40 protein-coding genes and 1 pseudogene are annotated in these 57,671 nt (G+C 42.8%); 18 read left to right on the top strand and 23 right to left on the bottom strand.

The annotated features are described in order from the left end of the window. Positions 1-23: 23 nt before the first annotated feature. From FQV37_RS11450 to FQV37_RS11435, 4 genes are all read right to left on the bottom strand, one after another. Positions 24-1,022, bottom strand: coding sequence for an adenosine deaminase (locus FQV37_RS11450; protein WP_134292763.1), 999 nt, complete (start codon positions 1,020-1,022; stop codon positions 24-26). 204 nt (positions 1,023-1,226) lie between these two features. Further along, complete coding sequence (locus FQV37_RS11445) at positions 1,227-1,751, bottom strand: TPM domain-containing protein (RefSeq protein ID WP_160023105.1); 525 nt, start codon at positions 1,749-1,751, stop codon at positions 1,227-1,229. A 71-nt stretch (positions 1,752-1,822) separates the two neighbouring features. Then, positions 1,823-2,992 carry a TPM domain-containing protein gene (locus FQV37_RS11440; protein ID WP_160023103.1) on the bottom strand — a complete coding sequence of 390 codons (1,170 nt, stop codon included), beginning with the start codon at positions 2,990-2,992 and terminating at the stop codon, positions 1,823-1,825. 123 nt (positions 2,993-3,115) lie between these two features. Then, positions 3,116-3,748, bottom strand: a complete 633-nt coding sequence (locus FQV37_RS11435; RefSeq protein WP_160023101.1) for a LemA family protein — start codon at positions 3,746-3,748, stop codon at positions 3,116-3,118. Positions 3,749-4,697: 949 nt separating this feature from the next. Here FQV37_RS11435 and FQV37_RS11430 point away from each other — a divergent pair. Then, a complete protein-coding gene (locus FQV37_RS11430) occupies positions 4,698-6,245 on the top strand; it encodes an alanine/glycine:cation symporter family protein (protein ID WP_160023099.1) in 1,548 nt (515 codons plus the stop codon). 405 nt (positions 6,246-6,650) lie between these two features. Here FQV37_RS11430 and FQV37_RS11425 read toward each other — a convergent pair whose 3' ends face one another. Together FQV37_RS11425 and FQV37_RS11420 are read right to left on the bottom strand one after the other, a co-directional pair. Further along, a complete protein-coding gene (locus tag FQV37_RS11425; protein ID WP_057758535.1) occupies positions 6,651-7,256 on the bottom strand; it encodes a fasciclin domain-containing protein in 606 nt (201 codons plus the stop codon). A 423-nt stretch (positions 7,257-7,679) separates the two neighbouring features. Then, positions 7,680-8,234: a fasciclin domain-containing protein gene (locus FQV37_RS11420; protein ID WP_160023097.1), complete on the bottom strand. Its 555-nt coding sequence runs from the start codon at positions 8,232-8,234 to the stop codon at positions 7,680-7,682. A gap of 717 nt (positions 8,235-8,951) precedes the next feature. Here FQV37_RS11420 and metH point away from each other — a divergent pair. The 3 genes and pseudogenes from metH to FQV37_RS14270 form a co-directional block, all read left to right on the top strand. Then, on the top strand, positions 8,952-12,608 hold the full coding sequence (gene metH / locus FQV37_RS11415) for a methionine synthase (RefSeq protein ID WP_420877018.1): 3,657 nt from the start codon (positions 8,952-8,954) through the stop codon (positions 12,606-12,608). A 197-nt stretch (positions 12,609-12,805) separates the two neighbouring features. Next, positions 12,806-13,735, top strand: coding sequence for a bile acid:sodium symporter family protein (locus FQV37_RS11410; RefSeq protein WP_160023093.1), 930 nt, complete (start codon positions 12,806-12,808; stop codon positions 13,733-13,735). Between the two features lie 8 nt (positions 13,736-13,743). Continuing rightward, positions 13,744-13,875: pseudogene (locus FQV37_RS14270) on the top strand (vitamin B12 dependent-methionine synthase activation domain-containing protein); the annotation flags it as partial. 126 nt (positions 13,876-14,001) lie between these two features. Here the strand turns inward: FQV37_RS14270 and FQV37_RS11400 are convergent. Genes FQV37_RS11400 through FQV37_RS11390 form a run of 3 tightly spaced genes read right to left on the bottom strand, consistent with a single transcriptional unit; the run spans position 14,002 to position 17,909 of the window. Continuing rightward, positions 14,002-14,937 (bottom strand): hypothetical protein, encoded by a 936-nt coding sequence (locus tag FQV37_RS11400; RefSeq protein WP_025652140.1) that lies wholly within the window; start codon positions 14,935-14,937, stop codon positions 14,002-14,004. Continuing rightward, complete coding sequence (locus FQV37_RS11395; protein ID WP_025652139.1) at positions 14,937-16,871, bottom strand: ORC-CDC6 family AAA ATPase; 1,935 nt, start codon at positions 16,869-16,871, stop codon at positions 14,937-14,939. Before FQV37_RS11395 ends, FQV37_RS11400 begins: the two co-directional genes overlap by 1 nt. 3 nt (positions 16,872-16,874) lie before the next feature. Beyond that, on the bottom strand, positions 16,875-17,909 hold the full coding sequence (locus tag FQV37_RS11390; RefSeq protein WP_025652137.1) for a phosphoribosyltransferase-like protein: 1,035 nt from the start codon (positions 17,907-17,909) through the stop codon (positions 16,875-16,877). Positions 17,910-18,151: 242 nt separating this feature from the next. On the opposite strand from FQV37_RS11390, the gene FQV37_RS11385 reads away from it, so the two are divergent. After that, complete coding sequence (locus tag FQV37_RS11385; RefSeq protein ID WP_025652136.1) at positions 18,152-19,333, top strand: hypothetical protein; 1,182 nt, start codon at positions 18,152-18,154, stop codon at positions 19,331-19,333. A 73-nt stretch (positions 19,334-19,406) separates the two neighbouring features. Here the strand turns inward: FQV37_RS11385 and FQV37_RS11380 are convergent, their stop codons facing one another. The 9 genes from FQV37_RS11380 to FQV37_RS11340 all read right to left on the bottom strand — a co-directional run bounded on the left by FQV37_RS11380 (position 19,407) and on the right by FQV37_RS11340 (position 34,192). Continuing rightward, entirely contained in the window at positions 19,407-19,565 is a 159-nt protein-coding gene (locus FQV37_RS11380; RefSeq protein WP_084212305.1) for a DUF2256 domain-containing protein, read from the bottom strand. Positions 19,566-19,806: 241 nt separating this feature from the next. Next, positions 19,807-19,968 (bottom strand): DUF2256 domain-containing protein, encoded by a 162-nt coding sequence (locus FQV37_RS11375; RefSeq protein WP_084212304.1) that lies wholly within the window; start codon positions 19,966-19,968, stop codon positions 19,807-19,809. A gap of 129 nt (positions 19,969-20,097) precedes the next feature. After that, positions 20,098-26,283: a DNA repair ATPase gene (locus FQV37_RS11370; protein WP_160023091.1), complete on the bottom strand. Its 6,186-nt coding sequence runs from the start codon at positions 26,281-26,283 to the stop codon at positions 20,098-20,100. A gap of 308 nt (positions 26,284-26,591) precedes the next feature. Next, positions 26,592-28,667 carry a flotillin family protein gene (locus FQV37_RS11365; protein WP_160023089.1) on the bottom strand — a complete coding sequence of 692 codons (2,076 nt, stop codon included), beginning with the start codon at positions 28,665-28,667 and terminating at the stop codon, positions 26,592-26,594. A 279-nt stretch (positions 28,668-28,946) separates the two neighbouring features. Next, positions 28,947-29,603, bottom strand: a complete 657-nt coding sequence (locus FQV37_RS11360) for a DUF1449 domain-containing protein (RefSeq protein ID WP_160023087.1) — start codon at positions 29,601-29,603, stop codon at positions 28,947-28,949. A gap of 142 nt (positions 29,604-29,745) precedes the next feature. Next, positions 29,746-30,708 carry a Xaa-Pro aminopeptidase gene (locus FQV37_RS11355; RefSeq protein ID WP_240991021.1) on the bottom strand — a complete coding sequence of 321 codons (963 nt, stop codon included), beginning with the start codon at positions 30,706-30,708 and terminating at the stop codon, positions 29,746-29,748. 363 nt (positions 30,709-31,071) lie between these two features. Continuing rightward, entirely contained in the window at positions 31,072-31,557 is a 486-nt protein-coding gene (locus FQV37_RS11350; RefSeq protein ID WP_160023083.1) for an META domain-containing protein, read from the bottom strand. A gap of 399 nt (positions 31,558-31,956) precedes the next feature. Further along, on the bottom strand, positions 31,957-33,069 hold the full coding sequence (locus tag FQV37_RS11345) for a lipase secretion chaperone (protein WP_160023081.1): 1,113 nt from the start codon (positions 33,067-33,069) through the stop codon (positions 31,957-31,959). A 46-nt stretch (positions 33,070-33,115) separates the two neighbouring features. Then, the gene (locus FQV37_RS11340) at positions 33,116-34,192 is read right to left on the bottom strand and encodes an esterase/lipase family protein (RefSeq protein WP_160023079.1); all 1,077 of its coding nucleotides are present in this window, start codon (positions 34,190-34,192) and stop codon (positions 33,116-33,118) included. A 298-nt stretch (positions 34,193-34,490) separates the two neighbouring features. Here FQV37_RS11340 and map point away from each other — a divergent pair, with 298 nt between their 5' ends. Together map and glnD are read left to right on the top strand one after the other, a co-directional pair. Continuing rightward, positions 34,491-35,282, top strand: coding sequence for a type I methionyl aminopeptidase (gene map, locus FQV37_RS11335; RefSeq protein ID WP_420877016.1), 792 nt, complete (start codon positions 34,491-34,493; stop codon positions 35,280-35,282). A 239-nt stretch (positions 35,283-35,521) separates the two neighbouring features. After that, a complete protein-coding gene (gene glnD / locus FQV37_RS11330; protein WP_160023075.1) occupies positions 35,522-38,278 on the top strand; it encodes a [protein-PII] uridylyltransferase in 2,757 nt (918 codons plus the stop codon). Positions 38,279-38,359: 81 nt separating this feature from the next. Here the strand turns inward: glnD and FQV37_RS11325 are convergent, their stop codons facing one another. Then, positions 38,360-39,031: a hypothetical protein gene (locus tag FQV37_RS11325; RefSeq protein ID WP_160023073.1), complete on the bottom strand. Its 672-nt coding sequence runs from the start codon at positions 39,029-39,031 to the stop codon at positions 38,360-38,362. A gap of 261 nt (positions 39,032-39,292) precedes the next feature. Between FQV37_RS11325 and dapC the strand changes: the two genes are divergently transcribed. The 8 genes from dapC (at position 39,293) to FQV37_RS11285 (ending at position 48,524) form a co-directional block, all read left to right on the top strand. After that, positions 39,293-40,522 carry a succinyldiaminopimelate transaminase gene (gene dapC, locus FQV37_RS11320; RefSeq protein WP_160023071.1) on the top strand — a complete coding sequence of 410 codons (1,230 nt, stop codon included), beginning with the start codon at positions 39,293-39,295 and terminating at the stop codon, positions 40,520-40,522. A 153-nt stretch (positions 40,523-40,675) separates the two neighbouring features. Beyond that, complete coding sequence (locus FQV37_RS11315) at positions 40,676-42,643, top strand: DUF294 nucleotidyltransferase-like domain-containing protein (RefSeq protein WP_160023069.1); 1,968 nt, start codon at positions 40,676-40,678, stop codon at positions 42,641-42,643. 82 nt (positions 42,644-42,725) lie between these two features. Beyond that, a complete protein-coding gene (locus FQV37_RS11310; protein ID WP_160023067.1) occupies positions 42,726-43,331 on the top strand; it encodes a 3'-5' exonuclease in 606 nt (201 codons plus the stop codon). Between the two features lie 323 nt (positions 43,332-43,654). Then, positions 43,655-45,697, top strand: coding sequence for a D-alanyl-D-alanine carboxypeptidase/D-alanyl-D-alanine-endopeptidase (locus FQV37_RS11305; protein ID WP_160023065.1), 2,043 nt, complete (start codon positions 43,655-43,657; stop codon positions 45,695-45,697). Between the two features lie 69 nt (positions 45,698-45,766). Next, positions 45,767-46,252 carry an ABZJ_00895 family protein gene (locus FQV37_RS11300; RefSeq protein ID WP_160023063.1) on the top strand — a complete coding sequence of 162 codons (486 nt, stop codon included), beginning with the start codon at positions 45,767-45,769 and terminating at the stop codon, positions 46,250-46,252. A 185-nt stretch (positions 46,253-46,437) separates the two neighbouring features. Then, positions 46,438-46,974, top strand: coding sequence for a DUF421 domain-containing protein (locus FQV37_RS11295; RefSeq protein ID WP_160023061.1), 537 nt, complete (start codon positions 46,438-46,440; stop codon positions 46,972-46,974). 85 nt (positions 46,975-47,059) lie between these two features. Then, positions 47,060-47,548 (top strand): 23S rRNA (pseudouridine(1915)-N(3))-methyltransferase RlmH, encoded by a 489-nt coding sequence (gene rlmH / locus FQV37_RS11290; RefSeq protein ID WP_160023059.1) that lies wholly within the window; start codon positions 47,060-47,062, stop codon positions 47,546-47,548. An 85-nt stretch (positions 47,549-47,633) separates the two neighbouring features. Beyond that, positions 47,634-48,524, top strand: coding sequence for a DODA-type extradiol aromatic ring-opening family dioxygenase (locus FQV37_RS11285; protein WP_160023057.1), 891 nt, complete (start codon positions 47,634-47,636; stop codon positions 48,522-48,524). A gap of 31 nt (positions 48,525-48,555) precedes the next feature. On the opposite strand, the gene FQV37_RS11280 is transcribed toward FQV37_RS11285, so the two are convergent. Beyond that, positions 48,556-50,049 carry an amidase gene (locus tag FQV37_RS11280; protein WP_160023055.1) on the bottom strand — a complete coding sequence of 498 codons (1,494 nt, stop codon included), beginning with the start codon at positions 50,047-50,049 and terminating at the stop codon, positions 48,556-48,558. 339 nt (positions 50,050-50,388) lie between these two features. Beyond that, the gene (locus FQV37_RS11275) at positions 50,389-53,760 is read right to left on the bottom strand and encodes a DNA translocase FtsK (protein WP_205962090.1); all 3,372 of its coding nucleotides are present in this window, start codon (positions 53,758-53,760) and stop codon (positions 50,389-50,391) included. A gap of 547 nt (positions 53,761-54,307) precedes the next feature. Between FQV37_RS11275 and trxB the strand changes: the two genes are divergently transcribed. From trxB to FQV37_RS11260, 3 genes are read left to right on the top strand one after another with little or no spacing between them, the layout of a single operon-like run. Beyond that, the gene (trxB, locus tag FQV37_RS11270; RefSeq protein ID WP_160023053.1) at positions 54,308-55,330 is read left to right on the top strand and encodes a thioredoxin-disulfide reductase; all 1,023 of its coding nucleotides are present in this window, start codon (positions 54,308-54,310) and stop codon (positions 55,328-55,330) included. After that, positions 55,331-56,137, top strand: a complete 807-nt coding sequence (gene aat, locus FQV37_RS11265; RefSeq protein WP_160023051.1) for a leucyl/phenylalanyl-tRNA--protein transferase — start codon at positions 55,331-55,333, stop codon at positions 56,135-56,137. Positions 56,138-56,166: 29 nt separating this feature from the next. After that, the gene (locus FQV37_RS11260; protein ID WP_101204974.1) at positions 56,167-56,601 is read left to right on the top strand and encodes a MerR family transcriptional regulator; all 435 of its coding nucleotides are present in this window, start codon (positions 56,167-56,169) and stop codon (positions 56,599-56,601) included. A gap of 259 nt (positions 56,602-56,860) precedes the next feature. On the opposite strand, the gene rimI is transcribed toward FQV37_RS11260, so the two are convergent. Continuing rightward, positions 56,861-57,355, bottom strand: a complete 495-nt coding sequence (gene rimI / locus FQV37_RS11255; protein WP_160023049.1) for a ribosomal protein S18-alanine N-acetyltransferase — start codon at positions 57,353-57,355, stop codon at positions 56,861-56,863. A gap of 198 nt (positions 57,356-57,553) precedes the next feature. Continuing rightward, the coding region (locus FQV37_RS11250) for an EF-Tu C-terminal domain-related protein (protein ID WP_478009640.1) at positions 57,554-57,671 on the bottom strand (118 nt) is incomplete at its 5' end.

Here is a 57,671-nt window from a genome sequence, read left to right as displayed (position 1 = left end):
TACTCATAACGAACTCGTTAAAATTATTTCAATGCAAGATCAACTCTCGCCAAGTAAGCTTCTTTTAACTCATCATTGATAAATGCCGATTTAAACGAGTTTTTTACTAATGTAATAACATCGTCTTCCGTAATCGGTAGATTTTCGTAGAGGTTGATAAAGTTTTGATTCACATACCCTTTGAAATAAGCTGGATCGTCTGAGTTGACGCTAATATTCAGACCATAGTCTAAAAGCTCTTTAATATTGTGCTCTTTATAAGTCTCAAAGACTTTTAGCTCAATATTCGAGTTCGGGCAAACCGTCAGTGGCATCTGCTCATCTTTAAGTCTTTGCATCAACTCTGGGCTTTTTATAGACTGCACACCATGATCAATTCTATTGATATTCAATAAATCTAGCGCTTCGTAGATATACGAAAAGTCTGCTTCTTCGCCTGCGTGAGCAACCAACTTAAAGCCTTCTTCTTTAGCTTTTTGGAAGACCTCTTTAAACTTCGATGGCGGGTTGCCTAATTCTGATGAGTCCAGACCCACACCGATAATGTCGTCTTTATAGTCCAGTGCTTGCTCTAACGTTTCAAAAGCTTCTTCTTGCGATAAATGACGCAAAAAACACATGATGATGCATGATGTGATACCGTATTTTGCTTTGGCATCTGCGAGCGCTTCTTTGATACCTGTGATGACCGCTTCAAAAGGCACGCCGCGTTCGGTATGCGTTTGCGGATCAAAGAATATCTCTGTGTGGATGACATTGTCTTCGACACATCTAAGAATATATTCCCACGTCAAATCATAAAAATCATCTTTGGTGAGTAAAACATTTGCGCCGGCATAGTAAATATCTAAAAAACTTTGCAGATTGTTAAAGTTATAGGCGGCGCGCACGTCTTCTACGCTGTCATAAGGTATCTCTACATTGTTCTTTTTGGCCAGTCTAAACATCAGCTCAGGCTCTAGCGAACCTTCAATATGTAGATGAAGTTCGGCTTTCGGTAGTTTCTTTATTAATTCAATCATAGTATTCCAATAATGGTGTTATCGAGACGAGCCCTAGTAGATATTGCACAGTAGGATAATCAAACCATGCATATATGAGGTGTTATCTGTCTCAGAAGAGTTATTTTAACACTAAAAGCATATCGCCTAAAACAAAACCCTTTGACCGTATAGATAAGCTACTTATAAAAGCAACCTTCTTAATACAACCGTATAAGGCGCAAATTACTTTAAAAATACGACTGTATCAGACAGCTCATTGCCTTCTGGATCGCGCTCTAAATGATAGTATTGACGTAACACTTGCCCCACTTCGTCTAGCAGTTCAGCTAAGCTCTCTTCTGTCTTTTGAGTAGCAATACCAGATACTGCCTTTTCGCACATTGCATTCCATACTGTTGGACTAACGTGAGCGCTGATACCTCGGTCTGCGACAATCTCTAGTTTACGCTCGCATATATTGACATAGATCAAGACGCCCGTATTTTCTTCAGTATCCCAGACGCGATATTCGCTAAACAAATCAATCGCACGCTCACGGCAGTTCATGCGATAGGCCTCTTGGATAGGCAGATGGTTTTCTACGATTAAGAATACTTCACCACGATGCCCACGTTCGGCTCGTGTCACACCATCTGTTAAACGCGCCTTAGATTCTGTTGTTAGCCACTTACTATGTAATAAAGGGACGAACAAAACTTGACGCCACCAGCGGGCAAAACTGGGGTTTGAAGCGTTGTCTTCTACCATTATATTATTTCCTCAAGTACGTCGTTTTCGATGGTTATGTAGAGTTTATTTTGTTTGCGTATGTGGAATACTTACCACGAGCCACCTGCACCGCCGCCGCCGAAACCACCGCCGCCACCGCCAAAGCCGCCACCGCCAAAGCCGCCTCCACTACCGCCGCCCATACCGGGTAAGAAAATCATGCCGCCTCTGCGACCACCTTTACCGCCGCCGCCTTTTCCACCGCCACCGCCGCGTGAGATCAAAAACATCCAGATGAATATTGCCATAATCAGCGTCATGAAGAAACCGCCACCTAATGCCATTGAACCTGCAAAAAACCCGCCAGCAGTAATAATAGAACCAAATACTCGGCCCAATATATTAGTAATAAAGCTACCAAAAATCATCGCCATAATAAATAGGAAGATAGGTGACGGCAGCTCGTCTGAGCTTTGCTGAGCAGTACGTTCTGCAGCTTGTGCATCAGCACGGGCTAAGACTTCAGGATCAGCAGTTAAGCGTGTTTTAAGCGCTTCAACGCCAGCGATTATCCCTGCACCATAGTTATTTTGCTTAAATAACGGCGTAATATCTTCTCGGATGACACGGTTAACCGCCGCATCTGGTAAGACGCCTTCTAGTCCATAACCCGTTAGGATATACATATCACGGTCATTGACAGCGACGACAATCAGTAGACCATCATCGATAGCTTCATCACCCAATTCCCACTTCTCAGCAACTTGCAATGCATAATCAAATATTGGTACGCCATTGGTAGTCGGTACGATAACCACTGCTGCTTGTGCTAACCCCTGCTGATAGATACTTCGAAGCTGCGCCTCTAGACGTAGCTTTTCTTGAGGATTTAAAATATTGGCTTGATCAACGACTGGTTCATTGAGTATCAACTTATCAGCATCAACACCCTCGGCACTGGAACGTACAGGTGGCTGAGCGGTTGTTTGGGCATTGGCTGTATCATTTGCTGTACTTTGGCTATCTGCGTTTTGATTGATAGCGTCGTTGCCGAGCATCGCTTCATTGATAGCATCGTTATTTAATACAGCATCATTAATTGCTTCATTAGACTCGCCTGCTTTAGCAACGGCCACCAACTCTTCGACACTACGGTTTTGCAGATTCGAGGTGCTATCTGTCGCCACCGCTGTATCATTGGGTGCAGCGTGCAATGCAGGCACGCTGACGACACCTAACGTAAACAGTAATGCTGATAAGATTGCTTTTGAATTATTCATCTAATCTATACCACCTCAGATAACATCTTTACCAATTGATAGACTCTAACTAATCATTATCAAACCATTAGCTAAATAAACAGAGCTGCCTATGCCGCTCTGTCTTCACGTTCATTCTAAATTTTATTCAGCTGACTTTTCTGTAGAATCGCCAAAATCAACACTTGGTGCGGTTGAAATCGCCTCTTCATTGGCCACACTAAAGTTGGGCTTAGTGTCCATACCAAATACTTTTGCAGTGATGTTGGTTGGGAACTGACGTACCGTTGTATTGTATCCCTGCACTTCTTGAATATAACGGTTACGAGCAACAGCAATACGGTTCTCAGTACCTTCTAACTGTGCTTGCAAATCTTGAAACAATGCATCTGACTTTAGATCTGGATAACGCTCAGACACCGCCATCAAACGCGATAACGCACCTGTCATCTGCTCTTGCGCTGCTGCATAACGCTCCATCGCTTCTGGATCATTGAGTACTTCTGGCGTCACCGTGATACCGCCCGCACGTGAGCGAGCTTCTGCCACTTGGGTGAAGACCTCTTGCTCTTGATCGGCATATTGCTGTACGACTTTGACTAAGTTTGGCACCAAATCAGAACGGCGCTGATACTGGTTGACCACTTCTGACCATGAAGCAGTGACCTGCTCATCTTGTGCCTGCAGGTTATTGTAGCCACAGCCGCTGAGACCAACCGTAGAAGTTGTCAATAAAGCGGCTAGCAACATCGGCTTCATAATAGATTTACGCGTCATTGTTGATTCTCCTAATAATGATAAATATCCAGTACCACGTTTTTAATATTTTTAAGTTTTCTTGGTATTCATACGGCAGTCATGCACTCTATATACTGTATATCTGCGCATCACTCTATCAGCATGATATCAAAAGAAGTTGTCCTAATGATGGCGTTATACACGGCTTTTTACAATTGGTCGTTACCAAAACACAACCGCATAGTGTCAACGATAACGCGTTTTTATCATGATAGATATAGAGCAAAAATCTAGCAGTCTAGAGGAATCAGACTAAATGTTATGAAAGTACAAACAATTATTTATATATTATCCAAATCTTGCTAATGTATCTGCCAAATGAAATATGAATATATCTACTGTCTATAAAGAAATTTCTAGTAATTAGTACAAAAATATGGCAAATTGCAGTTACGTAGCCGTACGGTTTGAATACATTTGGTAGTGGACTTATAGTTTGATTAGTATTAGCGAGTTGTTAATTTCTTAATAAAAACATCAATTAACTGTCAAATTATCGCTAAATACTGTCAATTCGCCATACCAGTCATGTATTTATTCAAGACAGCTCATAGTAAGTTGAATGCCATCATGGTGATGGATATTTAATTATATAACCGCCTGTTTTATCCGCCGGTCAACTTATGACTCATCTGATGTATAACATGATGATAGAAGACCGCAGTAGTTGAGGTTGTAGAATAATAGTAAACGCAGCTGATATTAATATTGTCAGTGATAAGCGCTATGCAAATAGTCCGTATTACTGACGAGATACGCGGGTAAATACAGACAACTACAGTCCATTCTTGGTGGCCAAGCACATGAGACTTAGACAACAAATAAGTCGATGCAGAGACTTTAACTGCTTAACTTAAATAAGTAAGTTAACCAGTTAGTTTACTCCTAGCAAACAGTGCCACCTTGAGACAGTACTAGGAACATAAATATGGAAGGTTTAGTTAACTTAGTAAATGGAATTATCTGGAGCCCAGCGCTGATTTATCTCTGCTTGGGTGCCGGTCTGTTCTATTCCATTATGACGCGCTTTGTACAAGTACGTCTATTCGGTGAGATGATCAAACTCCTATTCACTGGTAAATCTAGTGCACAGGGTATCTCATCATTTCAGGCACTTGCCGTCTCACTCGCCGGTCGTGTGGGTATGGGTAACATCGCTGGGGTAGCTGCTGCTATCGGCTTCGGTGGCCCAGGTGCCGTATTCTGGATGTGGGTCGTAGCTTTTCTAGGCGCATCTACAGCCTATGTCGAATCTACTCTTGCTCAAATTTATAAAGAAAAAGATGTGGTAACTGGCGAATATCGCGGTGGCCCAGCTTATTACTTTGAACGTGCCCTTGGTCAAAAGTGGTACGGCATCCTCTTCGCAATCGCTTCTATTTTATCATGTGGTATGTTCTTACCTGGTGTACAGGCGAACGGTGTTATCAGTGCATTTGCACAGGTAATGGGCGAAGGTACGATCATGAACGTTGCAGGCCTAGAAGTTGGCTCTATGCGTTTGGTCGGCTTGGCTATCATCTTAGTCGTGCTAGGTATCATCATCTTTGGTGGTATTAAGCGTATTGCAACCTTTACTGAGTTTGCAGTACCTTTTATGGCATTAGGTTATATTGCCCTAGCGCTAATCATCATGTTCAGCAACTTCAGCTTGATTCCAGATGTATTTGGTATGATCGTTGGTGATGCATTCACTGCACAAGCAGGTTTTGGTGCTGCTATCGGTTGGGGTGTGAAACGTGGTATCTACTCTAACGAAGCTGGTCAGGGTACAGGTCCTCACGCTGCTGCTGCTGCTGAAGTTGAGCATCCATCACAGCAGGGTCTCGTTCAGGCATTCTCAGTATATGTTGATACATTACTAGTATGTTCTGCTACTGCATTCATGATCTTGTCTACTGGTATGTACAACATTCAAGGTACGCTACCAGATGGTCAGTTCATCGTACAGAACGTTGCTGCTACTACTGAAATCAATGCTCCTGCGTTCACGCAAATGGCAATGGAATCTGTATACGGTACGTTTGGTAATGCCTTTATCGCAATCGCTGTATTCTTCTTTGCCTTTACAACGATTTTGGCTTACTACTACATCGCTGAAGTAAACGTCGCTTACTTAACACGTTTCCTCGGTCGTAGTGCGAACAGAACTGGTCTATTCCTAGTGAAAGTGCTTATCATGGCGATGGTTGCTTATGGTGGTCTAAACTCAGCTGGTTATATCTGGGCAATCGGTGATATCGGTGTTGGTCTTATGGCTTGGCTTAACATTGTTGGTATTCTTGTCATCTTCATCGTGGCTCGTCCAACCCTTACTATGCTTAAAGACTATGAAGCTCAGCGTAAAGCTGGCGTAACTCTCTATAGTTTTGATCCTGCTAAATTCGGTATCAAAAACGCACCGTATTGGGAAGAGCGTCATCTAGCACAGCAAAAAAGCATGAACGCTGACCCATTACGTAAAGATAAAGTGTAAGTCGATTTAGTAAGATTGCTCCTTAATCTTATTGAATAAAAAAAAGCCCGAGACCATGTTCTCGGGCTTTTTTGTTTGGATAGTTTTCTACACCACTACAGAATAGCTTACCGAGAAAACATCAAAACCTACGTTCATACAAACTGATTTAATACCTTAAAGCTACCCTTTTATTTTCTAAAGTTAAGCTGTCTTTGAAATAATATATGACAGTCACCTTATTTTTTTTCATCCTCTCTTATAAATCTTACCTTAGTGTTTTATGACCTTATTTTTATTAGGTAGCCGTACCAGTATAGGTAAACTACAGTTCCCCTATTTTTAATTCATAGACGTAAAAAAGCCTAGCGCAATGGCCAGGCTTTCTTTAATTTATAGATTATGAATCTACATATAATAAATAGCTTATTCAGGCATTAATACTGCATCGATAGTGTGGACCACACCATTGGTTGCCATGATATCTGTACCAGTGATATTTGCTGTGTTACCAGTAGCATCAGTAATTACGTTGTCTTCACTAATAGTAATGGTTTTACCGTTCGCTGTTTCGATCTCAGTACCGTATGGGATATCAGCCGCTTTAACTTCCATTGCTAGTACATGGTAAGGAAGAACAGTTTTTAACAAGTCTGTATTGGCCAATAACTCTTCTTTAGTCACGCCTAATTTTTCTAGTACTGGCGCAAACGCATCATCAGTTGGGGCAAATACAGTATGCTTAGTTTCTTCCATTAGCATAGTATCAAGACCAGCAGCCTGTAGCGCAGCGGTTAGGATAGTTAGGTTTTCGTTCTCTGCTGCGATTTCAGCGATAGTTTGAGTCGCTTCCATATCCATTTCGGCCATTGGTTCTGCTTCAACAGCTTCTGTCTCAGCAACTGGCTCAACTGCCATCTCTTCAGTCGCTTCTGGTTCAGTTGGCTCTGCAACAGTTTCAGTATCGTTACACGCTGCTAGTGACATGGCTGCGGTTACAACTGCGATAGATAACAAGTTCTTCTTTAACATAGGTAATTCCTTTTTGGATAAATAATTGATTAAGGGATTTATTTAAATTAATAACTTTCGATAAATATAATGGCGACTAATGATTGATAAATGTATCAATTACTTAGTCATACTATTTGGTCCGTTATATTGATAGTTCTCAGTCTAACTGTTTAATTTTTAAATGGTATTTACTTAGGTAGCAACACTGTATCAATCACGTATATAGCATTGTTTGCTTGTATATCAGTTATTGCGATTTTTCAGACAAAATGATGTGGATTAACTATTTTCGGATTTTTATTTAAAAAATTCCAACCTAAATAGAAACTTATATAGATAAAGCTCTAAAGTCTAAAACAGCCATTGTCTGATAATGAAATCACCACAAACAATGGCTGCTTAGTCTTATAATAAATACAGTTGGTATGCCTCAGTTAAAAATTATTTAGGCAACAACACTCTATCGATTACATGGACAACACCATTGTTGGCAGCGATATCAGTCTTCACGATATTCGTTGTGCGACCGTTTTCATCCATTAATTTGCCTTCTTTGGTTACCATCAACGTGTCTTTACTAGCAGTCATCACGTTGCCAGGCTTCACATCTTTGGCATACATAGCCATATCACCCGCGATTACGTGATAACCCAATACTTTGGTTAATAGTGGCTTATTAGCGAATAGCTGTGCTTTGGTCATGCCTGTTTCTTGCAATGCTTGCATAAAGGCAGCATTGGTTGGTGCAAATACCGTATAGTGAGCGTTAGGGTCAGACAACATATCGACTAGACCTGCTGCTTGTACCGCTTCTACCAATACTGAGAAATCAGGATTGCTTTGCGCAATTTGTACAACATTCATCTTAGCCGTACTCTGACTGTGCATTGGTGCTTTCATATCACCCGTCTTTGCTGGCATCATATTATTACAAGCACTTAGACCTGCAATTGAGATAGCCAATGTACCGATGGTGGCAATTTTAGTAAGTTTCATAACATTTTCCTTAATGATTTGAATTTCTTTGATTGGTATTGTTTCAACTATGCTATTACTGTCTTACAGATCATCCTGCCTGCTAATGCCATTTGCTCAGCGTATTGCACTGCTAATACCGATACTGTTGATACAAGTTATTGCTAATAAATGAGCCTGTATTTATAAGTAGGACTTACTAAGACCTTGTATTTCTGAAATTAAATTAACATGTAAGCAATCTTTATCAACCTGACTTTGCGCAATTTTTTGTGGTATGGGTGTAAATTCTGTCTGACTTCTGGGCGTTCCCGTTGGCTTTCATTTGCAAAAGAAAAGCTTTATGTAACCCCTTAGCGAAATGATATTCATTTGTGCGTATCTGCTTTATGAAATAGACTCTGATGTCTTACTTTGTTACTTAGCTCTCCTCCTATTTATCTATTGCCAAAGAGGAATATGCAGTATCCCTATGTAGCAAACTTTTCATGCTAAAATAATGCAAATTTGCGGTCCTCTTCGTGAGACCCTGCACGCTACTGGTTTGTTATTCCTTCTTTTTTTAATAATTACGATATAAGCAGCACACCTATGATTCCAACGACGACCTCACCAAACGATTCTCATATCGATACCGCCTCTAGTTCCTCATCCGCTAATGACTTTATATTAACACCACCTGCTGTATTTCCGTTTAAAGAGCAGCAACTAACCGCTCGTGCCCGTATTACTGAGCAGATGGCATCACGCATTTTGATGTTAGATGGTGCGATGGGTACGCAGATTCAGACCTATAAGTTAGAAGAAGCAGATTATCGTGGTGAGCGTTTTGCTGATATCGACCAAGATGTACGCGGCAACAACGATCTACTGGTACTGACTCAGCCGCACATGATTAAAGACATTCATCACGATCATCTGCTAGCGGGTGCTGATATCATCGAGACCAATACCTTTAACGGTACGCGTCTGTCGATGGCTGACTATGACATGCAGTACCTAGTGCCAGAACTAAATAGGACAGCAGCCAAGATTGCTAGAGCAGCGGCGGATGAATTTACCGCAAAAACGCCTGAGAAGCCGCGCTTCGTTGCGGGTGTTGTTGGCCCGACTTCACGCACGTGCTCACTATCGCCTGATGTCAATGATCCTGCATTTCGTAATATTACCTTTGATGAGTTGGTACTCAACTACCGTGAAGCGACTTTGTGCCTGATAGAAGGCGGCGTCGATATTATTTTGATTGAGACGATCTTTGATACGCTAAATGCCAAAGCGGCGATATTTGCGATCACTGGTGTATTTGACGATATTGGCTTTGAGTTGCCAATCATGATTTCGGGTACGATTACCGATGCGTCAGGTCGCACGCTATCTGGTCAAACAGCTGAGGCGTTTTATAACTCTATCCGCCATGCAAAGCCTCTATCCGTTGGATTTAACTGTGCGCTTGGTGCTGATGCGCTGCGCCCACATATTCAGACATTGTCAAACATCGCTGATACTTACGTCTCTGCGCATCCAAACGCTGGCCTGCCCAATGAGTTTGGTGAGTATGATGAAACCGCTGAAGAAACCGCTGCCCTACTCGAAGGGTTTGCCAAAGCAGGTATCTTAAATATCGTCGGTGGCTGCTGTGGTACAACGCCCGAGCATATCCGTCAAATCGCTAAAGTCGTGGCGAACTATCCGCCGCGTGTCATCCCTGAGATAGCACCTGCCTGCCGCTTGTCAGGACTCGAACCATTTACCATCAACTCTGATAGCTTGTTCGTCAATGTCGGTGAGCGTACCAACGTCACAGGCTCTAAAAAATTCCTACGTTTGATTAAAACCGAGGCCTATACCGAAGCACTCGATGTCGCGCGTGATCAGGTCGAGGGCGGCGCGCAAATCGTCGATATCAATATGGACGAAGGCATGCTTGACTCCAAGCAAGCGATGATTCACTTCGTCAACTTGGTTTCAGGCGAACCAGATATCAGCCGTGTGCCACTGATGATCGACTCATCTAAATGGGACATTATCGAAGAAGGTCTTAAACGTACGCAGGGTAAATCGGTCGTCAACTCTATCTCGCTAAAAGAAGGCCATGCTGAGTTCGTTGAGCGAGCCAAATTATGCATGCGTTATGGTGCCGCGATTATCGTCATGGCATTTGATGAAGACGGACAAGCGGACACCTACGAGCGCAAAATCGAGATATCCAAGCGTAGCTATGACGTACTGGTCGATGAAGTGGGCTTCCCTAGTGAAGACATCATCTTTGACCCCAATATCTTTGCAGTCGCCACAGGCATCACCGAGCACAACAACTACGGCGCAGACTTCATCAACGCCACACGCTGGATCACCCAAAACTTGCCCAATGCCATGGTCTCAGGCGGCGTGTCCAACGTCTCCTTTAGCTTTCGCGGCAACCCCATCCGTGAAGCGATCAACTCGGTGTTTTTGTACCACGCGATCCAAAACGGCCTCACGATGGGCATCGTCAACCCTGCCATGCTCGAGGTCTATGACGACATCCCCAAAGAGGCGCGCGACGCCATTGAGGATGTGATGCTCAACCGCAATCAAGGTGAAACTGGTCAAGATGCGACTGAGCGTCTGATGACGGTCGCTGAAAACTACCAAGATGGCGGCAAGAAAAAAGACAGTACTGTCGATATGAGCTGGCGCGAAGGCACGGTAGAAGAACGTATCGCCCACGCACTGGTCAAAGGCGTGACGACCTTTATCGAAGCGGATACCAAAGAAGCATGGGAGAAGTACCCTAAACCGCTAGAAGTCATCGAAGGGCCGCTCATGGACGGTATGAATATCGTCGGTGACCTATTCGGTGCTGGTAAAATGTTCCTACCGCAAGTCGTAAAATCTGCCCGCGTGATGAAGCAGTCTGTTGCGTGGCTAAACCCATATATCGAAGCGGAAAAAGTCGAAGGCGAAGTCAAAGGTAAAATCCTAATGGCAACCGTCAAAGGCGACGTGCATGATATCGGCAAAAACATCGTCGGTGTGGTGCTTGGCTGTAATGGCTATGATATCGTCGATCTGGGCGTCATGGTGCCATGTGAAAAAATCCTCGATACTGCCATCGCAGAGAAAGTTGATATCATCGGTCTGTCTGGTCTAATTACTCCAAGTCTCGATGAGATGGTCTATGTCGCCAAGCAGATGCAAGAGCGCGGCATGACACTACCATTAATGATCGGCGGTGCAACGACGTCGAAAGCGCATACTGCTGTCAAGGTCGAGCCGCAATATCAAAACGATGGCGTCATCTATGTATCGGACGCTTCGCGCTCAGTCGGCGTGGTGACCAAATTGCTATCAAAAGAGCATCGTCAAGCACTCATCGATGAGACACGTGAAGAATATGTTAAAGTGCGTGAGCGTCTGGCTAAGCGTCAACCAAAAGCTGCCAAAGTCACCTATGCCGAATCGGTCAAGATTGGCTTTCAGTACGACTGGGAAACCTATGTGCCACCAGTGCCAAATAAGCTAGGACAAGTCATATTGGATGACTATCCAATCAGCAATTTGCTACCTTATATTGACTGGACACCATTCTTCATCTCTTGGGGCCTGACCGGTAAATACCCGAAAATATTGCAAGATGATGTGGTCGGTGAAGCAGCGCGCGATCTGTTTGAAAATGCCGAAGAGTTACTACAAAAGATGATTGATGAGAAATCGATCGTAGCCAAAGGGGTGTTTAAACTCATGCCTGCTCGCCGCACTGGCGCAGACACCGTGACTGTATATGATAATGACCCACAAAATGGTGGCAGCCCAGCGTATCAGTTTGAGCATTTACGTCAGCAAAGCGACAAGGCAAGTGGTAAGCCAAACTTTAGCTTGGCAGACTTTATCTCGCCATCAGAGACGCATACCGATCACTTAGGCGGCTTTACCGTCTCAATCGTCGGTACAGAAGCGCTTGCTGAGCAATATAAAGCAGCAGGCGATGACTATAATGCCATCATGGTACAGGCACTGTCTGACCGCTTAGCCGAAGCCTTCGCCGAGCATTTACATGAGCTCATTCGTAAAGAGTACTGGGGCTATCAGCCGACCGAGTCACTTACCAATGATGAGATGATCAAAGAGAAATACGTCGGTATACGCCCTGCGCCTGGCTACCCTGCCTGTCCTGAGCATACCGAAAAAGGCAAATTGTTTGATTGGCTCGGTACGGTCGATGCTATTGGTACGACGCTAACTGAAAGCTATGCGATGTGGCCTGCGTCATCGGTCAGCGGATTCTATTACTCGCATCCTGATAGTGAGTATTTCAACGTCGGAAAAATTAGCCGTGATCAGTTAGAGAGTTATGCTGAGCGTAAAGGCTGGGATATGAAGACAGCTGAGAAGTGGTTAAATCCGAATTTATAGTCGATTGGCTAATAAAGTTATAGAAACCTGATAGTTATTTTTTGGCTTACTTATTTAATATGGGTAAGCCATTTTTTATGGCGCATCCTTTATTTGTTATCAGCAAACTTATCGCTACGTTCATAGCAAAATACTTTTATCATTTACTGACAAGAACCATGCTAGATTATTGTCTACTTTATTATTTTGAGACAGCTATGAATCAGATTGCATTACTTTCTAGTTGGATTGGCAAAACTTTTGCAATTTGGGCATTGGTCAGTGCTGTTTTGGGATTTATTTTTCCTGCATTTTTTGCCTCGTTGGCTTTTTTAATCGTTCCCATACTTGGCATCATTATGTTTGGGATGGGCATGACACTCAAAACGGAAGATTTCCTAGAAATTGTCAAACGACCAAAGCCTGTACTGGTAGGGCTATTAGCACAGTTCACGCTCATGCCTTTGATCGCTTACCTATTAACGGTCATCTTCAACCTTGATCCTTTAATCGCAGTCGGTGTTATCTTGGTAGGTTGTTGCCCGGGTGGTACTTCTAGTAATGTGATTACGTTCTTAGCCAAAGGCGATGTAGCTTTGAGTGTGGCTATTACTTCTATCTCTACCCTGCTTGCACCTTTTCTGACCCCTATTCTATTAAACGTATTTGCCGGTCAGCTGATTGATATTGATTTGGCCAGTATGATGATGACCATTACTAAAATCGTCATCTTACCTATTTTATTGGGTGTTATCTTCCATAAGTTTTTGGGTAAAAAGATCGAGTTTGTCACCGAGGTATTGCCGATGATATCGGTATTGGGTATTTCTATCATTATAGCGGCGGTGGTAGCCGTGTCTAAAGCGACCATCTTAGATAGTGGTGCGATCGTCTTTATAGTCGTTGCCTTACATAATATGATGGGTTATACCTTAGGATATGGAATCGCTCGCTTGTCCGGCTTCACTGAGAAACAACGCCGCGCCATTATGATTGAGGTGGGCATGCAAAACTCTGGTCTGGGCGCTGCCCTTGCGGCGACTTATTTCAACCCTGTCGCTGCCTTACCTAGTGCAATATTTAGTGTATGGCATAACTTTAGTGGTGCATTGGTTGCTAATATCTTTGCCAAAAGAGATGCTCGTTAAGTGATAGTTTTTATTACTATTATCCTGATAGTGAATACTTCAACGTCGGTAAAATCAGTACCGATCAGCTAGAAAGCTATGCTGAGCATAAAGGCTGGGATATAAAGACTGCTGAGAGGTGGTTAAATCTGAATCTGTAGACCGTTGAAAACTTTCTATTAGCAGACTTTAATCGTTCGATATTGAAGATAATCAAGTCTGTTGAAGTAAGTGTACGCATTTAGCAAAACACCACTACTAATTTGTCAGCAATCAACCAAAGCATACTATCTAAATTTAAAGTCCCAAACATGGACTTTGCTAATGCCAGAAGTTCTTTTTTGCACTTTTTGAACGAAATCATACTGAATGCCAACTTCAGCAACTGGTCCTGTATTCTTATCTATTGCAAACCAAATCATTCCCAATGCTTGTGGTTTTGGGCCTATAGGCATTAACACTAGGTTTTCTGATGATCTTAACTCTTGATGAGCTTCGAAAACACTTAAATAAGTACGGACTGGATCATCTGCTGGCGCTATATGAATATCTGCATTATGCGTATCTAATATCTGATAGTTATTCCTAATAGTGTGATTCTCCCATCCTACATTAAAAGGAGGTATCCCAATAATCACAGCTTTATTGTCTTCAATCCTAATTTCATCAGAACCGAGAAAACCTGCTAATCTGTGCGACTCATAACCTATGCTAATTAAATATCGCTTATCTTTATGTGGAAGGATTTCACAAAAGCTAAGATAGTCAAGTCCGTTACCATCTTCTGATAAAAAACTATTAGTTTGTAGATTCGATCCATCTTTTGTATTACCTTCAGCGTATCCTTTTGGTTCAGAATAAGCTATATGCGCAAAAGTCAAAATATCATTACATGACTTTAAAAAATGGTAAAGTTCAGGAAGATCAAATGTAGAGATGTCAATCAATAGATGTGATTGACTGTCTTCTTTACTTTGGATAAATTTATTCAAATCAGTAACTGATACTTCTTCGTTATCTAGATAGAATTTAGGAGTTCCCGTTTGAAGATATATAACATTGAATACATATATATTTTTATTATATTCTTCAAATTTGCCACCTAAGAATTTACATCTGTCGTCAATCTCATAGTGATTACCAACTATAAGACAGTCAATCTCATCTAGAATACTACACCAGTTATCACCTTCTTTATGTTCATACCAATTGCTGCATTTCATTAAAATAGCTCCGCTTGTGTATCAGCTTTGAAGCTAATGCTGTTATTATTTTTTTCCATCGAGTCTCTATACTTTATCCATTGCTCATTATTAGCATTAAATAGAATATCTAACTCTTCAGAAGAGAACTTTTTCTTGTGCATCTTTCTATATGAGATACCAAAGGCAGGAGCGTAAATAGGATTGAGTTGGTAATCGTATTTATTAATATCAATATTGTTCTTCTCTTTAGTGACTTCATGCTGAATAAGTACGTTCCAGCATAGAGCTTGGTTTAAAACTTTCTGCATTTGTTCGTCTAAAGAATCTGTCACTATACCAAAATGGTTGATTTCTGGTTCTGTTATTGGAGTTAGTTGATGCTTTATTCTAAACAACTCACCAAGTCTCTGAACAATTATATTCAATCTTTGTCCCATTGGAGCAAACGAAGTTACTTCGTTCAACAGCTTTGCACTAGTTATATTTGCAGCTTTATGCATCGTATCGTTCGATATATTAAATAAATCATCCAACTCTAAATTTTGTTGTCCATCTTTTGATTTCAGATGAAGTTGAAATGTTTGATAGCAAAGTTCAAGAAAATGTCTAACATTGCTGGAACTAAGGATCATAAACCTATCAAATCCACTATAGATTGGAATATTATTATAAGCAGAAGTTATATTTAATTTAAATACACCTGATGGAGCATAGTGACGAATCTTCTCTTCTAGACTTTTTTCTTCGGCGTCAGATAGGTTGTTTAGTAAATATCTATCGATTGAGTTTGGTTTAAAGTTTCTTTGCCCTTTTATAGCTACCAATGCCACGGCTAGATCAGGTTTTAGCAAGACTCTCTGAACTAACTCTTCTTCTAAGCCATCGTCCGAAGTACGGAGTTCCTTGGATAAACGACTTAGAAAGCCACTATTTTCCTTAGAATAAGATTTGATTATGCTACTTACAGTATGATGAACAAGCATATTTTTTACATTTTCAGAAGATTGTTCAAAACTACATTCAGAATATTTTATCTTATCAATAGCTACCATCAGTATTTTAGAAAAGAAATTATTAATATCTAACTTGTTAGAATCCTCAATAATTTGATCAATATTAACTTCTCTATAATCATTCTGTTTCTGAAGCTGTTCACTATTCTGACTATTTGTGTGTACATAATTAGATATCTCGGCGTGAGCCTTATAGGCGACATTCCAACTTATAAAACCATCTGAATGCTTCCTTAACGCATTTATGAAAGCCTGCTGATTCAAAGTAAAGTTCTCAAATTCATCAATATAAATTTTAAACGAAGTGTTACTAAATAATGAGTAGCTCTTCAATTTTTCTAGAATTGTCCTTATTAATAAATTTGGTATTAATGATTTCAGCATATTTCCAGACAATATATTGCTATATATTGTCTGAAACAACAGGTCAAGTTCAAAAACTACATTTTTTATATCATTAACTTCAATATCATATATGCGACTTATCAGTGCAATAACTTCCTTCTCTAGATTTATCTCTTCTGCTTCTAATGGAAAATGATTAATTGTATTCCGAATTAAACCAATGATTTCTTTGGTTATTTCTATGGTTATTAAAGATTGAAAAAAGGCGTCTTCTAAAATTGGGCTCAAATCACGCCTTTCTATTGCTCTAGAGAATATAGTATCTGGTTTCCAGTAGAGAACTATATTTTTTAAATCATCTATTTGAGCGTTCACACCATCACCGAACTGAGTCCAATGTGAGAAATACCTTAAATACATTGTTTTACCAGATCCTCGACCACCTACTAAAGCAATTGAATGTTCGTAATTTAAAATGTTTACTTGCTCAAAAAATGGTGGTTTAACGAAGCTTGATAATACGCTTCTGTTATTTACTTTAAACTCAGTACGAGCAACAGATAAATTAGTGAGTAATTTTTCAACAGTTGTCATAACCTACACTCTCCTAGCAGCGAGTGGATACATTACATTGCACCCATCAGGGTTTTCTGTAGTTGGCTTATTATTATCATGATAAATTAATGGCACCGTCAAATTAGGACAACCCCATTCAAACACGATGGAAAGCATAGCATTTGTCCATCCTAACCAAGCATTTTTTCTTATAAAACTGTAAGAGGATTGCATTTCTATGAAAAGCTCTTCGATATCTATCTTCATTATATCCAAGTCAAATGTTTGTAAGAAATCGCTTAAAGAATGATGCTTTGATAACTTAGAGTCTTCTTCTATTATCTCAGATGGTAAAACTCTTAGATTAGGGAACTCAGATTTTAAGTTGTCTATACCAGTATTTGTTGCCATCAAAGGCATATATATTAACGGCATTTGGTTAGCATCATCAATTTCAATAAGTTCAAAAATTTCATGATCATTAAAGAATTTTGCAGCTTGAGTACCTGATCCTAAGAAATCATCTATAAAAACTACCATATTTTTAGCTTTTATACTTTCTTTCACTTCATCGATATTTTGAAGTATACGTAGATGATTTATGACTTTAGATGATAGTCGTCTTAGAATAGTGTTACTCGATTGAGTCACACTACTAGTTCTCTTATCTATACAATAAAAATGTATATTGGCAAACGAATGTGAACTTATTATTTTGGAGTATCTTATTAGTCTCAACCATTCTTCAAGGCTATCACTCTTATAAGGACTTACTTCCTCGTAAATATTTTTAATATCCTTAGATATTTTTCTAGCAAAGGCACTTTCCATCATTTCATAGTTTCTATAAGTAATGCTCTGCAACAAAAAAACTGAAATAAATCTATGCGATAGTTTATTTTGAAATGTCTTAAGCCATTTTTCAATATCTCTAATTTTAATATGACTTAAACCCTTAGATACTAAGAAACGATGCTTAGCAATAATTCTCGCTTCTTCATCTTCAAGAATGTCTTCATAGTTGTCACTTCCTAGGTAGTGATCTAGTTCGTCAAGATTTGTGATTGTTTGCTCCATGCTAAAGCCCTAAAATTTTACTATAGCCGATACCATGTAAAAAATGGTACAGTGCTGATGAAATGAATTTCAAACAGTTTATGTTCATTAAGCTTAACGAACAAGAAGAACATATTTCTGTACGAGCAACATAATGAATAGAGATCTAGTTTACTTTACCCGAATTAACATACAATTGTTAATTAATATTAAATATATATTATACGGCCAACTATACTTAAAAAACAAATTTTGGACTGAACATGGAACTTATGGGTAATCTGAGCAAGTCAGATAAAGATTTGGGTCAGGTTGATACTCCTCCTCATATTGTGCAGTCTTTAGTATCACTTCTTCCAAATAAATATGATTTTTTCGCTGACTTGGGGGCTGGTTTGGGTAACCTTTCGGCGTTACTACCGATATCAAATGGAATTTTGGTTGAAATTGATGTTGATAGGTTTAAACAACTAGAAAGAACATTAAGTAAACTACATAAACCTATCCTTGCTGATGTTTTGGATGAAAATTTCTATTTGAATGAACATCTTCCTTCAAACAAAAAAAATTTATATATCAGTAACCCTCCTTTCTGTCGGAAAAAAACTAATTATAGTTTCGATTACTTCTTAGAACTAAACTCTAATTCAAGTTTCAAGCAGTTAGATATAGCCTTCTTAGACAAAGTAATGTCATCAATGAACTGTAAATCTTCTTTGATGTTTATAATTTCCGCACCTTTTGTAGCTTTTGAGAAATATTTTCCTCAACGGAAGAAGTTTATCAATAGTTTTGACAGCTTATCGGTGATAAGTTTGGATGATAGTATATATGAGAAGACTGAAGTTCAATCCTATGCTGTTATAGCTCATAAAAGATCATCGAATGAGTTTAAACACAGAATAAGTCTAAAGAAAATGGACGCTTTTGGTGGAATCACTGACCAAATTCTAGTAACTAGAAATGAAGCTATGAAAAGCTTATGCTTCGAGTATCACCATAAACTAAAAATTATTAATAGTTTGGTAGATAGCAACTGTAAGACAATAGGCGACTTAAACTCTTCTTTAGTACGTGGGAGTCATAGTAAACTACATTTTGACCACCTAGATTTAGAATCTATTCATACTACGGATCTAAAAGAGCCTTTTTTATTTTTAAATAATAAGCAACAATCTAAAATTTTTAAAAGTGCGAATATTAACGATATTTTGATACCAAGAGTAGGAAAAAGGGCATTGAATAGAGAGTCTATTGTGAAAGAAGGTAATCAAATTTTTACAGACTCTGTTTACATGCTGTCTAGCAAATCTAAAGATGATAGCAAAATAATTTGGAATAGTGTTTCAAGCGAAGTAGGGAAATTGTGGCGTAGCATGCATGCTCAAGGTAAATGTGCTAAATACCTTACTAGAGAAGCTATACTGAGTATGCCTATCTTATAATTTCTTTCTACGGCTTGTAAACACAGACTAAATCAACTTGCATACTCGAACTGTCCAAAACTTATCATGAAATCTAATGATTCTTATTGTTTAAATCGTTTCTACTCCGCCGACAGCGCTCAGAACAATAAATCACCTGCTCCCAATCCTTTTCCCACTTCTTGCGCCACGTAAATGGGCGCTGACAGACTGGGCATACTTTTTGCGGTAGGTTTGCTTTTTTGTGTGCCATGAGCTTCCCTGCGTCACTTTGTATAGTTAATACTAAATAAAATGGATACGTTATTTAATAACGCGAAACTGGTATAAATTTTTCTGGCTTGCTGTGCCTATGCCGACAGAGGCTGCAAAAATCATATTAAAAACTAAGCATCCCAGTCCCGCTGTATCTTTTTCATATTGGACTGAATATAGTATAAAAGGCTGGGTTAAAAACCCAGCCTACAACCAACGCGAAATTTAGATTTAAATTCTTACTTTTGATGATCTAACCCTTCATACTTTTTTACGCGGCGGCATTGGTCGGAACAATAGACCATACTCTCCCAGTTTTTATCCAACTTCTTCGCCCAACTAAATTCGCGCTCGCAGACAGGGCAGAGTTTTTTGCGGACGTTTTTCTTTTTGTGCGCCATACGTTTCTCATTGGTTTGTTTAACATAGTCGAATCAACTGCCACGACTATACATCAATAACTTATCGCTATAGCCTATTAATTATAAGTTCTAATTATCATTATTGCTTATAAGCGTTAATCGTCAGTATCAATCATAGTCATCAAAGATTTTGTTTAGCCTGTTGAGGCTATTGACGATTAACTTACCAGATTGATCGGTGCTGGTATCAATCGCCAGCTTCTCATCCATCCGCATCGTCAGTGGCGTAAGCGCTTCTTTAAGAGCTGTTGCCATCAGCGCGGTCTGTTGATGAACATCAAGCGTATCGCTGTCTGCCGTTTGGTTCTCATCATTCTTAAGCAGGCTCTCTGTTAAGCTATTAGACAAACTATCAGCCATTTTTTGTGCCAGTTGCTCAACAGCATCCACCAGCTGCATCATCAGCGCTTTTTGCGCGCCTTGATTTTGTTTGAGATACTCGCCTTCCGCCTTTTCAGTATTGTGATTGTGCTTATATATTTGTACCAGTTGACTCACGCTTTTCTCAAAGCTATGGTCGATACTGTCGCTGACGACTTTGGCATTGTTAATGACGCTATCGGCAAGGATTTTCTGTGCTTCTAATTGAGCGTTTAGCTGGGCATCGAGTTGTGCTTGTTGTCCTGCTTGTCGTAAGCGGGCGATTTGCTCTGGGTCATTTTTCGTTAAGTATGTCTCAAACTGGCTACTGATGGTATTGAAGCCACTAGCCAAGTCGACCAACTGGGCAACGATACGCGCGCCAGTATCACCGTCTTCACCGCCCATGGCTTTATTACGTAAGAAGTCGGCTTTGATTTGTGCCCAACGCTCTTTTTCTGCGTCAGTCAACACACCGCGCATCTCGCCAAGCTTTAGAAGGTTGCTCTCTGCGCCTTGGGTCAATAGCTGCGACTCACCCAAATAGTGATCGTCTATCAGCTGGTTCAGCTCGTTTTCATTCATGACCGCCGATAGCTTTTCGGTCATCTTATTCATATTGCGATAACTGCCTTGCAGCTTAAATATCGGCTCGACACGGTATTTATCATCTTGTGATGCTGAGGCAATATAGGCTTGGTTGACGTCCAGAATGACTTCTTGCACCCTAAACATATGGCGCAAGATAGCGATAATTTCGTTAACTTCTGAGGTGCTATACGGATACGTCAAATCGCTGCTTTGTGCTTGTGCTAGATTTGCATTGTCCGCTTTCGCTATTTTAATGAGACGATGGACATCCGCTAGGTCTCGGTTGGCCAGTGGCGCGAGAACGGTGTTAGAAGTGAGCGAGTTTTCAATATAACTGAGTGCAAACACCTCTTCCATGCCGCTCATAATATCGCCTAAGTTGTAGATATCGGCACGGTTGGCAAGCATGTCAGGGACTTTGAAGGCCTCACCGCTTTCGGTATACGGATTACCTGCCATGACCACGCAGAACTTTTTGCCACGCATGTCATAGGTCTTGGTCTTACCTTGCCAAACGCCATCGATACGGCGTGTACCATCACCCAACGAGATAAACTTCTGCAAAAATTCTGCATGGGTATGCTGAATATCATCGAGATACAGCATGACGTTGTTACCCATCTCAAAGGCCAAGTTGATTTTATTCAGCTCTTCTCGCGCAGTGGCATTGGGTGCTTTTTCGGGATCTAAAGACGTTACGTCGTGACCGAGTGACGGACAGTTAATCTTCATAAAGATAAGGCCGAGACGATTTGCCACGTACTCCATTAAGGTGGTTTTACCATACCCTGGTGGCGATATCATCATGAGGATACCCATCAGATCGGTACGCTTATCCTCGCCCACCGTGCCCATCTGCTTGGCAAGGTTATCGCCGATGAGTGGCAGGTAGCTCTCGTTAATCAGACGGTTACGCACGAATGAAGACAGGGGACGCGGCATAAACTCGTCCAGTCGCAAGGTTTCTTTTGACGTGTGCAATATCTCTGAGCGCATCGCCAGATAGCGTCGATAGTCAGGAATCACTTGGGTATCATGGTGATGCAAACGGTTTAAAAAGTCATCAACGGCAAAGGTTAGGGTTTGCTGATGAATACGTGTATGCTCACCCAGTAGATTATTCACTTGTATTTCAAGTGACACCTTACCCGTGTGACGCGCAAAGCTTTGCACTTGATTGAGCGGATTATTGATACTGGTCAGCGACGTTGATGATGACGTTGAAGGTAAGGAGAACGATAAGGTGGAAGCGGCATTAGCTGTGCCTTTATTTGCGCCGCCTTTATCAAAACTCGCGCCTGAATCAATCAATCGTTGCACCAAGGCTTCACGCTGCGCATCATTTAGTTGAGTGAGTAGTACAGCAATGGCTTCTGGCACATAATGACGACCACTCTCTAGTTGCTGTTTGCGTAGTGCCTCTTTTTCTTTACTCTCAGAAAGCTGCGCTTCACTGAGTGCCTCACCTGCTTCATTGGTGCCATCAGTCGCTACGTTAACCGACTCTGTCCCACCATAAGTCTTATCAAGTAGTGCATGAAACCATGTTGCCAATAGCTCATAGGCTGATTTGGGTTGGAAGCCAAGCTTACCGATAGAAGATTGTAGTTGGTCAAAACTGGCCGTATTTTGCGTGCTGCCCGAAGCGCTATTCAACGTTTGGCTTAGCTGCTCACACAACTGCTGTGCTTGTTGACTAGTTTGCCAGTTTATTGTGCTGTTTGCGCCTATATTGGTTTCAGCCGATTGCCCCATGACGCTCACCAAGTATTCACAAGCAAGCTGAACGTAGCTTGGTTTGAAGATATTGGCGTTATGAACATCACTGGTATTTGAGTCCAGTTCTGACCCTGATTTAGATGTGGACTGCTTGCCAGCGCCATTATTAATGCCAGTACCGTTATCAGCGCTAAGACTGTCATCATTATGAGCCATAACAAAATGACGCATCACTTGGCTCATGTCTTCAACCAATAGCGATTTGGCCGTATCACTGCCTAATGCACGGCGCAGTTGCTCAGCGGTAGCAGCTCTATCCGTCCAGTTATTTGCGCGTGTCAGCACTGATTCATTTAACCAAGCGTCATAACCAAATTGACGCAAGCTGTCTAGACCAAGTGCTTGTACAATGTTTAGTTGCCAATAGAATAATTGCGCCAACGCACGTACTTGCGGGGTATAAATCAGTAGCCCTGCCTCACGCAACGTTGGCAATATTTGCATCAATAATAGCGTGGCATCATGGTCATGAATGCCTTTGTCATAACCAAGCTGATAGCGAGGTGTGGCATAAGCTTTGACCAACTTGGACAATGGACTGTCGTTATCAATGTCGCCATTAATGTCTAGAGTAATAACAGTTGCATCGTAGGCTTGATATAGGCGCGCTTCAGTCAAACCCTCCTGGCTGTTCTTAGCACTTTCGATAATGCTATAGGCTAAGTACTCGGCGCGGTACACCTTGTCAGACTCGGAGGCGATATTCATGTCCCAATACGGGCGCAAGGCGTTTAGCTCAGCATTATTAAGCACTTCATAATAATCTGTACCCGTTAGATGCAAATTCAGCACACGCTTGCCGTCTGACTGTTGACGACTTAATAAGGTCAAATCAAGCGGCTGAGTATTGACCGAAAAACGGTGCTTACCCAGTTTGATGATTTGGCCACCATCTTCAAACAAGTCCGACTTGTCTTTTAGACTCTTATAGCTCTCGATTTGGATGGCTTTTAGACGCGCATCGATGTCATCAGCTTTGACGCTAAAGCCCATCGCTTGCAGCTCTTTTGCGATGTTGCGGACTTTTTGCACCAGACCATCAGCGGCAAAATACGTATTTAACGCTTCTTCCTCTGTAAAGCCTGTGACGCCTGTGCTTTGCGTGCGTTTTTTAATACTCTCAAGCATCCGCAGCGCGCCATCACCTAAATTTTGCGCTTTGCGATTACGAGCATCAAGCAGTTGCTGCTTATGGTTTTCAAAGGTTTCGTAAATCTCTTCACGCTTGCTGATGATATCTGCTAAAAACTGGTCGCCACTATTGGTTTCTGGATCAGCGAACTGACTCTCTAACTCTTCTAACTGTACCAATAACTTTGCCATTTGCTCGTCTGATTTCTCAGGCGTATTGGCAATGGATAACGCATTGGCAATAGATTGACCAAACAGCTTAAACTGCGCACCAAATTGCGCGACAGCCTCCGCTGAGCCTAAATTTTTGCGTTTATGATTAAGCTTTGCTTTGCTTTGGTTCAGGCTGGCATAAATGGTCGATATGTCATCGATAATTTGCGTACGCACTGTAGCATCAGCTACATCTAGCGTCCCTAGCAACTCGGTTAATAAATCTAACCCTTGCGCTGTCTCATCAATTTTTTCTAGTACGGGTTTTAGCTCAGCATTGGTTTCAGCAGTATTCAAGCGCTCACTGACATCGACCAATATACCTTCGTAACTTGATAGCGCCTCTTCACCACTTAAAAACAGCACCGTTTTTTCGGCAAGCTCGCTTTCGGCTTCTTCTAACTGCTTTTGCAGCGCTTGTAGCTTATCGGCATCTAGATATCGCAAATCCTCCAAGCTGACCAAACGGCCTTTTTGGCGTCTTAACGCTGACAACTGATCGACATAATCACTGGCAGACTCAAAACTAGTAACGCGTATCTGCCGCAAAATCTCACTTTGCTGCGTATCAGCATCGGCTAGCGCAGTTTGGGTTTGCTTTTGGATACTTTGTACTTTGGCGAACTCATCGATGACAAGCTCAGCCGTGGCCGTCACTTCCTTGATACTACTGGCGACTTCGCTCAGCTCAGGCTCAGACAGCCAATAATAGCTGTCAAAGAGACGACTGGTATTGTCAGCCAACTCTTCATAGAGCTTTTGAGAGACACTTTGATTATCAATCAGGCGAGTAATGCTATACAGGTCTGAGATACCACGTACCAGCTCTTTATTGCCGATTTTGCCATAGAAGCTCGTGCTTTCTGGCAGCTCACTCACATACTCGTGTGAGGCATAAGGGGTATGCCATATCTGCATCGGGTGAATACGAGATGGCTCATTTTGATCGCTAAACAGCACCAAACGGCCATTCTCAGCCAAAGCCATACCGTTGCAATAGATAGGGTTTGCTAATTGCTTTTTAATCAAATTATAAGGAAACAACCCCGTGACGCCCAAGTCTCTGTCATAAAATAAAAATAGAACGTCTTCCCCATTTGGCGATATGATTTTGCGTTTGAACTTTAAGTCTTTGGCGTCCACATTATTGGCATCAAACAGTTTATATTCGCCCGTTTGCAGATAGTAGCCACCCGGAAATATGATGCCGTGGTCTTCTGGTAGCTGCACACACGATTGTCCAATCGCATCCAAACGCAGCACCGCTTCGGTCAAGGTGTTATAAACAAAATAACGGTAGTCCTCTTCACGATAGGGCAATATTTTGAGCAGTATTAAACTGCCCACTTTGGCATACGCAATCTCAGCATCCGTCAGCGACTGGGTACGGTCATTAACTGGTTCGCTATAAATACCCTGACCGGATTGCGTATTGTCCTCAATCTTAATGGTCAAATCACCACCAACCGTTTCTACAAATATCGTGTCTAAGATATTCATATGGGGATACTTGCCATTCACCATTTGATCGCGTGTGGTCTCAATCCAGTCAAAATCATAAGCAGGCGGCAGTTCAATGTCACGCTCGCCTCGATTGTCCACATAAGCGACTTGTGCCGACTCTGGCGTACCTTGGCTAAAATCTAACGCAAAACGGAACACTCGAATATCAGTGATGCGCTCACCAATCTGAAATGCCAATAGCAATTTGCTGTCTTTCACCGTTATTTGAATCAGGCGCGTTTGCTTGTAATATCGATACAGCTCATTGAAGTCTTGGACAAAGGCGTCTTGAGCCAAAAAAGTGCCTTTTAGGTCAACCTCTTCGAGCTGATACTCTTCTTCATTACCAGCTGGCTCGTTCAGACGATATAACGACAATACATCCTTAACATTGCTCGCACGTTTGAGTCCCATAAAAACGTTGTAGCCAAAAAGTAGATATTCGCCTACTTGCACCATATCCTGCGCCACACAGTTATGTTCGGTACGGATACGCGTACGGGCGATGACTTGCATTTGAGTACTGCCGAACTCTTCAAGGCGTGCAGTATTTAGCGTGGCCGTCTGTTGCTCTAAACGAGCACCTTGTTCTGTCAAACGTTTTTTGATGAGCTCATAAGCATTGCCCGAGGCAACCGCCTGATCAGTTTGGCTTGCTTGACTAGCATTAGGGTTGTCATTGCTATCTGGAGTGGTTAGGTTTTGCGTGTCCGCCATTGTTGCTCGTCCGTTTCTGTTTTTACATAATAAGAGAATTTTTTGGCAATAAGGAAAATAAGAAGTTATTTGAGATAAAGATCATCGAAAGTAAAGAAGCACTTGGCTAATCTAAAAAAACGATTCATCACTGCGGATTTTTTAGATTAGCCAACTCATTATTAATAATAAGTTGGCTATCGCTCTATGAAGATGTATAGAACAAGTTGGTTAGATTCAGCCTGCCTCCTAAATGACAGGCTAGTTATCAAGGGAGAAATGCATTAATCTTGGCGCGTGTCTTCAATCTATAAAGACATGTCTTAATATTAAATGGTTTTATCATCATTTTGCTTGGTTGCTTTCATAGCTTGACTAGCCATCACGCCATTGATAATACCGCTCAACGTATCTGACTTACCGGCTAGGCCATCGATGGCTTTGCCGATAGATAGTGACTTGGCAAAGTTATCAAAGAAATGCGCTTCGCCGCCAACAATATCAATTTTGGCTTTTTGTAGTGCCACTGCCAATACTTCAGCATTTTCTTTGGCAATCTCTTTACCAGCATCAATAGAAGCAAGTGCTTCTTGCAAGGCTGTCTCAAGACTCATGCGGAACTCTTCGTGCTCACGCGCTTCTTTATTCATACTACCCATTGCATTGAATTTCTCGACTAGACCATCTGCTTCGGCTTGGAAATGCGCGCGAGTGACTTCGGCTTTTGCCAGTCCAACTTCGCGTTCTGCTTTGGCATTAGACTCACCGCGTGCTGCGATGATTTCAGCATCTGCCATGCCTTTTTCGCGTTCAGCCTTGGCAGTAGATTGACCACGAGCAGCAATAATCTCTGCATCGACCATACCGATATCACGCTCAGCTTTCGCCTTAGATTCACCGCGAGCCGCGATAACCTCAGCATCTGCCATACCTTTTTCACGCTCTGACTGCGCTTCAGCTTGTCCAGTCGCTTTAATAATATTGGCTCTAGCAATGCCTTCTTTTTCCATAGAGACCGACTTAGCTTCTTGGATAGCAGCTTCAGCAAAGCCATGTGCAGACTCTTCGGCTTTAATACCTTCAGCCATTCTGATTTTGGCTTCTGACTCTTTGGCAGAGGCTTCAAGGTTAGCCGTAGCAAGCGTAGTGATTTCAACGGCTTTATGCTTGGCTGACAGCTCTTCGGCTTCGGCTTTTTTCACCTGACGTACTTTGATTTCTTCAGCATCCGCTTCAGCAGCTAGCACGCGTGTTTGCTTAGAACGCTCAGCCTCACTAACTTCGCGAACTTCTTTGATACGCTCTTCTTCTTGCGCCACTGTTTTGTCGACCGCAATACGCTCGCGGATGACATTGGCGATTTCTTTTTTCTCAAGTTCAATCGCACGTTCAGCCTCGATACGTTGCAAGTCAACTTCACGCTCACGAGAGACGATTTCTAAGTCACGAGCACGCGTAACCTTCTCTTCTTCGATGACAACTGCACGCAGACGATTTTGACCTGCTACTTCAATTTCACGTTGCTGATTCTCTCGCTGAATCGCTAAGTCCTGCTCAACCATTATGACGGCCGTTTCTGACTTCTTACGCTCTTCTTCTTCAATCTTACGAGTTTCAGCCGTTTCACGAGCAATCACTGACGATATTTCACGCTTTTGCTTGGCTTCAGCATCGGCTTGTTGACGCTCAAGCTCTAGCATCGCCTCTCTGGTTTCAACGTTCTTTTTCTTAACCGCTAGCTCTTCATCACGCTCCAGCTCATTGGTAATAACGTTTTGAAAAGCCGTTAGTTGAGTAATCTTTTTGATACCTTCAGCATCTAGAATATTACTTGAGTCCAACGACACTTTCGGTGTTTGCTCTAGATAATCGATTGCGACATCTTCTAAGACATAGCCGTTTAGATCGTTACCGATTTCTTGAACGATACTGTCACGAAACTCGCTGCGGTTTTCAAACAATTTAACGAAATCTATTTGCTTACCAACTGTTTTTAGCGCCTCTGAAAACTTGGCATTAAACAGCTCATTAACAGCGACTTTATCTGAGGCTCTCTCAACTCCAACCGATTTGGCAACTTTTAATACATCTTCTTCGGTTTCATTGACACGTAGATAAAATGCGACTGTAATATCAGCACGCATATTATCGGCGCAAATTAGTCCTTCTTTACCGCGTCTATCAACTTCTAACGTGATGAGCGAGATTCTCATCAGCTCTTTTTTATTAATAACTGGCCAAACAAAGCCACCATCAAAACGTACGGCTATTTTGCTCACACCGTTGATAATTAGTGCTTTGCCCTGCTCAACCTTGAAGTAAAAGGCTTTGAGCATCAACAGTGCTGCCATAATAAAAACAAACGCCAGCACCACAACCACGCCGACGATAATGAGTATGTCCATGTTTATTCCTTTAATTGAAACATTCTATAGTCAGTTCTATATCTATCAGATGCTCGGTCCGGCTTGCTCAACTACTCTATGTAGCAGTTTCACTTGCCTTTCTCATATCTAAACTAGTTGAACCAACAATAACTAAATTTAAAACCGTTCGTATGATGTGAAAAATAGAGATTTTTTAGCTCAATATCTGTTTATTGTTTATCAGCGCTTATCTAATTTTCGAGTTTACTCTATGCTAAAAGCGATGATAGAAAGTCGTATCGACTAAACGATTTATAATTATTTATCTTCAACACGAGCGACTTGATAGGTATGTGTTTCTTCTAAATACGCGATCAACATCACTCTATCGCCCTTTTTCAGTAAGCTAGTACTGTTGTCTGAACGAACCTTGAGTATCAAACCTGCACCGCCATCATTCAATTCTGCCTCACCGTGCTTGTCCGTCACACTAAGTGTGCGCACAATCGCGATTTTGCCTACATTATTAGCAGAATTACGTTTGGGGATTCTGGCAATATTTTTGCGAATGGGTGAAATGATCATGCCTGTCAGCCACATAGAAACGACCAATACGAATATTAGTGCCCCTGTGCCAAACACGTAATACAGAACACCAGAGTCAAAATTTTGATGTAAAAAACTGGTATACAAATAGCTCAACAACCAACCGATTAAACTAATTAAGCTTAATATAATGACTAAAGGCACACCGTAGAGACCAAACTTCAACATGAGACCTGTAAAAAAACCGGTCGATGATAAATCAGAGACAGCAGCATCACTACCTGTCTCTCCAACATCCACGCTGTCCATATCTGCCATGCCGAGTAAAGATACTACCCAATATAGAGTAACGAACATCACAAGACCGGTGAAAACAATCGTTGGATATAAACTTATTTTGGTGATAAACACGAAAAAAGCCTCTTGCATTACGCGGGTTCTCCCTTTGTGAACCTAATCTTCTATTTGTAATAACCTACTACAAAAGCTGAGGCACTTCACTTAATATTTATAAACTTATGTTGTTTTACAAATAAGTTTATATACATATCACGGCATGAGACATACTTCTCTAACGACCCCATATCGGTGAGCGCACGACTCCACCATTTTGACCACTAATGGCATAGCTGGTATTGCCTGACAGCGAATGGATAACTAGACTACCACCATTTTGGCTTGCTGCTTGCCCGCCCACATTCAAGTGGCGAGTTGGATAGACGGCATAATTGCCAGAGGGAGATAGACGTGCGGGCTCATCAAGCCCTGTTTCTGCCAGGTTGACCACTTGCCCAGTCGTCAAGGTCATGACAGCCGCCTTGCGACCATTTAGATAAGCCATACGCTGACCATCTAAGCTAAGCTGAGGACTGGCCACATACCCATTTGTTGATACAGCTGTCGCATTGCCCGTAGCGAAGTCATAACGATAAATTCGCGGTCGTCCAGCACGGACTTTATCACTGGTATAGACAAAGCTCTTGCCATCAGCAGCATAACTGGGCTGTACCTCTGTACTCGGCAGGGTCGTTAACTGCTGGGTATTTCCATCACTCAGACGCATTTTATAGATATCAGCATTACCACCGACAGTAGAGCTATAAAGCAAATCTTGACCATCGGGTGAGAATGACGCTGACATATTACTGCCTTCAGCATTTACCACTAGATTGCGCGTATTGCTACTACGATCATAAATATAAATTTTGGGATGCTCACGCGGGGCTTGTTTGCTATAGGCAAGCAGTTGTCCGTCTGCCGACCATGCTGGCGCATAGATATAGCCATTAAGCTGATCGATGAGCTGACGATCGCTACCGTCAGGACGAATGCTATAGAGTGTCGATACTTTCGCCGTACCTACGCCCTGCTCTTCTATATAGGCAATATATCCTTGGCGATCAATCACTGGCATACGTGCAGTCAGCGGACTGGTCTCAACGGTACTGATTGGCTTTTTTACTGAGGTATTAGGTAATGTCTGGCAACCGGTAAGCACAGCAAATACGCCGATGGCAATAGGTGCTTTTATCATTAGTCTATCTATGTTTGATTTAGATAGACTCCCTTTACATATGGTTGTTTTATTTATGGCAGTTTTCAGCATAGCGTCATATCCAACAGAGCTTGATGATAAAAGTCTTATAAATATCTAAGAAAGCGATCGTTATCGACATAAATTCAGAGCCATCACCATCAATTTAAAAAATCAAAGATATTACAGAAACATTACTCTAGTGTAACCTAAACTGGACTAAATTTTGGATAAAAAAATGCCCCACTTGATAGCGAGGCATTTTGCGTTTCAAAAAGAGCAACTTCACATGAGTAACTTCAAACGAGCAACTCTAATTACTTAAGTTCACGAACCAGTCAAACTGTTTACTCAATCATTAAGCTACTTCGCAACGGCTTTAAAATAAGCGACTTGATCATCGTTTTTAATGGTCAAAATAGGCACATTGTTGGCATTCTTACTAAGGCTATATTCACCTTTTACAGTAGCTAAGGCAGCAGTATCAAAGCTGGCTTGCGGTTCAGGACATGCCATCATAGTACTGATGCCGTTTTTAATCTCGACTTCACCATTTGCAACGCTATATCCAGCACCCATGTTATTACAGGTATTCATAAATGCCACGTAATCTCTACCGTTATCATTCATAAAACTCAACGTTAAAGGCTTGGCTGGGTCAAAAAATAATTGCGTTACTTTATCACCATTGCTACGTTTGGCATCAACGAGCTGCCAGTTGTGTGCTTGCAGAACATCTGCAGTGATTGGTTGGTTAACTGGCGCAGGCAAGTTCGTCGTCTGACAACCCGCAGCAAGCGTACCAACTGCCAATGTCGCGGCCATCATTACTTTAGTCATGTTCTTCATATCAATTCCTAGCTTTATTGCATCCGATACTTTTACTAAACACACTATCTGCATGAGCCATCAGCGCTGATAGACAAGTGATAAGCTCTCATAGGTATAGTAAAAGCTCGGACTTATTATGATTCATTTATTGTTTTATTTAATGCTCTAAACAATGGCAATATTGTGCATGACTCACAGGGAGGTGTCATCATAAACTGGGTAGTTATTCGGAATGCATTTTGTACTACTTTGCAAATATCTGACTACTTGCTCTTGCCAGTACCTAAATGAGCTGCTAACTATAATCTTGCTTACTTTATCTATCCGTATCAACGATGGTTATTGACGATAGCTAGTGACGATAGCTAGTGACGATAGCTAGTGACGATAACTATTGACGATAACTATTGACGGTAATTAGGGATTATTGACAGCTTGCTGTCGTTGTAATGCTGCATAACCATCTAGACGCTTACGCTCAGTGTCATTAAATAATTGCTGTTCAAGCTGATCTATCTGAATTTGCGCTTGGGCGGCATTGACACCTTGGCTTAATAAGCGGGTTTTTTGAGTTTCATACTGGGTGAAGCGTTGGTCAAAATTAGTGTCTTCTTGATCTACTTGTGCCAGCCTTTCTGCTGCTGGTGCGCCGACTAGCTCTCGGCGCATATTATATAACTCCTCGGGCGTTGCACCGCGAGCTTTCATCTGTTCAGTGCGAGTCATCAACTCGCTAATATTGGCTTGTTGCATGATATTGGCTTTAGTAGCATTCTCTGGCAATCGACTGATATAGTCCTGACGGGCAGCTTGTTTCTGTGCGTCAGACATCTGCTTATTTTGGTCAATTCTGACCATCTCTATACTATAATTATCGTAATCATCCTCTGCGCCAAAAAATGCTGTGATGGTTGGTTTGTCAAAATACTGCTGACGTAGATTAGCGATATCTTGTTTTTGTTGGGCAACTGCATTCAAGTCCAGCTCACCACTTTTGGTCGCCTGTAATTGCAGATTACCATAGCGCTTTTCTATCTCAGGAAGTGCTTTAAGGTAAGCAACATATTGATTAAAAATAGTGACCGCTTGGCTAGCGGCAGGCTCTGGTGTGTGATGGCGAATATAACTCTCCACACGGGCAAATATAACCGCTTCTTCTTCCTCACCTAGGGCGGATAAAAAATAATCAAACAAACGCCGCAGACCTTCAGTGACGACCAACTGTTTATTTTCATCGATGATGATTTCACCATCAATCTGGGTGCCCTTTAATGAGCGTGGTAAATTTTCTAATCCTGTGACAAATTGAGACTGGCTGGGTGTCATTGTCGCTTTTACGACTTGTCCCGCAGCCAACTCAGTTGTCACTGACTCGATATTCTCATTATCGGAGACGGAGGATTTGATTGAAGTTGAAGTTGAATTTACATCGTTACTAGGCTTGAACCACAAAATAACCGCCGCTGTGGCTATGATAACCACGGCGATGATAGCAATTGTTGCATAGGCTGGACGGCGGTTATTTGACATAAACGATATTTCTCAATCAATGAATATTCTTATTTTGTAGTTCAGCTTATAGGTTAGCGTTTCTCAGACGGTTTACCTGAGTACGATAGATAGATTTTGGCTCAGACTCTCCCCATGCCGTCAGACCCAAGACTTGGTCAGCGGAATCCAAATGGTTCATTCTATAATTATCACGAATCACATAGCCAAGACGACTTGAGCAAGCAGATACCAATCCATCATTAGACTCCCCTGCGAATGGTACGCCCGTTGCGGCCAATAGATAATCGCTAGGGTCAAGTGCGCTCGTTATTTGCCCAACGCCACTAAACGAATAATACTTGATGCCATTGACCGCCGTACTAGTCGGTTGACCACAATAGTTTTTTGGCATTGCTGCAGGAAATTTGGCATTGAACTTAGCAGCACCATCGGTAGATAGAGCCACGAGCGCTTGCCAGCCATCTTGTTGTTGAATTTGATTGAAACTGATACCAGAACCAATATCTGTAAAGCCACCAATCAGATTAAACACGCCTGATACTAGCTGGGTGATGACATTGGATGGCTCTCCAGAAGTATTATTTGGCTCAAGGACATTTTTAACAAAATCAGCGGTTTTTGAGCCTTGCTCCGGACTTGATACTGCGGTTACTGAAGCCACGTACTTTGGCGCGACGCCAGCGACATAACGGATATCTATACCGCCCTGACTGTGTCCAAACAAATTAACTTTAGACTCACCTGAAATGGCAGCAATGGTCTTGACCTGTTGTAGCAGTTGCTCACCTCGAACTTCGCTGTTATTGACCGCTGACGTTTTGGTGGTATATACCTCTGAGCCACCTTTCATCAAGTCTTCTGGAATCCCATTAAAATAATCAATGACCCCAAATAGCGTTGTGAAGCCGCCAAGCCCATGTGCCAAGACGACTGGATATTGAGTTTTAGTGTAACTAGAAGTGAAGTATTTACTGTCTACCAACTTGCAACCGTTAGCATTGGCACAATTATAGTATTGTCCTGCAGCTTGAGCAGAAGTGGTTTGCATGGTCATTAGAAGCACACCAGCACTGATTGAACCCAGTATTGGTAACAATGTTTTCGGTGTGAGAGCTGCACGAATGTACAAAGAAAGCGTCATAACAACATCCTTGTTATCATTGATTTGGTTATTTTTACTGCACAACTACAGTAAAAATTGCTGCTAATCCCTTTAGCATGCAAAATTACATTACCTCTATCTTTTACAAGATTCAACTAAATTGTCAAAATATGAATACATCATCGTGACTGGAGGGTCATAACGGCTCAAATGGGGCTGTAAAGTAACTATTGTCAATAATAATGATAGGTTCACTATCACTTAACATGAAACTGCCATTCATCCATTTATGATATAATCTATCTACATTAAACCCATAATTATAAGACAGATGATGATGACTAAAAAATCTCTTATCCAGTCCGCCGACGCCATAGAAAAAATGCGCGTGGCCGGTAAACTCGCTAGTGATGTTCTGGTAATGCTCGACGAGCACGTCAAAGTTGGCGTCAGTACCGAAGCGCTTAACCAAATCGCTCATGACTATATCGTTAATGTGCAGCAGGCCATTCCTGCGCCGCTTAACTACAATGGTTTCCCAAAATCTATTTGTACGTCAGTCAATCACGTGGTCTGCCATGGTATCCCAACAGAAAGCAAGCTACTCAAAGATGGCGATATCATCAATATTGATGTGACTGTCATCAAAGATGGCTACTATGGCGACACCTCAAAAATGTGGATCGTTGGCAATGGTTCTATCATGGCGCAGCGTATCTGCAAAGTCGCACAAGACGCGCTATATGCTGGCATGAGTGTGGTCAAAAACGGCGCGCGCTTGGGCGATGTCGGCGCCGCTATTCAAGAAGTGGTCGAGCCTGAGCGCTTTAGTATCGTGCGCGAGTTTTGTGGTCACGGTATCAGTGATGAGTTTCATCACGAGCCGCAAGTCATGCACTATGGTAAAAAAGGCACAGGCTTTGAGCTAAAAACGGGCATGACTTTTACCATTGAGCCGATGATTAACCAAGGCACGTGGCAGACCAAGATTTTGCCGGACGAATGGACGGCGATTACTAAAGACCGCAAGCTGTCAGCACAGTGGGAACATACCATGGTGGTGACGGACAATGGCTGTGAAGTCTTTACCACGCGCCCAGAAGAAGATTTGAGTTTTTTGACGCAGTAGTACAATCAAAGATCGCTTAGGCGGTCTTTTTTTTGGTCTTTAATTAGGGCATATTGAGTATTGTGCTTATAGGCGCTTTGTCTTTATACTCAGATGACCTGATAACTTCTATTGATATATTTATCAGCACTTTTATTGATAATTGCTATTCGTGACTTTTATTAGCCATCAGTACATTAGATGCCCAATAGCGCTCAGCTCGAACGTTCTATTTCTAAACTCTTAACTGGATAACACTCATGTTTAATTGTGATATCGCCTCTGTTGATTTGACGCCTTTACCGATACTACCAAGTGAGGTGGCGACAGACTCATCCCCACTGTCAGCCAAAAATATGACAGACAAGAATCTACTTGGCATTCCTGAATGGTTGGCCCAGATCAACGACGATATCAGCCGCTCACTAGAACGTGGCACCAATATTCGCCAACTGGTTGCAGCGCGTGCTTGCGCTATCGATAGCCTATTGATTGCATTGTTTAAATGGTTTGAGTTGGATAAGACTGATTTGGCATTTTTTGCGACTGGTGGTTACGGGCGCGGTGAGCTATCGCTTTATTCAGACATTGATATTTTGCTTCTGTCTCCTGGTGAAATAGGTACTGATGCCAGTAGTAAAATCGATAAACTGGTCGCTCTACTATGGGATATAGGACTAGAGCCTGCGCTCTCTGTACGTAGTGTTAATGATGCGCTAGAGGCAGCGCTTGATCATACGATTGCCAGTGCTCAGCTAGAGGCTCGACTCCTAATCGGTAATGAAGCTTTGCAAGACATGCCCGCTCAAATCGTCAATAAACAGTGGTCTCCGCGCGCCTTTTTTGATGTAAAAATGGAAGAATCCAAAGCGCGTTACTTGCAGCACAACGCCACCGAGTACAACCTTGAACCCAATATCAAAACAGCACCAGGCGGGCTACGTGATATCCATATCATCGGCTGGGTCACCAAGCGTTATTTTCGCGTGAGCAAGCTATATGATTTAGTGCAACAGAACTTTTTGACCGAAAAAGAATTTGATGAGTTGAGCTTTGCTGAAGGGTATTTATGGCAAATTCGTCATTACTTACATGTACTAACAGGCCGTAATGAAAACAAGCTGTTATTCGACTATCAGCGTGAGATCGCTCAGCTAATGAGCTACGAGACCCAGCCTGATGACCAGCCTAATGCTGCGGTCGAACGGTTTATGCGCGACTATTATCGCTGTGCGATGCAGATATCAACACTGTCTGAGATGCTGACCAATCATTATTATGAAACGATCATAGAGCCGCAGCTGCCTGACGATGAACGTCCAAAAAAACAGCCTATAAATGCGCGATTCAACCGTATTGGCAACCAGATTGCCATTGCGCATCATCGAGTTTTTGCACAGCACCCTGAGTCTATATTAGAGATGTTTTTATTGATGGGTCAGCATGGCATCGATAAAGTTCGCACTCATACCCTGCGCGCACTCAAAATTGCCGCACGCGGCATCGATCAGATATATAGAGACAATCCTACGCACAAAGCGTTGTTTTTATCGAATCTAAAAGAACAAAACTACCTATTCCATCGTCTACGTACTATGAATCGCTATGGAGTATTGGGTAACTATATTCCCGCTTTTGCGCAAGTCACTGGCCTCATGCAATATGACTTGTTCCATCGTTATACAGTAGATGCGCATACCTTATTTTTGATTAGAATTTTGCATCGATTTACAGATCCAGCCTTTCAAGAAGAGTTTCCACTGGTCAGCTCTATCTTTCAGCGTATCGAGCGTAAAGAGATTTTGGTGCTGGCAGCCATGTTCCATGATATTGCTAAGGGCCGTGGCGGCGATCATAGTGAACTTGGTCAAACCGAATCGATTGAGTTTTGCTTATCGCATGGTATGAGCTTGGCTGATGCGAATTTAGTAGGCTGGCTCACGCGCTATCACCTTCTTATGTCGATTACTGCACAGAAAAAAGATATCTCAGACCCTGAAGTGGTGACTATTTTCTCTGATCTCATCGGTAACGTGACTCATCTAAACCATCTGTATGTACTGACGGTGGCTGATATGAATGCGACTAACCCACAGCTATGGAACAGCTGGCGGGCGACCCTCATGAAACAGCTATACTCACAAACTCGGCGCATCTTGCGCGCTGATATCGATGCGCCTACCAATCGTCAAGATATGATTAGCGCCACACGCAAGCAAGCGTTGACGATGCTAGATAATGTCAACAACCAACATATGAATCGCGATGAAGTATTGCGTCTATGGGATGACTTGGGCGATGAGTATTTCTTGCGAGAAATTGCAGAAGATATCTTATGGCATACTGAAGCTATTTTGAATCACCCACCGATTGGATTGGCCTCTAATGCTGATAGTCCACCATTGGTCGTTTTGCGTGAACATCGCGAATTGGCACTTGATGCGGTACAGGTCTTTGTTTATACCCAAGATCAAATGAACCTATTTGCCGTTACTATGGCAGTATTTGATCAGATGAATCTTGATGTATTAGATGCACGCATTATCACAGCGACCCGTGATTTTGCTTTGGATTCTTATGTATTGCTAGATCCTAGTGGCACATTGCTGGTTGATGAGGAGAGCCAACAAGAGCTAAAACAACGCTTAATTGACTCGTTCAAAGACCCTACCGTACTTAAACTGACGAACAAGCGTATGCCGCGTCAGTTAAAACACTTTGAAGTAAAAACGGTGATTAACTTTGAATTCAATGAAGCATCAGATCAGCACATCTTGAGCTTAGAAACGCTTGATCAGCCAGGGCTATTGGCGCGAGTTGGGCAAGTTTTCTTGCAAGAGCAAATCGAAGTACATGCTGCGCGTATTACTACTCTAGGTGAGCGTGCTGAGGATATGTTTTATATCAGTGATCAAAACGATAAGCCACTCTCACCTGATAGACTGGAAGCATTAAAGGAAGCGCTATTAGCCAGTCTTACCGTTCAGAAAGAGCATAATAGCGTAATATATTTTTGATACGGCTAGATAGTTTTGGTTAGCCATTATTTTGAATATTAACTAGCAAAAGTAGTCTGATAGTCATCATAGAAGTACGTTTTATAACGTACTTCTATAGGTTATCTCGCTGGCATGTTCGTTCAATTCATCGTCAGCAAGCTCTGGCGGCAAAACACCTACTTCAGGTGGCTGCTGCTCCATGATTAATCGTCCAGCATCGACTTCTTTTTGTAGCAAACACTGCAAGCTTGCTAGGTGAAACTGTCCATCTAGATAATAATCTAAGGCTTCTAAAGAAATAGGCGATTTGGCATGTACATCAGGATACAGGCTATCTTCTGCCAAAATAATCATCTCGTTGAGCGCCTCTTCGCGCATCAGCTCGTCGTTGTCTATCTTGCGCTGTAGTTTATTTGCCAACTGGCCTTTAGCAGCAAGTGCACTGACAAAAAATATGGTCTGTATCACAAACAAAGAGACGTATTGCCATAGCGGTAATGAGATACCAAATATATTGTTGAGCAGCATCAAGGCCATTGCCACTACCACGTAGCCGACCAATTGCCATAATAGCCACATAATTAGGCTGTTTTCACCATACCAAAACATTTTCTTTTCTTGACGCTCGATCAGTTGTTGGCGCGCTTGCCACCAGCTCTGTTCACGCTCTTTGAGCAGTTTATACAGGTTAGAGCGCTGTAAATTGTTATCAAGTTTTTCATTATTGATATCTTTAGCGATGAGATCATCATTATTTAACACACTAGACATATCAAACTATCCTTAAAACGATCTACCACGTTTGTGATGTAGTCATTTTTTATATTGTTATAGGTTATAAATTATGAAAGGTTCAAAAGACTTTTGAGCGACTACCTATTTGGTAGTCATATGATGAATAGCTTACGCTTGGTAAATGCCTATTCACGATATAAGAAGAAAAGGACAAAAAATTAGAGAAGTGCTACACTGCTCTAATGTAAATTTTCTTTATAACTTTATTATTAATTGTCTATTATAGTTATCACACTTATGAATCACAACTTAAAGCATCTACATCCTTATCCATTCGCAAAGATGGCAACCTTGCTTGCCGATAGCAAGCCTGCCAACGGTTACAGTGAAATTAAGCTCGGTATTGGCGAGCCAAAACATGAGCCTCCTGCATTTGTGCTGGACGTCCTACGCGAAAACTTGGACAAAATAAGTCGTTATCCAACCACAAACGGTATGTTTGAGCTCCGTCAAACTATCGCCCACTGGTTAGAGAAGCGGTTTTTTCTTAATCACGTCGATGCCAATACTCAAGTATTACCAGTAATGGGCACACGAGAAGCGATTTTTAGCTTTGTACAAGCGGTCGTTGATCATGATGTAGCTGACACAGAGAGCAATTCTCTAGCGTCTAACACATTGCCTACAGTCGTCATGCCCAACCCGTTTTATCAGATATATGAAGGCGCAGCGATACTGGCACAGGCAACGCCTTACTTTGTCCCTTGTACATCAGATAACGACTACAAAGGTGACTATCGCGCGGTACCAAAAGACGTCTGGACGCGTACACAGCTATTGTTTGTCTGTAGCCCAAACAATCCAACAGGCGCCGTCATGACAATGGATGATTGGGAATACCTCATTCGCCTGTCAGATCAGTACGGTTTTATTATTGCCAGTGACGAGTGCTATAGCGAGCTGTATTTTGATACAGCACCGATTGGACTGCTCCAAGCTTGTGCGGCCCTTGGTCGCCGCGATTTCAAAAACTGTATCGTGTTCCACTCTCTATCCAAACGTTCAAACTTACCGGGTTTGCGCTCTGGATTTGTGGCCGGTGATGCCAAAATTTTGCAGGCTTATTTGCAATATCGCACTTACCAAGGCTGTGCAATGCCGATACCTCATCAGCTGGCCTCTATCGCTGCATGGCAAGACGAAAAACACGTCGCTCATAATCGCTCGCTATACCAAGAGAAGTTTGCCCTATGGATGTCCGAGCTTGGGGAGTTGCTAGAGTTACGCATGCCTGATGCTGGGTTTTACTTCTGGGTCAAAGTGCCTGAACAGTTCGATGGTAATGATGAAATATTTGTCAAAGCGCTGTATGAGCAAGCCAATATCCATGCATTGGCAGGACGCTATTTGTCACGTGAAGTTGATGGTCATAATCCTGGACAAGGTTATGTGCGTATCGCTCTGGTCGCGAGTGTCGATGAGAGCCGAAAAGCAATCAGTCGTATCCGCAGCCTACTAAACGCTTAAAGCTAATTAGAAAAATCTAATGTAGCTGGAATAAATGTCGCAGTAGCAAAAAGCCTCCAATAACCCTATTTATATTGTGGTTATTGGAGGCTTTTTGTTTTATTAATGCTATAGTAAAGTCTCTACCGAAAATATGCCATCAAGGATGATGCCGTGCCCCATCTTGACTTTAGCCAACCGCCCTTTGACGTACTGAGCTTAGCCGAGCGTCAAAGCATTAGAAAAAACACACAAATACGCTACCTTGCCAAAAACGAGAGCTTGCCTGCAGAAGAACTGCAATGTCTATATGTGGTCATCAAAGGGCAAATCGAGCAATCACTAGATGGTGAGTTTGTCGCGTCCTATGTAGGTAGCAATCATGCTGACGGTCTGAACAATAATGATTGGTTTGATAGCCGCCGCCTACCTGAATCACTTACCAAGGATAATCAGCTAGAGCATGAAAGTACACCTATACAGCCCTATCAATTCCGCGCCAATGAAGAAACGTTACTGCTCCAAGTCTCTGGCACTGCTATCGATAAAATCAGCGCGCAAAATCATCTGGTACGCCAAATACTATCAGACAAGTTGCCTGAACGATTAAAAGCATTGCGCCAGCGACGTCATAATAGAACGCTAGAGCCTGCCAGCTACACCAACCAACAAGAAGTACAGCAGATCATGCTACAACCAGTGATAGATATTCATCTATTACCAGTGCATATCGTCGATGCCAATGATAGCTTGTACGAAGCGGCCCGCATCATGACCAAAGCTGGATTAAAACATGTACTGGTCCGACCGCTACATAGCTTATATGATTTGAATGACTTAGATGGCTCACAAATAGCGCAACTTGAGACAAGATTACTCTTAGGGATTTTGACAGATACTGATATCTGCCGCGCCGTAAGCGACAGACAAAATCCTGCCACCACACCTTGTCAACGCTATGCCAATTTCAATCTACGTACGATCAAAGCCAGTGATGAGATTGGCGATGCGCTGCTGACCATGACTCGCTATCGTATTCATAGACTGCCAGTCGTTGATCAGAGTGGTGATGTCGTCGGTGTGCTTGGGCAAAGTGATATGCTCGCTCATATTGGCCATCATTCGCAGCTGATTAGTATTCAAATCGAACAGGCACAGGACTTATCGAGCCTAGATACCGCTGTTGAGCTGATCGGTCGCTATATTCGATCACAGCATCACAATGGTGTCAAAATTGGCAATATCAGTCGTATGGTACAGACGCTAAATGCGCAGGTGTTTACCAAACTATGGCAACTAATCGTACCTGATGAAGTGATGGCCAATACCTGCCTTATCGTTATGGGTTCAGAAGGGCGCGGTGAGCAAATCATGCGTACCGATCAAGACAACGCGCTCATCATTCGTGATGGCTATACACACCTCGATTTAGCACAGTTTGCTGATACTTTTAATAGCCATTTAGCAACGCTTGGCTACCCACTGTGTGATGGCAATATCATGATGACCAATCCTATGTGGCGACAACCGCTCAAGCAATTCACTGCGCAAATTGGCCTATGGTTTAGGAATTCCGACCCGATGCATGGTATTTACTTGTCTGCAATACTAGATGCTGAATACGTCTGCGGCGATGAGTCACTGCTTACTCAAGTACGTCAGCATTTAAAGCTTGCTCATCAAAAAGCAGACCCTATGTTTGTCAGGCAGTTTGCACGGGCAGCGCTACAGTTTGGCGATGTTAATCAATGGTGGCAGAAGTTTGTACCTTTACTAGGCGGTAAATCAGCATCATCCGACATTGATCTAAAAAAAGCCGGTATTTTTCCTTTGGTGCATGGTATCCGCACTTTAGCATTAGAAAACAATGTGCTCGATGTGCCTAGTACCAAGGCGCGTTTAAAGGCTCTAGTACAGGTTGATGCTATGACCCAAGAGCGCGCCGATACTTTGCTAGAAGCACTAGAATTTTTTATGGCGCAGCGCTTATCTGTGGCGCTCTCGACCGACGATAAGCATGCACGGCAAGTAGACCCTACGACTTTGACTGCACTTGAACGTGACCTACTCAAAGAGTGTCTGGCCGTGGTCAAAAGCTTTAAGAATCAATTGCGTCAACACTATCAGCTAGAAATCGCATAAATGTGGCAGTCTTAGTACAGAGGCTTCATAAATAGAGAAATTTTATAAATACAAAAATAACATAGATGGATGAGCAACCAATATGAGCTGGTTACAGCAGTTATCTTGCGCTTGGCAAAAGACACAATTGCAGCGTCCAGAGCTGGCCTCAATGTTTACGACACCTTTGGCTGAGCAGTGGGTGGCGATTGACTGCGAAATGACAGGACTGAACCCCAAAAAGCATCACCTGCTGTCTGTAGCAGCGATACATATTAATGGTAATACTATCGACACGAGTAATGGCATGCATTTGGTTTGCAGACCTCCTGTAATGCCAGACCGCGACACTATTGTCATTCATGGCTTGCGTACCGCCGATGTTGAGCATGGCATGAGTTACGATGACATGTTGGCGCTGCTGCTACCATTCATAGGTAATCGACCAATCGTTGGATTCTGCACACAGCTAGACATGGCTTTTCTAAATCCTTTGGTCAAACGCTATATGGGAACCTCGCTACCAAACGAAGTCATAGATTTGCGTCATCTGTACAGTCGGCGTATCAGTGGACATACACAAGGGCTGTCTGGCCAAGCCCAACATCTGAATCGCATATTAGCCCATTACAATATTCCTGAACTGGGCGCGCATGATGCTTATAACGATGCTGTTATGACGGCGATGGCTTTTTTGCATGTGCGTTAGCAGTAAAGCATGCTCGCAGTTCAATCTATAGTTAGAGTTAGTTATCTAAACAAGGGCGTTGTTAGCGCTAGGGCGTGTCCTCATTTTGAAAATGGTGATAAAAATGAAGTAAATGGCAGTCAAACAAGGAAAGGAGTACAGATAATATCGAGATATTAGCCAGCTACTTGACGCAGTTTAGCAAAGATTTGGCCATTTTTAGCCCATTTAAATTTTACTATTCAGATTGATGTCACGCCCTAAAATTATGCTGCTGACATCGTGTGCGAAAACAGTAACTCATGTTACCATAGGCTGTTTTTGCCACCTGATGAAAGATGCTCATGCGATACCCTTCTAAACGCTGTCATTACTCTGCTGCTGCAACCAAAATCACCACGCTTTGTCGTCATTTGCGACCGCTAGACTGGCCTAATAAACGTCTATCTAGGTTAGCGTTATTGGCAGCGGTTATAGTAGCGCCAATACATGCACAAGCCGTGTTGCCAGTAGCCATTCAACAAGCCTTGGCGCGTGCCGACTTGACAGAAGCGGATATCAGCATCGTGATTACACCTGTAGGTGACAAGACTGCCAGCCGTCTGCCTACTCCTATTCAAGTCATCGATAGTGATGAACCTGACAGCCAATCTGCAACTACTATAGTATCTGAGCATCCAACTACAGACGCCTCTACGGATACAAGTATCAGCGATCCGAGCCACCAGAGCGCCTTAATGACCATAGAGCAGCGCACCATTGAGAAGCATGAGCGAAAAATACATGCTTATACCGATGACCCTTATACTTATCAGAGCGTAGAGAGCATTCCAACGGTTATCCCTGACGAACCTCAGCATACGCTTGATCAGAATGTCAAAGTACAAGATACCGCGAGCAACAATAAAACCTCTATAAAGATTTCATTTTCGCCTTTGCTAGATCACCAGTCTGACATTCCTCGTACGCCTGCCAGCACCATGAAACTCGTGCCTAGCTTTATCGCTTTGGACACTTTAGGGGCAGATTTTGTGTGGCATACACGGGTTTATCATACTGGCCTTATCATCGGCAACCGTCTACATGGTGACTTGATCATTCAAGGTAGTGGCGACCCAAAAATGACCCACGAGCGCTTAAAACAGTTGCTGTATAAAGTGCAAGCATCCGGTATTCGTCATATCGATGGTGATATCATCATCGACAGCGCTGTTTTTAACAATGTTAGTAAAGATCCTGCAGCCTTTGATAACTCACCGCTACGTCCCTATAACGCCAGCCCAGATGGGTTGTTGGTTAACTTTAGCACCATTGGTATCAAAACTTACCCTCAAGATAACGGCCAAGCAAGTGTGACCTATAAGCCGCGGTTAGCCAATTATCAGCTGCCTGCTACAATCAATACCCGTGCAGCCAGTTGTGGGCAGGCAAGCTATAGCCTAGCGCCGCAGTGGCAAAACACGCAGCTTGTGTTAAATGCTAGTCTCCCAGAGAGCTGCGGTGAGCATGTTTTTTACGTGGCGTATCCCAATGCCAAAGAGTTTGCAGCACACGTCATCGCTGCCAAATGGCAAGCACTAGGGAATACTTTGAGTGGGCAGGTCATCTCGCAAGAAACCCCTTACGAGATGACCAAGACGACGAAACGAGCGCACGGACTTACGGCTATCGCGATGTCTCCTCTACCTATGGTCAGCTATCCGTCGTTGAATTTAACCGAGCAGATTCATGACATTAACCACTTCTCAAACAATGTCATGGCTGAGCAAGTGGCGCTATCTATAGGCGCTTATGATAAAGAAAGGCTGACTCATTCAACACCTTCTAGCACAACTGCCACTAATCCAAGCAGTCATGAAGCCAGCACTAATAATGAGGTGGATAATAAAGTAGCGGCTGTTAAATCTAGTGGCAAAAAGGCTGATAGCTTATATCAGTTTGGTAAACCTGCTACAACAGATTACCCTGCAGCCTTACAAACCATCAATCAATGGTGGCAAGCCAATCTCAGTACGCCGCCGCCTTACTTGACCAATGGATCAGGACTTTGCCGTGAGTGTACTATCACTGCCGCCAACCTAAGCGAGCTACTGACTTATGCTTACAGTCGACCAAATTTTAATGCCTATGTCGATTCATTAGGTGTCTCTGGGGTTAGTGGCACTATTGCCGCTCATAGCGATCGCTTGCCTGAATCAACAGCCACTGGTCGTGCATGGATAAAAACTGGTACGTTAAATAACGTCACTTCAATGGCAGGTTATGTTAAAGGACTGTCAGGACAGGATTATGTTGTCGTCGGCATAATCAATACTGATCAAGCATTAAATCCTTATGCAGCGCGACCTGTATTAGATGCCATGCTCGACTGGACGGCACAGCGTTGATATTTTAATTAACGCTTTAAGACGTTGTATCATCCATACTCTATTTTTTACCTTTATAAAGGTTAGCTTATGTCACGCCAGACAACCAGTCTTAACAAACCCCAAACGCTTGTACAAGTGCAGCCCAAACTGGCTCGATATGTCGGTTTTTTTGCGATTGGATACACGCTTGCCAGTACCATATTTATGATGATACAGACCAAACTTGCGCTCAATCCACAACTGGTCATGGTGGTTTCTATTATCGTGGGTGCTTATATCGCTGTCAGTAAATTTATCAAACATCAGAAGCGAGCATTAGCACGAGATGAGATTAATAAGTTGATGTTTGGTGGGGTTATGATTGTCTGGATGCTGACGGTCATTTATTTTTCAGCCATCTGGTTTTGGCTGTTTGATACGATAAGCCGTGAGGTCCTGTTCGAGATGGCGATGCAGCGTCCACTGCCCCTGCTTTCATCACTGATGCTGATGCTGGTTCTCACTCTAGTCAGTGCGCGAATCAGTCTATGGTCTATCAATCGATTATTAGACCCTATACGCAAATCAACGTAAGTACAAACCATCATCTACAAGGTGCTACAAAGTTTTCCCCTGCTAATGCGTAAAATCCGTTAGGCTAAGTTTAAGGCGTGTCATTATTTTAAGAATAGTACTAAAAATGAGACAAAGTAAGACGCGCCCTAGTAAGTAGTATTTTAGCGATGACTTGTTTTACCTTTATAATAGGAGCGAACATTATGGACATGATCTTTTTTGACAACATAGACAAGCTTGGTCGTATTGTTTTGACGACTGTTATGGTTTACGTGTTAATCGTGACAGTCACCAAAATCTCTGGCAAACGCTCAACGTCACAGCTTAACAACTTCGATTGGATCGTGACGGTCATGATCGGTTCGTTAGGTGCCAGTACGATTTTGCTTAAGGACATCCCCTTTGTTGAAGGGGTGTCGTCTATTTTAGTATTGTATCTATTGCAATTTGTAGTGACCAAATATGCGTCTGTTTCACCGCAATTTAGTAACTTTATTTTATCAGAGCCGCGTATCGTTTTTTATCAAGGGCAGTTTTTGCCAGACGCCATGCGTGATGAACGTTTGACGCGTCAGGAAATCGAATGTGCCATGCGTACTGAAGGGGTTAATAGCTTTGATGATGTCGAAGCCATTGTCTTTGAGTCTGATGCAAAGCTGACTGTCATTCCAAAGCCAAGCCAAGCGGACGATCAAAGCGCAAGTAGCAACGTATCAGAGACGATTAACCCTCTGATGTAAATTGCAGACAATAAAGAACGAACGATACAACTATTAAGAACACACCCTAGTAAGCTTGAATTTAGTTATCGAGATGGTAAGCATTATGAAAGTAAGAATTTTGACCGTTGGCAATAAAATGCCTAGCTGGGTACAGACGGGTTTTGACGAGTATTACAAACGCATTCAACCGATGCTAAGCACAGAAATTGTCGAGATTGCGGCAGCCAAGCGGGCAAAAAATCCTTCAGATGCTAATTTGGCACAGTACCGTGAGCAAGAAGGTCAGGCTATATTAGCCGCTCATAATGCATCAAGCCGCGAGCAATTATGGGTGCTAGATGTCAAAGGTAAGATGATTTCGACCGAAGGACTGGCTGATAAGCTCGCAGATGGCATGCAACAAGGCGATGATATTGCCTTGGTCATTGGCGGTGCAGATGGCGTCTCACCAGAAGTATTAGCAAAGGCCGATGCAAAGTTATCACTATCGGCACTGACATTGCCACATCCGCTAGTACGCGTCGTACTTATGGAGCAATTGTATCGCGCGATGAGTATCAATAATAACCACCCTTATCACCGTGGTAATTAAATAAAATACTGAGCTGTTTTTTTTGATTTGGAACATCAACCCTAAAATAGATTGAAAAACTGGCGCACGCCCTAATAAATGCAACATGAAATATCCAAAACGTGCGACACCTAACGCCTTTAAGCCCACTCATCAACGTAATGACCATCATAATGTGCAGACGCCTATCACAGCGGCTGCCGCATGGGAAAATACGTCTGATGTAGCGACGAATACATCTAAGCTGCCAGCGCTCTTCATCTCGCATGGCGCGCCTACTCTTGCAATTGAGCAGTCTGCGACGACCAGTGCACTGGCACGTATCGGTCAAAACCTACCTAAGCCACGTGCCATCGTCATTATGTCAGCGCATTGGCAGTCAGCAAAGCTTGAGATTAGTAGTAATCCACAGCCAAAGACGTGGCATGACTTTTCAGGGTTTTCGCCTGAACTTTACGACATTCAGTATCCTGCTATAGGCCAGCCAGCACTGGCTGAGACACTTGCGCAGCAGCTGACCGCACGTGGTATCACTTGTAGTGTCAATCCAGTACGTGCCTGTGATCATGGTGTGTGGGCGCCGCTCAGACACCTGTACCCAGAAGGCGATGTGCCTATCGTACAGATATCACTGCCGCAGCATTATGACAGTATCGCCTGCTATCAGTTAGGCGCGCAGTTGGCACACCTACGTGATGAGCAAATCCTCGTCATTGGCTCAGGTAATATTACGCATAATTTGCAAGCATTGCGCTGGGAAGCTGACAGCATCGATCAAACAGCCAAAACGTTTAAACAATGGTTGTTACAGCAGCTTAAAATAGACATTCCCACGGCGCTCGATTGGCAGCAATACCCAGACTACAAAGACATTCATCCAAGTGATGAGCACTTGCTACCGTTATTTTTTGCATTAGGTACTGGTCAGCGCGTCTCTGTCGTTCATCAAAGTATGGCCCATCATAGTTTGGGTATGGATATTTATCGCTTTGATTGAGTGTTATCAATCCAAACTATAGAATTCAATCCTACTTCTCAAAAGCGTGTTTGGTAAATAAACCTGCGCGCTCCATCTCGCCCGCCACACTGAATAATGTCGCTTCATCATTCATACGCCCGATTAATTGCATGCCAATCGGTAGGCCTTTTTTGCTCATACCTACGGGTACTGACATCGCGGGTAACCCCGTAACATTACCCAATAGCGTAAAGCCCATTTTACCTAATACAGGTGCGCTTAGCTTTTCTATCATGCCTGAGCTAAAGGCATATCTACCCATATTAAAACCCTTGTTAAGCACCTCGGCGCTACGCATCATCATCTCATCCATACGACTCGGCGGTAGTACACCATGCTTTACCGCAGGCGTGGGCACAGTCGGGCATAAAATCATGTCGTAGTCTTCTAGCAATAGACCCGTCTGATACTGGCTATGATGCCAGCCATGTTTGGCATGTGCCAAATCAACCGCTGATAGCGAACGCCCAAGCAGCGCCATATTGTAGGTTTGTGGCTCTAGGTTTTTGATATGGTTAGCCCCAAACTCACGCTCGATATTATCAATCGTAAAAGCCGTATGCGCGCAGACCACAACGATAAAGTCATGCCAAAACTGCTCGATATTGATGTTTGGCTCAGCTGGTACTACTTCATGCCCCATATACTCTAATTGCTTAGCCGTTTGCTCAAGTATCGCCAGTACCTCCTTGTCCACTGTCGTATTAGCTATCAAAGGCTGCTGATGCAAAGCGATTTTTAGCTTTCGCGGTGCACGCATTGCCGCTTGCAAAAAAGTACCGTCTGGCGGAGCTATAACGTAAGGGGCACCAATCTCTGCTCCACTAGTGGCATCTAGCATCGCCGCACTATCGCGCACTGAACGCGTAATCACATGGTCAGCGACTGCGCCCTCCCAGCATTCACCAAGATTAGGGCCCATTGGATTACGTCCACGGCTTGGCTTTAACCCAAACGTACCGCACCAAGCAGATGGAAAACGTATCGAGCCGCCACCGTCACCACCGCCTGCCATCGGGACAATACCGCTCGCAACTGCTGCTGCACTACCACCGGACGAGCCGCCAGAACTGTAGCCTTTTTTAAAAGGATTGTGAGTAGCGCCATGCGCTTTTGGCTCAGTGGTGATAATCAAACCAAACTCAGGAGTATTAGTCTTACCAAAGGTATTGACACCTGTCGCTTTCATCCGTTTGACGATTTCACTGTCTTTTTCTGAAATGATATTGACGCTGCGACTGCCCATCGTAATCGGCTCGTCGGCGAAGCTAAATGATAAATCTTTTAGCAAATACGGCACGCTAGTAAATACACCTGAAGGCAAACCCGCCTGCGCAGCATTGTAAGCACGCTCATCAAAACGATGCACGATAGCATTTAGCTTAGGGTTGATTTGATTGGCTTGATGGACAGCAGCGTCTAGCAATTCCTTTGCGCTAACCTCACCTGAATTGACCAATGCCGCTAAGGCGAGCCCATCATACTGAGTATATTCTTTAAACATAACTAACCTTCCTTGGAGAGTAATTTTATTAAGACTACATAGCACTCATACTTTCTAAAACTGACGACTATTTTTCATCAACTCCTCTCAGTTTAGTATAAAAAACCGTGCCTGATATTTGATAAACGGACTCGTTAGTCATCTGGTCAATTTCGCTAGTTGTGGATTTCGCTAGTTAAGGAGCTAATATGAGAATCTACTCTTCGCGCCCTAGAACGTATTTAATAATAAATACTTACTTCTAAACCCTCAATTTATGAAAGCATTATTAAGTTTCTTCCATAAGAAAACGAGCCATTCTCATGACTCGCTTTTTCGTCATCAATTTAAGAATTGATCCTACATCAATAGTTCACGTTTACCACTTTTGCCCATCGAGCTGACCAATCCAGCTTCTTCCATAGAGTCAACAATACGAGCGGCACGGTTATAGCCGATGCTGAATTTACGCTGAATGCTTGAGGCAGACACTTTACGTGTTTCCATGATAAAGGCCACGGCATCATTATATAAATCATCATCTTCACCAGAGGCGTTGGCTGTACTACTACCGCCTGGGCTAGACAATTCAAAGTTGCCTGCCATATTATCAATATAATCAGGGGCACCGCGCTCACGCCACGCATCACAGACACGGTTAACTTCTTCGTCACTGACATAAGCACCATGCACACGATCTGGCTCAATCTGCCCTGGCCCTAAGAACAACATATCGCCGTTACCCAGCATGTCCTCAGCACCGCCACTATCTAGAATCGTACGTGAATCGACTTTTGAGTTGACTCTTAGTGCCGCACGCACTGGGATGTTTGCTTTGATCAGACCCGTAATGACATCGACTGACGGACGCTGAGTCGCTAGCATTAAATGAATACCTGCAGCACGCGATTTTTGCGCCAAACGTGTGATGAGCTCTTCGGCTTGTTTACCGACCTGCATAATCATATCGGCAAACTCATCCGCGACAATGACAATCATGGGTAGTGTTTTTAGCTTAGGTGCTTGGCTAATACTTACGCTGTCATTCGGACGCCATAGAGGATCGAGCATTGGATTGCCTGATTTTTCCGCCGCAATGACTTTCTTATTAAACTCATTGAGCTTACGAACCTTTAGCAAACTCATCAATTGATAGCGTCGCTCCATCTCAGCCACACACCATGACAAGCTACTAGCGGCTTCCGTCATATCGGTGACTACTGGCGTTAGCAAATGCGGAATATCGTTATAGTTAGCAAGCTCAAGCTGCTTTGGATCAATCAAGATAAGACGCAGCTCATTGGGTGTATATTTGAGTAGCATCGATAGTAGCATTGAGTTGACCAATACTGATTTACCAGAACCTGTGGTACCAGCGACTAGCATATGCGGCGCACGCGCAAGGTCGGTAATGATTGGGTTACCACCAATGTCTTTACCCATTGCCATGCTAATCTGCGCTTTCGGGTCTTTGAACGTTTCTGTATTGAGCAGTTCAATCAAGCGTACCATTTCACGTTTCTTGTTAGGCACTTCGATACCGATATACGGTTTACCCGGAATCACTTCTACCACACGCAAAGAAGCCATCGATAGTGAGCGCGCTAAATCACGCGAGATACCTGTGACTTTACTAGCCTTCACCCCAGCAGCCAGCTCTACTTCAAAACGGGTGACGACAGGCCCTGGAATAGCATTAACCACAGAGGCTTTTACATTAAATTCTTGTAGCTTAATTTCTAACAACTCAGACAACTTTTCAAGCTCAGCCACAGTATAGCTAGGCTTGCGGTCAGGATCTGGCTTATCCAATATAGACACTTCTGGAATAGGCGTTAGACTGCTGCGATAAGCTGCCGTTTGCATCGAGCGCGACTTTTGACTGAAGGCTGCGTCATCACTAATATGCGGCATGACCGGTACATTGGTGTCATCATCACTGTCGTCCTCTGGCATCATATCGGTGATATGGTTGCTGCTATCGCCCTCTGGGACAGCAAAACTAACAGATGGTTGCGCGGGCGTTTTAGGCTCAGGCTGCACATTTGAGACTGGGCTAGTTACTTCCACCGTTGGCGCTGCTTTTGGATTGGCAGGAGGCGTATTGGTTGGTGTCATGTCTGAAACGTCTGACATATCTGACAATGCAGGCTCAGTCTTTACTGTTACCGGAACGACTTCAGGCTCAGAGACTATTGACGCATTATTAGTCTGTGGCAACTCTACAGGCGTATCAGACAGTTGATTAGCTGAATCCTGTGCAAAACTAATAGGCTCTTCTACGATAGGTTCTGGCGTCTTCTCTGGTAATATTGGCTCAGCTGCTACAGTTTCCTGAACAGGCTTAGAGTCTTCATACTTTTCTACAACAGATTCCTCAGGTTCTGATATATCAGTATGCTCTGCCAACCATGCTTCTGCCAACTTATCTACTTCCGCAGTCTCATTTATCATAGAGATTTTAGGATCAGCAGGTTCAACGACTGGTTGACTGGTCAAATCGCTGTGCACTGACTCATCAACTGATGACTGAGCTAGTGGTTCTTTATCATATACAACTGGTTGAGCAACCGCTTCCATCGTTGTAGTGGTCACAGTAGCAGGTACTACTTTCTCTAACGTTGCCGTGGTACTAGTACCCGTTTGGGAATAGTTGGGTACAGGCATAGCGGAACTGCCCATACTATTGGCGCTGTAAGCCATTTGCTCACTTGCAAGTAAGTCATCGACCGTATTGGCATCATTCCACGCAAAGCTTGGCTCAACTTTGCGAGCAATAGGTGCAGTCAAGTTTAGTGACACTGGCTGGACTGTACTATTAACCGTATCGTCAGTAGAGTTACTAAACGAGCCTGTATCGATATCTACCTGCTCACCTTTTGAGCTATTAGGTGTCGCCGCTGCTTTTGCTGCGATGACAGAGGCTTTGACACTATCTGCCAATCCTGAGGTTGCCAAAAAGTCTGACAAGACACTACCGAAACGTCCGCTACTGCTGACGTCTTGAGTAACGCTAGTATTTTCAGCAGACTGTAACTCCAATGGCAGCTGCTCATGCTCTACTTTCTTATCTACCGTTTCATCTAAGTTCTGGCTATTATCTTGTAATGTACTACTTGGTTCAGTAGCGTCGACAGCATCCTGACTTTTTACACCTGAACCAAGCCACGATAGCGCACGAACCTTTTGATATATCGTCATCCAATGGATATTAAAGGCAAACGTAGCGGTAATCACAACAAATACTGCTAAGAAAACCACACTCCCCCACTGCGATAGCAGCTGTGCCAAACGCGCCTGTAACTCTAGCCCGATAATGCCACCAGCGACACCTTCGAGGCCGATTGCGTCAGGGTTCGTGACTTGTTGAACTAAAGAGACCAATTGTGCAAATAATGCGCTAGCACTTAATAGTAAAAACACATAAGCGACCAATCGCATGAGCCAAAATGTTGGCTTGTTTTCCCACCAAATCAAGATAGATTCATAAACCACAAACGCCAAAAACCACCAAGCACCAAACCCAAAAAAGCTATAAAGCAAATCGGATAGCCATGCGCCTGCCTCGCCGCCCATGTTATTAATCGTAGTCATATCACTACTGATGTGCGACCAGCTAGGATCGTTGCCTGTGTAAGTCATCAAAATGACGAACAGATAAACGGCCAGTATTAACCCAAGGAGGGTAAACATTCCCTTTTTTAAATACTCAATAAGCGGTGCTGATATCACGTAAGATCTGCCTTGTTATTAATACTAAATGGTCGCCAATGCATGACTAAGCCTAATCATGCTGACATAAAGTGTTGACATAAATGTACCGAGCGAAGTGTTTGTTTGGCATGTGCCGATTGTAGAGCCTTGAAACAACCGTTATCGCTTGGCTCCTACTACACTTGGCATAACTTCTTATAATAACAAATACATAGGTGCAGTGGCGACAGTCTTCTCAAGAAAGCGTGTAAGAAAGTAAATCAGTAAACACTTTGTCCAAGAAAACAGCTGGTTAGCGAAACAATAGTGGAAAAATATGGCTAACTGTATTGCCTAGATTCTATAAAATAGTCTCCGTTTTCGCACTTATGTTCTAAAGTTATTTATTCTTTGATTCTAATGATACCTGTGTTTGTTTTAGCAAACTTGCACTTTGTACGCTGTGCCCTTATGTTATTATCACACAGCAATTAGAAGAAGCATATTCGTAGTCATTTTTGATATTCGTCTTTTATTATATTTATAACTTACATTTTTAATTCGTATATTTAGCAAGGAACAACTCATGGCAACTGACACTACTGCTCCACGTCACGAAAAGCTCATTATTTTAGGCTCAGGCCCTGCTGGCTACTCTGCAGCAGTTTATGCAGCACGCGCTAACCTTAAGCCAGTTATGGTTACTGGTATGGAAGTCGGTGGACAATTAACCACCACTACTGAAGTCGACAACTGGCCAGGCGATGCGCATGATTTGACAGGTCCTGCGTTGATGGAACGTATGAAAGCACATGCTGAACGTTTCGGTACTGAGCTAGTCTACGATCATATCAATGAAGTAAACCTAAATGAGCGTCCTTTTCAATTGACAGGTAACAACGGTAGCTATACTTGTGACGCGCTCATTATCTCAACTGGTGCCTCTGCACAGTACTTGGGACTAGAATCAGAGACTAAATTCAGAGGGCTTGGTGTATCAGCCTGCGCTACTTGTGATGGTTTCTTTTATAAAAACCAAAAAGTTGCGGTAATTGGTGGTGGTAATACAGCGGTTGAAGAAGCTTTGTACTTATCTAATATTGCGTCTGAAGTGACCTTAGTGCATCGCCGTGACAGCCTACGCTCTGAAAAAATCTTGCAAGACAAGCTATTTGAAAAAGCCAAAAATGGTAATGTCAAAATCGAATGGAACCACCAAGTAAAAGAAGTCGTCGGTGATGACATGGGCGTCAATGGCGTCGTCATCGAATCTATGATTGATGGCAGCACTAAACAACTAGATACAATGGGTATGTTTGTCGCTATTGGTCATAAGCCAAACACTGACTTGTTCAAAGATCAATTGGATATGAAAGATGGCTATCTGATCGTTAATAGTGGCTTGAATGGTAATGCTACTCAGACCAGTATCGAAGGTGTGTTTGCCGCAGGTGACGTAGCTGATCACGTTTACCGTCAAGCCATCACTTCTGCCGGCACTGGCTGTATGGCTGCGCTGGATGCTGAAAAGTACTTGGATGCACTGGGCGAAATCGTCGCTCGTGATCACACTTACGATTCAACCCTAACTGCAGATAAAGAAGCCTAAATGGGCAACTTTACTCAACAGCACGAAAAACACATTACGCCTGAGACTTTAAAAAGTCTTGGGCGTTATGACTTTCCCGATCCCATTTCTATCGATCCTGATGGCATTGGCATCGTCGCTATGGGCGGTGATCTGGCACCCGAAACGCTGATATCAGCCTATGCTCAAGGGCTGTTTCCTTGGTTTAACGAAGATGAGCCTATTGCTTGGTGGTGTCCCGAGCCGCGTTGTGTGATCATCCCATCTGCCTATCAACCGAGTAAGTCTCTACGTAAGCAAGCAAATCGCGAACGTTGGCAAGTGACGCTTAATCAAGCTTTTGACGATGTCATACATTCCTGTAGCTTACCACGTAGCGATAGCCTTAATGACAATCAGCCTGAAGGCGAGCATACTTGGATTCATGATGAGATGATCGAAGCTTATACCAAATTGCATGCGCAAGGCTTTGCTCATAGCATTGAAGTTTGGGACGAAGCAGGTCAACTGATTGGCGGATTATACGGGTTAAAAATAAACGGCATCTATTTTGGTGAATCAATGTTTCATCGAGCATCTAATGCGTCAAAGCTAGCGTTTTGGGGTCTGATGCGCTTATGTGAACAAAGTAATGTCGCACTCGTCGACTGTCAGCTACCGAACGATCATTTAATGAGCTTAGGTGCCACTACCTTACCGCGTGCTGACTTTCTGACTCAGTTAGACAACCTAATTGGCAGCCAGTCTGTGCCATGGCAAAAGCATTCTCATAAATCGTTATCCGTATCGCTACTGGATAGCGAGTCGCCTTGGCAACTAGAGTTATGATTATCATAGCGAAAAAATAAGAGGTTATTATGGCACTTGATACATCGTTTCTATTGATTGGAGAGCTAGCAGCAAAGGCCAATACGACCAAAGATACGGTTCGCCATTACGAGCAATTAGGCCTGCTAAAATCTCGCAAGCGTCAGGCAGGCTCCCGTCTATATACCGAATTTCATCCAGAATGTATCGAACGCATAGAGCTGATCAAAAGTGCGCAAGCTATTGGCTTCACCCTTACCGAAATCAAAAATAGCTTGAATGATTATTATGATGGTCACTTGGATATTGATTCGCAGCTTGTACTAACACAGCAAAAACTAGAACAGGTTAAAAAACAGCAAGCCAATATCAGCATAATGGTGGAGTTACTGAGCGAACGCTTGGATATTTTAGGTCGAATGAAAGCCGATAGTGATTATCAGCTTGATGTGGAAGTCTGTAAAAAGAAAATTCCTTTGCAATAAAGCTTAGTTAATTCTGCTTTTATATCATAGCTGTTATAGCTACTTTTATCATCGCCGTTTATTTTTTATTAGGGCGTGTCCTCATTTTAAAAATGGTGATAAAAATGAGATAAATTGCCGTCAAACGAGGAAAATAGTGCAGATAATATCGAGATATTGACCAACTATTTGACGATGTTTGGCAAAATTTAGCTGTTTTTAGCCCATTTAGAGGACACTCGTTTGAATTGAGGACACGCCCTAAGCTTTACTCACTTCATTAAATATAAGTATGCTGCATGATTAATGCATCGACTGCTGGTTTATGTGGCACTTTATAATAGCCTTTGCGTCTATGAATGATGCTAAATGCTTGTTGCTCGTATAACGCTATCGCCGCTGTATTGTCTGCACGTACTTCTAACAAAAGACTCTCTACCTGATTAATCTGTAACAGCTCATGCAGTTTATTCAATACCTGCGAAGCGATACCTTGGCGTTGGTACTTTGGATCAGTTCCGATACGTAACACCTCTGCTTGCTCAAAAGTTGTTTGATATAAGCAATAGCCAACTATCTCACGGTAAGAAGTACTATCTTCTTTGGCTTGATCGTAAGCAATCAGCAGACGAATACTGTCTTGTTCAAGCAATTCAGCCAATGTTTTCTGATTCCAAGCATCATCTGGTTGCACCGTCGCTTCTATATTAGCGACAGTTTGAATGACGTATTCGAGTTCTACTGCATTCGTTGGTAATACTTCTATCGCAAACATGACGTTCCTTTTACACGATTATGATTAAGCTGTTTTTATTATTACATTATACTTAGATGATACGTGTAGAGCTTGCCACACGCTTATTCATGTAGCCCTGTACTTATACAATCAATATTTCTCAATAAAAAAAGGCCACCCTAGATAGGATGGCCTTTTTTATGACTAATTTATAAGCTCATTGCTGAGACTTAAGGATTAGTTCAATACGTTAGCAACAACACCAGCGCCTACAGTACGGCCGCCTTCACGAATAGCGAAGCGAAGACCTTTGTCCATAGCGATTGGGTGGATAAGCTCTACGCCCATCTCAACG

Origin of the sequence: Psychrobacter nivimaris (assembly GCF_009812035.1) — a bacterium.
GTDB classification, from domain to species: Bacteria; Pseudomonadota; Gammaproteobacteria; order Pseudomonadales; family Moraxellaceae; genus Psychrobacter; species Psychrobacter nivimaris.
This window is presented reverse-complemented; position numbering and strand designations above follow the sequence as displayed.

Coding starts and splice junctions, on each gene's coding strand:
- FQV37_RS11450 (WP_134292763.1), bottom strand. CDS start 1,022: ATGATTGAATTAATAAAGAAACTACCGAAAGCCGAACTTCATCTACAT.
- FQV37_RS11445 (WP_160023105.1), bottom strand. CDS start 1,751: ATGGTAGAAGACAACGCTTCAAACCCCAGTTTTGCCCGCTGGTGGCGT.
- FQV37_RS11440 (WP_160023103.1), bottom strand. CDS start 2,992: ATGAATAATTCAAAAGCAATCTTATCAGCATTACTGTTTACGTTAGGT.
- FQV37_RS11435 (WP_160023101.1), bottom strand. CDS start 3,748: ATGACGCGTAAATCTATTATGAAGCCGATGTTGCTAGCCGCTTTATTG.
- FQV37_RS11430 (WP_160023099.1), top strand. CDS start 4,698: ATGGAAGGTTTAGTTAACTTAGTAAATGGAATTATCTGGAGCCCAGCG.
- FQV37_RS11425 (WP_057758535.1), bottom strand. CDS start 7,256: ATGTTAAAGAAGAACTTGTTATCTATCGCAGTTGTAACCGCAGCCATG.
- FQV37_RS11420 (WP_160023097.1), bottom strand. CDS start 8,234: ATGAAACTTACTAAAATTGCCACCATCGGTACATTGGCTATCTCAATT.
- metH (WP_420877018.1), top strand. CDS start 8,952: ATGGCATCACGCATTTTGATGTTAGATGGTGCGATGGGTACGCAGATT.
- FQV37_RS11410 (WP_160023093.1), top strand. CDS start 12,806: ATGAATCAGATTGCATTACTTTCTAGTTGGATTGGCAAAACTTTTGCA.
- FQV37_RS11400 (WP_025652140.1), bottom strand. CDS start 14,937: ATGAAATGCAGCAATTGGTATGAACATAAAGAAGGTGATAACTGGTGT.
- FQV37_RS11395 (WP_025652139.1), bottom strand. CDS start 16,871: ATGACAACTGTTGAAAAATTACTCACTAATTTATCTGTTGCTCGTACT.
- FQV37_RS11390 (WP_025652137.1), bottom strand. CDS start 17,909: ATGGAGCAAACAATCACAAATCTTGACGAACTAGATCACTACCTAGGA.
- FQV37_RS11385 (WP_025652136.1), top strand. CDS start 18,152: ATGGAACTTATGGGTAATCTGAGCAAGTCAGATAAAGATTTGGGTCAG.
- FQV37_RS11380 (WP_084212305.1), bottom strand. CDS start 19,565: ATGGCACACAAAAAAGCAAACCTACCGCAAAAAGTATGCCCAGTCTGT.
- FQV37_RS11375 (WP_084212304.1), bottom strand. CDS start 19,968: ATGGCGCACAAAAAGAAAAACGTCCGCAAAAAACTCTGCCCTGTCTGC.
- FQV37_RS11370 (WP_160023091.1), bottom strand. CDS start 26,283: ATGGCGGACACGCAAAACCTAACCACTCCAGATAGCAATGACAACCCT.
- FQV37_RS11365 (WP_160023089.1), bottom strand. CDS start 28,667: ATGGACATACTCATTATCGTCGGCGTGGTTGTGGTGCTGGCGTTTGTT.
- FQV37_RS11360 (WP_160023087.1), bottom strand. CDS start 29,603: ATGCAAGAGGCTTTTTTCGTGTTTATCACCAAAATAAGTTTATATCCA.
- FQV37_RS11355 (WP_240991021.1), bottom strand. CDS start 30,708: ATGATAAAAGCACCTATTGCCATCGGCGTATTTGCTGTGCTTACCGGT.
- FQV37_RS11350 (WP_160023083.1), bottom strand. CDS start 31,557: ATGAAGAACATGACTAAAGTAATGATGGCCGCGACATTGGCAGTTGGT.
- FQV37_RS11345 (WP_160023081.1), bottom strand. CDS start 33,069: ATGTCAAATAACCGCCGTCCAGCCTATGCAACAATTGCTATCATCGCC.
- FQV37_RS11340 (WP_160023079.1), bottom strand. CDS start 34,192: ATGACGCTTTCTTTGTACATTCGTGCAGCTCTCACACCGAAAACATTG.
- map (WP_420877016.1), top strand. CDS start 34,491: ATGACTAAAAAATCTCTTATCCAGTCCGCCGACGCCATAGAAAAAATG.
- glnD (WP_160023075.1), top strand. CDS start 35,522: ATGTTTAATTGTGATATCGCCTCTGTTGATTTGACGCCTTTACCGATA.
- FQV37_RS11325 (WP_160023073.1), bottom strand. CDS start 39,031: ATGTCTAGTGTGTTAAATAATGATGATCTCATCGCTAAAGATATCAAT.
- dapC (WP_160023071.1), top strand. CDS start 39,293: ATGAATCACAACTTAAAGCATCTACATCCTTATCCATTCGCAAAGATG.
- FQV37_RS11310 (WP_160023067.1), top strand. CDS start 42,726: ATGAGCTGGTTACAGCAGTTATCTTGCGCTTGGCAAAAGACACAATTG.
- FQV37_RS11305 (WP_160023065.1), top strand. CDS start 43,655: ATGCGATACCCTTCTAAACGCTGTCATTACTCTGCTGCTGCAACCAAA.
- FQV37_RS11300 (WP_160023063.1), top strand. CDS start 45,767: ATGTCACGCCAGACAACCAGTCTTAACAAACCCCAAACGCTTGTACAA.
- FQV37_RS11295 (WP_160023061.1), top strand. CDS start 46,438: ATGGACATGATCTTTTTTGACAACATAGACAAGCTTGGTCGTATTGTT.
- rlmH (WP_160023059.1), top strand. CDS start 47,060: ATGAAAGTAAGAATTTTGACCGTTGGCAATAAAATGCCTAGCTGGGTA.
- FQV37_RS11285 (WP_160023057.1), top strand. CDS start 47,634: ATGAAATATCCAAAACGTGCGACACCTAACGCCTTTAAGCCCACTCAT.
- FQV37_RS11280 (WP_160023055.1), bottom strand. CDS start 50,049: ATGTTTAAAGAATATACTCAGTATGATGGGCTCGCCTTAGCGGCATTG.
- trxB (WP_160023053.1), top strand. CDS start 54,308: ATGGCAACTGACACTACTGCTCCACGTCACGAAAAGCTCATTATTTTA.
- aat (WP_160023051.1), top strand. CDS start 55,331: ATGGGCAACTTTACTCAACAGCACGAAAAACACATTACGCCTGAGACT.
- FQV37_RS11260 (WP_101204974.1), top strand. CDS start 56,167: ATGGCACTTGATACATCGTTTCTATTGATTGGAGAGCTAGCAGCAAAG.
- rimI (WP_160023049.1), bottom strand. CDS start 57,355: ATGTTTGCGATAGAAGTATTACCAACGAATGCAGTAGAACTCGAATAC.